The organism is Streptomyces sp. NPDC056480 (assembly GCF_042795405.1).
GTDB lineage: Bacteria > Actinomycetota > Actinomycetes > Streptomycetales > Streptomycetaceae > Streptomyces.
This window is the reverse complement of the sequence record NZ_JBHTSA010000071.1, coordinates 1-42420: the sequence shown is the minus strand read 5'-3', so window position 1 is coordinate 42420 and position 42420 is coordinate 1. Positions and strand designations below refer to the sequence as shown.

The following is a 42420-nucleotide window of genomic DNA, read 5'->3' as shown; positions in this document are numbered from 1 at the left end:
CACCCCCGATATCTACACTCACCGCGTCGTGGGCTGCGTCATTGGTTTATACCACACCCCCCCCCCCCCCGCGCCCCCCGGCGCGGGCCCCCCCCCCCCCCCCCGCGGGGGCGCGCACCCCTGTGTCCGTCGCCCGTCAGGCGCGGGAGACCTTCCACTCCTCCGCGTAGTCGTTGAAGATCGCCCGCAGATGGTGGCCGATCTTCAGGTAGTCCAGGTCGTCGAGGTTGGCGAGCGACACCCGGACCGACCACTCGGGGCCGTCGAAGCCGCCGCCGTTGAGGAGGACGACGCCGGTCTGCTCGGCGAGCCGGAACAGCGGGTCGACCGGCTCGTACTCCTTCTCCAGGAAGTCCGCGAAGTCCTTCCCGTGCACCCGCTCGGCCTCGGCGAGCAGATCCAGCTCGATGTAGTATCCGGCCCGCTTCACGTCCTCGGCGATCTTCATCTGGGCGCCTTCGAGGAGCAGGTCGAGCCGCTGGCGCACGATGCCGCGGATCTTCTCCTTGTAGGCCTGGCCCTCGGGGAGCAGGTCGAAGAGCGAGAACAGCGACATCATGACCTGCTGGGGGAGCGAGAGGCCCGCCGTGTGGTTGAGGGCGACCTGCCGGGAGTCGGCGACCAGCCGGTCGATGAACCGGATCTTCTCCGGCTCCAGGGACAGCGTCCCGTACCGCTTGTTCAGGAGCTCCTGCTCGTCCCGCGGCAGGTTCGCCAGCATCTCGTCGACGACGTTGTCGTCGTGGAGGCCGATGACGCCGAGCCGGTGGCCGGTGCAGCCGTAGTGCTTGGAGTACGAGTACACGAGGAGGGTGTTGCGGGGCAGGTCGGCGGCGAGCGAGCGGAAGCCCTCGACGAAGGTGCCGTACACGTCGTCCGTGACGACCAGCAGGTTCGGGTTGGTGGTGGCGACGATGTCCTGGATCTGGCTCGCGACCCGCTCGCTCAGCGCGAGCGACGGCGGGTTCGAGGGGTTCACGAGGCAGACCATCTTCACCGAGGGGTCGGCGAGCTTGGCGACCTCCTCGGCCGGGTAGCGCCACTCGCGGACGCCCGTCTCGGTGAAGAGGCTCGCGTTGACCGTCACGACGTCGAAGTCGTAGGTGTCGAGCTCGGGGATCTCGATGTACGGGGTGAAGACCGGCACCATCAGGGCGATCCGGTCGCCCTTCCGCAGGATCCCGTTCTTCATCAGGGAGTCGAAGATGTAGCACATGGCGGCCGTGCCGCCCTCGGTCGCGAAGAGGGACATGGTCCCGGCGGGCGGCCGCTTGCCGAACATCTCGTCGTCGAGATAGCCCCGGACGATCTGCTCGGCGTGCGGCAGCATCCGGTCCGGCACGGGGTAGTTGTCGCCGATCGTGCTGTCGGTCAGCTCGTGCACGAACGCGTCCTTGCCGAAGCCGAAGCGTTCGATCGCGTACTCCACACAGCTCTGCAGCAGCTCGATCCCGGGCAGGTCCGGGTGCTGGCGCACGAAGGCGTCGAAGCGTTCGCCCGAGCCGCGGAGTTCGGGCATGCCGCCGAGGTTGTCGGCGGTCCAGACGCGGCGGGACTCGGAGAGCGCGAAGTGGCCGAGGGCGAAGAAGGCCTCGCGGGGGCCCGTGGCGACCCAGTTCGGGTTGCCGCGACCCGCGTTGAGCATCTGGGTCTGCGACTTCTCCTTCTGGCCGGGCTTGTCGGCCTGCGCGGCCTGCGCGAGCTGGATGAACTTGTCCTTCAGCTCGAACGGCGAGAGCTGCGCGAAGGACTGGATCTCCTCGCGGGTGAAGGTGGTCCTGGGCACGGTGACTTCCTTACGTACGTACGAGGGGGGAGGGTCGGTCGGCTCAGTGGTTGAGGATGACGATCACGGCGCCCCAGATGGTCAGCAGGACGTTGCCCACCGCGTAGGGGATCGTGTAACCGAGCGTGGGGATCTGGGACTTGGACTGTTCGTTGATCGCGCCGATCGCCGCGGTCGTGGTCTGACCGCCGGCCAGGACGCCCATCAGGATCGGGAAGCGGATCTTCTGGACGTAGTGACCGACGCCGAAGCCCACCAGCAGCGGCACCACGGTCGCCACCGCGCCCCAGACGAGCAGCCCCCAGCCGGCCGTCGAGAGGCCGCTGGTGAAGCTGGGACCGGCGTTGATGCCGACGACGGCGACGAAGAGGCAGAGGCCGAGGGTGTCCATGAACCACTGGGCGCCGGGCGGCACATTGCCGTACGTCGGGTACCTGCCGCGGATCCAGCCGAAGACCAGACCCATGATCAGTGCCCCGCCCGAGGTCGACAGCGAGATCGGCACGCCCGACACGGTCAGCGCCGGGATGCCGATGCAGCCGCCCAGGAAGATGCCGAGGCCCACCCAGAGCATGTCGGTGGCGAAGGAGGTCGGCACGGGCTTGCCGATCGCCCTGCCCGCCGGGTCCACCAGGCGCTTCGGCCCGGTGAGGATCACCGTGTCGCCGCGTTCCAGCGTCGTGGAGAGCCGGTACGGGAACTCCGCGCCCGAGCGGTAGATCTTGTCGATGTACACGCCGACCATGAACGGCTCGCGGCGCAGGTCGGCGATCGACCTCCCGAGCTGCGCCTTCTCCGAGGCGACGACGTGCAGCGTCTCCGTCTGGTAGCCGAGCAGCTCCACGTCGTCGGTCTCCGGACCGATGTGGGCGCGGGCGTCGAAGTCGACGAGCGAGCCGCGCAGGGCGCTGACGGCGACCACGTCGCCGGAGCGCAGCACCGTCCGCTGGTCGTGGGCCAGGATCAGTCCCTCGCGCCGGACCCGGGTGATGTAGATGCGGTGCCCGAGTTCCTTCTGCTGGTTCTCGAAGTCGTCGATGGTCCGCCCGACCAGTGGCGAGTGGTCCATCTGGTACGCGCGGAGGACGACCTCGTAGTAGCCCTCGGCCAGGTCGGGGTTGTCGCCCGGGGCGTCGAGCTCCTTGGCCATCCGCGCGGACTCCTCGGCCAGGTCCCGCTTGTACAGCTTGGGCAGGACGTTGGCGAGGAGCATCGCGCAGAGGATGGTGCCGAGCGGGTAGGTGACGGCGTAGCCGATCGCGACCAGGTTCTCCTCGGTCTTCATCTGCTCGGCGGAGAGTCCCGGCAGGTTGCCGATGGCGTCCTGGGCGACGCCGATGACCGCGGACTGGGTGAGCGCGCCGCCGAGCAGGCCGGCGGAGAGCCCGGGGCCGTAGCCGAGCATCACGGCGAAGCCCCAGGAGACCAGGAGTCCCGTCACACAGACCACGACGGCGTTGACGACCTGCGGCATGCCGTCCTTCTTCAGGCCGCGGAAGAACTGGGGGCCGACCTTGTAGCCGAGGGCGAAGAGGAACATCGTGAAGAAGAGGTTCTTCACCGTGCCGTCGATCGTGACCTTGAACTGCGCGCCCAGCAGCAGGCCGGCCACCAGACAGCCGGTGACGGCGCCGAGCGCGATCGCCTTGTAGCGGAGCTTGCCGAAGAGGAAGCCGAGCGCGACGGTGATGAAGACGAGCAGCTCGGGGTGGGGCTGGAAGACGTTCCGGTTGAGGAAGTCGATCATGGGCGTCCCCTCACGCTCCGAGAATGCCGACGAGCAGCGGGCCGGTCAGCGGGAGCAGGAAGTTCGAGAGCGTGTACGTGATCGTGTAGCCGAGCATCGGGACCGAGCTCTGGGCGACCTGCGTCACCGAGGTGATCGCCGGGGTCGAGCACTGCTGGCCGGCGATCGCGCCGATGAGCAGCGGTTTCTCGATGTTCAGGAGCTTGCGGCCGACGAACAGCGAGATCGTCGCGGGGATCAGGACCATCGCGATCCCGGCGAACGGCAGCAGCGCCCCGTACTCCTTGAGCAGCGGCCAGGCCTGAGGGCCCGACACCAGACCCGTGCACGCGATGAAGATCGCCAGGCCCATGTCCTTGAGGGTGGAGGCGGCCTGCGGCGGGAAGGCGCCGAAGGTCTGCGTCCGGGAGCGGAACCAGCCGAAGAGCAGTCCGGAGATCAGACAGCCGCCGCCGGTGCCGAGCGACATGGGGACGTCGCCGAAGGTGACCACGACCTGTCCGAGGAGCGAGCCGCAGACGATGCCGAGGCCCAGGTAGATGAAGTCGGTGGCGTCGTTCCTGACGACCGCGCCGACCTTGGACGCCAGCTTGCCGAGGCCCGCGCGGGCGCCGACCAGGGTGAGGACGTCGCCCCGGGCCACGACGGTCTCCGGGGTCGCCGGCAGGTGCTGGTCGTTGCGGAGCACGTCCGTGACGTACACCCCGCCGGAGGAGAACTCCGGATGCTCCTTGGCGAGGGTGTCCAGGGACTTGCCGGCCGCGCTCTTGTCGGTCAGCGAGATCTGGGTGGTGGCGAGCGGGGTGTCCAGGCCCGGTACGGCCGGGGTCTCGGGGCCGATGACCCGGCCCGCCTCGATGATGTTGGCCCGCCGTCCGACGGTGAGCACAAGGTCGGAGAGCGTCAGCTCGAAGTCGGGCGGGGGAGGAGTGAGGACCTTGCTGCCCCGCTTCACCGCCTCGACGGTGACCCGGCCGCCGAGCGAGCGCTCCAGATCGCCGACCCTGGCGCCGTCCGCATGGGTGACCAGGAACGTCCGGCCGACCATGCCCGGCAGCGCCTCGCGCTCGTCGTCCTCCAGGCCGCCGCCCGAGCCGCGCATCTTCTCCCACAGCTCGCGGCAGGCGTCGCGGAGGTTGATCCGCATCATCATCGGCATGATCTGGCTGGTGTAGATGACGATGGTGATGAGCCCGAAGAGGTAGCAGACGGTGTACGCGGTGGCCACGTGGCCCTGGTACTGGCTGATCTGCTCCTGTGTCAGGCCGGACAGGTTGCCGATGGCCTCGGTGGCCGTACCGACGACCGCCGACTCGGTGGCGGCTCCGGCGAGGATGCCGGCGGCGGTGCCGACGTCCAGGTCGAAGGCCTCGGCGAGACCGAGGGCGATGCCGACGACACAGACGACCTCGATCAGACAGAGGGCGAAGAACCGCAGGCTCTTCCTGTTGAGGTTGGCGAAGAACTGGGGCCCGGCCATGTACCCGAGCGAGAAGATGAAGAGCGCGAAGAAGATCGTCTTCACGTCGTCGGAGATCGTGAGCTTCGTCCAGGCGCCGACGAGCAGCGAGACGATCAGGGTTCCGCAGATGCCGCCGAGGGTGATGGGACCGACCCGGAGCTTGCCGACGAGATAGCCGGCCGAGAGGCAGAGGAAGAGGGCGAGTTCGGGATTGTCACGCAGGACTCCCATCCGCCCTCACCCCGCCCAATGGGTGCGAATAGTGAGAAAATTGGGCATAAGGGGACGCTAACAGGGGGGCGGGGGGAGTGGATCAACGCCTCGCCCGAACGGGTGAGCTATCGATGACTGTTCGACCCCCACGCGGGGGACGCCCGCGGGACGGGCACGTCGGCCGGGAACGACGCGGGCCCCGGTTCGAGAGGAACCGGGGCCCACGGCCGAAGGAGTGAAGGGCGAACGGCGGGCTCAGCTCGCGAGCCGTGTGCTCCGGAACTCGTCACGCAGCCCCTGGCCGCACGCGGCGACGGCGACCAGCGCGAGCAGCACCATCACCCAGTTGAGCACGAGATCCGGCCCGCCCTCGCGTGCCAGGGCGTTGGACGCGGCGGCCCAGACGACGAACACCTGCAGGGCCGCCGCCGCACCGAGCGCCCCGACCCGGCCCCAGCGGGGGCCCCTGCCCCTGAAGGAGTCGAGCCCGAGCACCGCCGCGCCCCAGAGCATCGGCAGCGCGACCGCGGCTTCGGCCGCGAGGAGCAGGAGGACGTACCCGGGGCCCCTCGGGTCGGTGTGGTCGATCTCGCCGGTGTCCGGCGTGAACAGCACGACGGCCAGCTCCATGAGCAGGAGGTAGCCGATCTGCAGAGCGAGGACGGACGCACCCGCCTGCCTGAGGAAGCGGGATGTCACCGAGGGCTCCTGATGCGCGCGAGGGTCACGACAACGACTCAGGCCCCGGTTCGAAACGAACCGGGGCCTGAACCAACAGGGTGAGTAACGGGACTCGAACCCGCGACATCCTGGACCACAACCAGGTGCTCTACCATCTGAGCTATACCCACCATGACCGGCGGTTTCCCGAAGGTTTCCCCGACCGGCCGAGAAGAAGTCTACAGGGTCCTGGAGGGTGCTCGCGCCCGCATTGATGTGCGGGCACGAGCGGCCCTGCGCGGAGGGGATTATTCGGCCGGTACGACGTGCCGGGCCGCGATCTGCTTCGCGGTCTCCGAGTCGGGGCCGGGCTGCGGGACGAAGACCGCCTCGCGGTAGTAGCGCAGCTCCGCGATGGACTCGCGGATGTCGGCGAGCGCCCGGTGGTTGCCGTTCTTCTCCGGACTGTTGAAGTACGCCCTCGGGTACCAGCGGCGGGCCAGCTCCTTGACCGAGGAGACATCGACGATCCGGTAGTGCAGGTGGCTCTCCAGGGCGGGCATGTCCCGGGCGAGGAATCCGCGGTCCGTGGAGACCGAGTTCCCGCACAGGGGCGCCTTGCCGGGTTCCTTGACGTGCTCGCGGATGTACGCGAGGACCTGGGCCTCCGCGTCGGCGAGCGTGGTGCCGTCGGCGAGCGCGTCGAGCAGCCCCGAGGCCGTGTGCATCTGGCGCACGATCTCGGGCATGGTCTCCAGGGCCGTGTCCGGCGGGCGGATCACGATGTCCACCCCGTCGCCGAGCACGTTCAGTTCCGAGTCGGTGACCAGTGCGGCCACCTCGATGAGTGCGTCGTCCGTCAGCGAGAGCCCGGTCATCTCGCAGTCGATCCACACCATGCGATCGTTCATGCGTCCACCTTAGGGGCTCTTCCCCCTGCCCGAGCGGGCCGAGCCGCCCGTGAAGAGGCCGATGCGCGAGTTGATGCCGATTTCCTCCACGCGCCCCGGACGGTCCCCCCGCGCCGCCGGCCCCGACGGGCGGCGCCGGCGCGACGCCGACGGGCCCCCGGGGGAGATGTCCCCGAGGGCCCGCCGTTCCTGCGTCGCGCCGCTTGTGGCGGCGGCGGTCTTCTCTTCTCGTTACGGCGCGTCGCTACGGCGCGCTGCGCTGGCCCGGGAGCGCGGGGCGCCCCGGCGCGTAGGCGTCGGACTGCGGCTTCCCCTGGTCCAGCGGGGACGCCGGGCGCCGGATTCCGGCCACGACCTGCGCCGGCACGACCGCGTCGAGCACCGCCGTGGCGGTGTCGCCCTGCGGCCGCCGCGCCCGGTACGCCGCCCGGTAGGCGGCCGGCGAGGAGCCGAGCTGCCGCCGGAAGTGACCGCGCAGGGCCACCGGCGAGCGGAAGCCGCACCGGCCCGCGACCTCGTCGACCGAGTAGTCGGAGGTCTCGAGCAGTCGCTGGGCCTGCAGCACCCGCTGGGTGATCAGCCACTGGAGGGGGGCCGAACCGGTCAGCGAGCGGAACCGGCGGTCGAAGGTCCGCCGTGACATGTACGCGCGGGCAGCCAGGGTCTCCACGTCGAACTGCTCGTGGAGGTGCTCCAGCGCCCAGGCGACGACCTCGGCCAGCGGGTCGGCGCCGATCTCCTCAGGTAAAGACCTGTCGAGGTAGCGCTCCTGACCGCCGCTGCGCCGCGGCGGGACGACCAGCCGGCGCGCCAGGGCGCCCGCGGCCTCCGTGCCGTGGTCGGTCCGCACGATGTGCAGACACAGATCGATTCCGGCCGCCGTGCCCGCGGAGGTCAGCACGTCCCCGTCGTCGACGAAGAGCTCCCGGGGGTCCACATGGACCGACGGGTAGCGCTTGGCGAGCGTCGGCGCGTACATCCAGTGCGTCGTCGCCGGGCGGCCGTCGAGCAGGCCGGCCGCGGCGAGGACGAACGCCCCGGTGCACAGACCGACGATCCGCGCGCCCTCCTCGTGGGCGCGGCGCAGCGCTTCGAGCGCCTCCGGCGGCGGCGGCGAGGTGATCGACCGCCAGGCCGGGACGACGACGGTGCCCGCCCGGCTGATCGCCTCCAGGCCGTACGGCGCGGTCAGTTCGAGTCCACCGGTGGTCCGCAGCGGTCCGTCCTCGCCCGCACAGACGAGCAGCCGGTAGCGGGGCACTCCGGCGTCCTGCCGGTCGATGCCGAACACGGAGAGCGGGATGGAACTCTCGAAGATGGGGCCGCCGCTGAACAGCAGCACCGCGACGACTTCGCGACGGCGGCGCCCGGTCAGCTTCCGTGCGGCCTCCGGTGCGGTGGAGTCCTGGCTCATGACGCTAAGCCCCCCTCGGTGTTCGCGTCTCCCTGGTCGTGTCGCTCCTGCACGTTTCCCCTCGGTTTTGCACGAGACCCCAGTCTTCGGTACCCATGATCGAATCTACTGCGTCCCATGGCGCCGGCGTGACAAGTTCTCCATCCGGTGGATTGTCGACAAGGCCACTTGGCGTGAAGCGATCGATCGCGAAGTCTTCCGCCGGGAGGGCCGCGGGGGAAGGGGCGGGGTGGCGAACGCCCCCGTACGCGGGGGGTGCGAGCCCTTGGGGCGGGGCATTTCCGGGTGTCGGCACCGGGGTTGGGCAACCGTTCCGCCAAGGACTCGCCGACAGATGGAAGTTGGCTGAAAACATATGGGTTCGCGTGTACGAACCTGTCAACTCCACGAGGGGCGGGCCCGCTGGGTGCCCTGTTTCGGGCTGATTTGCACCCCCGGAAAGCTAGGGGGTGTCCTGACCGCGCCGCCTGCCCCGGACGCCCTCGTTCCGCATCTCCCGCTCCGAGCGCCGCAGCAGCACCCGGCAGGCCGCCGTCACCGAGACGAGGCCGAGCGCGGTCCCGGCGGCGCCCCCGAGGGAGCTGCCGTAGGCGAGCAGCACCACCGGGACCAGCACGCAGCAGAAGACCGCCCAGCGGACGACGTCACCGGCCTGCTCCGCGGCGACCCCGCCGCCCCCCGCGCCCGACCCCCCGCCCGGGCCGGCCGTCGCCCCCGCGCCCGAGCCCGCGCCGGCCCCCGCGCACGGCACCGCCCCCGCCGCTCCCTGCCCGTTGCCCGGATCCGGGTCGGCGGCGGCGGGCGGGCCGAGGACGGGCGCCCGGCGGCGGCCGCGGGGCCCTCCGAGCGCGGCGGTGCGGGCGGCGGCGGGGGAGCTGGAGGTCTGGCCGGCGGCGGTCGATGGTGCGGGCACGGGCGGTCTCCCTGCGACGGTGGGCTGGACCTGTGGCAACGAGAAACGGAACGTTCCGGTCACTCTCGGCGACGTCCGTTTGGCCCCCGTACGGACACCTGTAGGGCACAACCGGCATTGCCAGATCCCGAGGCGCTCGGGCATGCTCCCTGGAACGCCGCGCGCGAGCGGGGCGCACGCCGGGGAGTGGCACGGCGGGCTCTGGGCAGGAGAGGAGTGTCGCCGTACCCTTGGGGGTATGGGCTTGGGAAGATGATTCCCGGACACAGCTCCGCCGCCACCCGTTGTTCCGTCCCCTCCGTTCCCCGCCCCTTCCCACGAGGACTCTCTTCGCCGAGACACCGATGGCCGGTCACGAATTCCCCGAACCCGCGGACCGCAAGCGCGTCGCCGATTCCACGGTCGACCCCCTCGCGGTCGAACAGCCACGTCATGCCTGCGACCCGGCCTTCCGGCACGGTGTCGTCGTCGGCTTCGACGGCTCCACGTCCAGTGAGCGCGCCCTCGCGTACGCCATCGGCATGGCCAGGCGTTCCGGCTCGGGCCTGATCATCGTGCACGTGGCCAACAGGCTGCCCACCACGGTGTGGGCCGGCTGCGAGCCCCCCGTCTTCGTGGACGTGCCCGATCACCGGACCGAGGTCCTCGGCCTGGAGCTGGCCTGCGCCGAGCACCTCTCCGAGGTGCCCTGGATCCTCGTCGAGCGCGGCGGCGACATCTGCCACGAGCTGGAGGAGGTCGGCCGGGAGTACTCGGCCGACGCGATCGTGGTCGGCTCCACGCACGGGATCGTCGGCCGGATCTTCGGCTCGGTGGCCGGCCGCCTCGCGCGCCGCGCCCAGCGGCCCGTGATCGTCATTCCGTAGGGCGCCCGAGAGCCCCTCCCGTCGAGCGCGAGGGCCCCTCCCGTCGCGTACGAGGCCCCCTCCCGTTCCGTACGGACCGTCAGGTCTCTGCCTCAACTGACGTCATCCCGCCATAAATTCGGCCTTCCTCAGGTGAATTGTGTGCTTGTGAAGGGTACATAAGCGTCACCGGAACACAGCAGCTCACGCAGTACACCTGCGCACCTGAAGGGAGCCCGCCGTGAACAACGAAGTCGCCGCGGGAAACACCACTTCCACTCTCGGCCACCTCGCACTCGGACTGACCCTGCTGGCCTTCGGCCTGGGCGGCACGGGTGTCATCGACAACGTCGCGGCAGCGGATGCCGCGGGCCTCGCCACCTGGGTCGGCGGGGTCACGCTCTTCCTCGTCGGTCTGCTCGCCCTCCGCGCGGGCGACAAGGGTGAGGGCACGGCGTTCGCGGCGCTCGGCGCCTTCTGGTTCACCTGGGGAACCGCGGCGGGCGGCGGTGAGTCCGCCGACGCCGTGGGCGTCTTCCTGCTCCTGTGGGCGCTCCTCACGCTCACGCTGACGCTGGCCGCCTCGGGCAGCGGACTGTTCGGACAGGGCGTGTACGGGCTGTTGTTCGTCGCGCTCCTGCTGCTCGGCATCGGGGCGCTCGCCGACAACGGCGGGCTCGCGAAGGCGGGCGGCTGGGTGGCGGCCGTCGCGGGTCTCGTCGCCTGGTACGGCGCGACGGCGGCGGTGGCCGGCTGGCCGACCGCACTCGGCCGGGCGAACCGCAGCGCGGCCGCGGCGAGCTGACCGAACGGGCCGGAAGGGCGTACGGGCGGGAGTACGAGCCGACCGTACGAGCGGAAAGCGAAGCGGTCCCCCCGTGCACCTGGGATGCACGGGGGGACCGCTTCATGTCCGGTCGAACGCCGGGGGACAGGCCCGGCGGCGCGGCTCGGGGGGACAGGCCCCGAGGCCGCCGCTACTCGACCGTGACGGACTTGGCCAGGTTGCGCGGCTTGTCGATGTCGCGGCCCATGGCGAGCGCCGTGTGGTAGGCGAGGAGCTGGAGCGGGATGCCCATCAGGATCGGGTCCAGCTCGTCCTCGTTCTTCGGCACGACGATGGTGTGGTCGGCCTTCGCCTGCTCCTGGTGCGCGACCGCGAGGATGCGGCCGCTGCGGGCCTTGATCTCCTCCAGGGCGGCGCGGTTCTTCTCGAGCAGGTCGTCGTCGGGGACGATCGCGACCGTCGGCAGGGCCGGCTCGATGAGGGCGAGCGGGCCGTGCTTCAGCTCGGAGGCCGGGTAGGCCTCGGCGTGGATGTAGGAGATCTCCTTGAGCTTCAGGGAGGCCTCGAGGGCGACGGGGTAGCCCCGGACGCGGCCGATGAACATCATCGACTGGGCGCCGGCGTACTCCGCGGCGATCTTCTTGATCTCGTCCTCGGTCTCGAGGATCTCCTGGATCTGCGCGGGCAGCTTGCGCAGGCCCTCGATGATCCGCTTGCCGTCGGTGACGGACAGGTCGCGGATGCGGCCCAGGTGCAGGGCGAGCAGCGCGAAGGCCGTGACGGTGTTGGTGAAGCACTTGGTGGAGACGACGCAGACCTCGGGGCCGGCGTGGACGTACACGCCGCCGTCGGCCTCGCGGGCGATGGCGGAGCCGACCACGTTGACCACGCCGAGGACGCGGGCGCCCTTGCGCTTCAGCTCCTGGACGGCGGCGAGCACGTCGTAGGTCTCGCCGGACTGGGAGACGGCGATGTAGAGGGTGTCGGGGTCCACGACCGGGTTGCGGTAGCGGAACTCCGAGGCCGGCTCGGCGTCGGCGGGGATGCGGGCCATGGACTCGATGAGCCCGGCGCCGATGAGACCGGCGTGGTACGAGGTGCCGCAGCCGAGGATCTTGATCCGGCGGATGGTGCGGGCCTCGCGCGGGTCCAGGTTCAGGCCGCCCAGGTGCACGGTGGAGAAGCGGTCGTCGATCCGGCCGCGCAGCACGCGGTCGACCGCGTCGGGCTGCTCGGAGATCTCCTTGTGCATGAACGTGTCGTGACCGCCCATGTCGTAGGAGGCGGCCTCCCACTCCACGGTCTCCGGGGTGGCGGTGGTGGTCGCGCCCGAGGTCGTGTACGTACGGAAGTCGTCGGCCTTCAGGGTGGCCATCTCGCCGTCGTCGAGGGTGACGACCTGGCGGGTGTGGGCGATCAGGGCGGCGACGTCGGAAGCGACCAGCATCTCCTTCTCGCCGATGCCGAGGATGACCGGCGAGCCGTTGCGGGCCACGACGATGCGGTCGTTGAAGTCGGCGTGCATCACGGCGATGCCGTAGGTGCCCTCGATGACCTTGAGCGCCTCGCGGACCTTCTCCTCGAGGGTGGTGGCCTGGGAGCGGGCGATGAGGTGGGTGATGACCTCGGTGTCCGTCTCGGAGGCGAAGACGACGCCGTCGGCCTCCAGCTTGGCGCGGAGCTCCTGGGCGTTGTCGACGATGCCGTTGTGGACGACCGCGACCTTGTTCTCGGGGTCCATGTGCGGGTGCGAGTTGATGTCGCTCGGCGCGCCGTGGGTGGCCCAGCGGGTGTGGGCGATGCCGGTGGTACCGGTGAAGCGCTTGGGGACGCGGGCCTCCAGGTCACGGACGCGACCCTTGGCCTTCACCATCTTCAGGCCGGAGGCCTTCGGGCTGGTGACGACCATGCCGGCCGAGTCGTATCCCCGGTACTCCAGACGCGCCAGGCCCTCGAGGAGCAGCGGGGCGACGTCGCGCTTTCCGATGTAACCGACAATTCCGCACATAAAGGTGAAACCCCTCCAGGTTGGTGAGCGTGCCCGCCGTGGTCGTTCGTGCCTCAGCCGTAGACGATGCGGCGCAGTTGCCGGAGCGAGAGCTCCGGCGGCGCCACGGCCCGGTGGGGCAGTTCCGCCGAGATCCGTTCGAAGATCTCGGCGTTCACGGCCCCGCCGGACTGCAGTTCGCGGTGTCGGCGGCGGACGAACTCCTCGGTCGTCTCGTCGAAGTACGCCAGCACGTCGAGTACCACCCGGGCGGCCTCACCGCGCTGGAGCGCGGTGCTGCGGACCAGGTGGTCGATGAGGTCGTCGTGCGACGAGCGGCGTTCGAGCACCCATGAATATTGAGGGGTATCCCTCGCTGTTCGCAAGAATCCTGCCCGATATCGGGCAGGGGCGCCATGATCCACCCGCAATCCGAGGTGATTGGTCCAGACCTTGACGCTTTGCCATGTCGGCGGTACGCATGGTGACGGTTCGGTTATAGAACTCGACAGACGCGTCCAACGCCTGATCCAACGCCTGAAGGGGACCAGCCTGTGACACAGCGCCGAAGGATTCCGCGCCTGATCGGATCCCTGCTCCTCGTCGCCGCCGCCGGTGTCGGCTGCGGCGAGGCCGCCGCCGACAGCAGGGCGGACGGCAAGAACGCCGCGGCCGCCGAGCCCGAGGTCCGCCCGCTCGGCCGCATCGTGCCCGTACCCGCCTCCGTCACCCCCGAGGGCGAGCCCTACACCCTCACCCTGACCACCCGCATCGGCGTGGACGACACGAACCGCGAGATCCGGGACCTCGGCCGCTATCTCGCCGGACTGCTCCGCCCCGCCACCGGCTTCCCGCTGCCCGTCGTCGACGACCAGGCCGCAGGAAACGGCATCCGGCTCCGCCTCAGCCCCGAGGACACCGAGCTCGGCGCCGAGGGCTACCGGCTCCGCTCGGCCCCCGACGGCGTCACCCTCACCGCGCGCGAACCCGCCGGGCTCTTCCGCGGCGTCCAGACCCTGCGCCAGCAGCTGCCCTCCGCCGTCGAGCGCAAGAGCGTCCAGAACGGGCCCTGGAAGATCGCCGGCGGCACGATCACCGACACCCCGCGGTACGCCTACCGGGGCGCCATGCTCGACGTCTCCCGCCACTTCTTCACCGTCGACGAGGTGAAGCGGTACATCGACCAGCTCGCGCTCTACAAGGTCAACACCCTCCATCTGCACCTCTCCGACGACCAGGGCTGGCGCATCGCCGTCGACTCCTGGCCCCGGCTCACCACCTACGGCGGCTCCACCGAGGTCGGCGGCGGCCCCGGCGGCTTCTACACCAAGGCGCAGTACCAGGAGATCGTCCGGTACGCCGCCTCCCGCTACCAGGAGGTGATCCCCGAGATCGACCTCCCCGGCCACACCAACGCCGCCCTCGCCTCCTACGCCGAGCTCAACTGCGACGGCGTCGCCCCGCCGCTCTACACCGGCACCAAGGTCGGCTTCAGCTCCCTGTGCGTGCCGAAGCCCGTCACGTACGACTTCGTCGACGACGTGATCCGCGAGATCGCCGCCCTCACCCCCGGCCGGTACATCCACATCGGCGGCGACGAGGCGCACTCCACCAGCCACGCGGACTACGTGACCTTCATGGACAAGGTGCAGCCCGTCGTCGCGAAGTACGGCAAGAAGGTCGTCGGCTGGCACCAGCTGACCGGCACGACCCCGGCGGACGGCGCCCTCGTCCAGTACTGGGGTCTCGACCGCACCCCCGCGGAGGAGAAGGAGCGGGTCGCGGCCGCCGCCCGGAACGGCGCCGGTCTGATCCTCTCCCCGGCCGACCGCACGTACCTCGACATGAAGTACACGAAGGACACCAAGCTCGGCCTCGCCTGGGCGGGCTACGTGGAGGTCCGCAGGTCGTACGACTGGAACCCGGCCGCCTACCTCGCGGGCGCCCCGGCGGACAGCGTCCGCGGCATCGAGGCCCCGCTCTGGACGGAGACCCTGGCCACCACGGACGACCTGGACGTCATGGCCTTCCCGCGCCTGCCGGGCCTGGCGGAACTGGGCTGGTCGCCGGCGGCCACCCACGACTGGGACACCTACAAGGTCCGCCTCGCGGAGCAGGCCCCGAGGTTCGACGCCCTGGGCATCGACTACTACCGCTCCCCGGAGGTCCCCTGGCCGGCGGAGTAGCCCCGTACGCGCAGATGTGAGCCCCGGCGGAGGACCGTACTCCGCCGGGGCTCACATCGGTTCGGGGGGTTATGCGAAGCGGGCGATCGGGTTGGCCAGGTCGCCGACGAGCTGGAGGGCCGCCGACGGGTCGGAGAGGTCGACCATCTGCTTGTTGTTGCGGAGCTGGAGGCGGTTCAGGGCCGACAGGGCGAAGGTCTCCGCGAACATGTCGTACTGGGCGAACCGGTCCGCCAGTTCCGGCTTCGACTGCTCGTAGCCGCGCACGCACTCCGCGACCGTCCGCCAGAAGCCGTCCTCGTCGAGGACGCCCTCCGTGGCGAGCGACGCCGCCAGGAAGCGGAAGAAGCAGTCGAAGACGTCCGTGAAGACCGAGAGGAGCTTCATGTCCTCGGGGATCTCCGCGCGGACCCGCTCCACCGCCGGCGGCAGGACCGCCGCCGGGTCCATGACGACGATCTCCTCGGCGATGTCCTTGAAGATCGCCCGCGAGACCGCGCCGCGCTCGTCGAGGACCAGGATGACGTTCTCGCCGTGCGGCATGAACGCCAGGTCGTAGGCGTAGAAGCTGTGCAGGACCGGGAGCAGGTAGGCGTCCAGGTACCGGCGGAGCCATACCGAGGCCTCCAGGCCCGACTCCTTGATCAGAGCACCCGCGAACGACGCGCCCGTGTGGTCCACGTGGACGAGGGACGCCATCGTCGCGAGCCGCTCGCCCTCGGCGAGGGTCGGCACGGGGGACTCGCGCCAGAGCGCCGCCAGCATCTTGCGGTACGGCGAGTAGCGGTCGGTCGCGGCCTCGTACTCCAGGTGCCGGTAGCCGACGGCCGCCCGCTCGCGGATGATCGAGAAGCGGGCCGAGCGGAACGTCGCGTCCGACTCGATCAGGGTGTGCAGCCAGTCGTTGATGGCCGGGGTGGCCTCCATGTACGCGGCCGAAAGACCCCGCATGAAGCCCATGTTGAGGACCGAGAGGGCCGTCTTCACATAGTGCTTGGCCGGGTCCGATGTGTTGAAGAAGGTACGGATCGACTGCTGCGCCAGATACGTGTCGTCGCCCTCGCCCAGGTACACCAGGCGCTGCTGCGCGACCTCGGCCGCGAAGGTGACGGACAGCTTGTTCCACCACTGCCAGGGGTGCGCCGGCATGAGGAGGTAGTCGGCCAGGTCGAGGCCGCGGGCCGCCAGGGTCGCCGCGAAGCCGTCCACCGCCGCGTCGCCCAGCTCCGCACGGACGAAGGTCTCGTAGTCGATGCCCGCGCCGGCCGTGAAGGTGGTGCGGTCGCGCCGCGCCGCCAGCCAGATCAGCCGGATCTCGCTCGCCGCCTCGGGGGCGTACGCGCGGAACTCGTCGACGCCGAAGCCGAGCCGGCCATTGTTGGCGACGAAGCAGGGATGGCCCTCGGTCATCCCCGTCTCGATCGCCTGGAAGCCGGCGTGGGCGAGCTCGGCGGAGGTGACCGGTTCCTTGGTCGCCTTGAACGCCGTACCGGCGAGCGTGGAGGAGATCTCCTCCAGGTAGACCGGCAGGACCTCGTCGCTCAGGCCGAGGGCGCCGCGCAGCTCGGTGATGAACTGGAGCGCGTCCAGCGGAAGCTGCTCCTCGCCGCGGTGACGGCTGATCGACTCGGCGTAGACCTGCCAGTGGTCGAGGGCGTACCGGTCCGCGGTGAAGCGGTACTCGGTGGTGCCGTCGTCCGACAGGACCACGTAGCGGCTCTCGCCGAGCTCGCGCGGGTCGAGGAGCCGCTCGTGGGCGAACTCCGCGAGGCCCTTGCGGATCAGCGCGCGGTTGGCGTCGGCCCACAGCTCGGGGGTGAGGTGCGCGACGGGGTCCGTCACATCGGTGGTGCTCATGCGGCGACTCCCACGGCGGCCTCGAACTGCTCCCGGGTGCAGAAGCTCAGCAGCGCCTTCTTCTCCGGCTTCTGGATCTCCCGCTCCGGCACGAAGCCGACGGCCTCGTTGAGCGCGTGGACGGCCTTGTTGGACACGTCCGGCTCGACGACGACCCGGGCGGTCGCCGGGTCGGCGAACAGCTCCGTCATCACGGCGGTGATCACCTTGCGGGTGAAGCCGTGCACCGGGGTGTCGGTCGGGGCGACGAGGAAGTGCATGCCGACGTCACCCGGCCGCGGCTCGTAGAGACCGACCAGCTCCAGGTGGGCCGGGTCGTAGCGCTCCATGAGGATCGAGGGGACCTCGTCGACCAGGCCGATGAACGCCTCGTGGTGCGGGTGGGCGGCGAAGGCCGTGTACTCGCGCACGACGTCCTCGACGCTCGCGTCCTGCATCATCCAGAACGCGGCCTTGGGGTGGGTGACCCAGCCGTGGAGCAGCTCCGCGTCCTTGACGGGGTCGAGCGGGCGGAAGCGGACGGTCATGCGGCGAACTCCTGGAAGGCGATGGTCTTCTCGACGGGGTAGTACTCGTAGCCCAGCATCGCCCCGATGATGTACGCGTTGCGGTACGCCCCCATGCCGAGGTCGGGCGAGGTGATCGAGTGGGTGTGCACGGAGGCGTTCTGCAGGAAAACCCCGCGGCCCGTCGTGTCGATCGCGTAGTTGCGGGCCACGTCGAAGCGGCCCTGGCCGTCCCAGTTGAGGCGGTCGCGGACCGGCTCGAGGAAGGCGGGGACGGCGTACTTGTACCCGGTGGCGAGGATCAGGCCCTCGGTGTCCAGGGTGAAGTCCTTCTCCTGCTCCTCCTGGCGGAAGCCGAGGGTGTACGTGCCCGTCGACCCCTCGTACGCGGCGCTGTGCAGCGCGGAGTTGGTGAGGAGGCGGGTGGGCACGGGGCCGGCGAGGTTCTTCTGGTAGAGCAGGTCGAAGATGGCGTCGACGAGCTCGCCGTCGATGCCCTTGAAGAGGCCCTTCTGCTCGGTCTCCAGGCGGTAGCGGGTCCGCTCGGGGAGCGCGTGGAAGTAGTCCACGTACTCCGGGGAGGTCATCTCCAGGGTGAGCTTGGTGTACTCCAGCGGGAAGAAGCGCGGGGAGCGGGTGACCCAGTTGAGCCGGTACCCGTGGACGTCGATCTCGCTGAGGAGGTCGTAGTAGATCTCGGCGGCGCTCTGGCCGCTGCCGACCAGGGTGATCGACTTCTTCTTCTGGAGCTCCTCCTTGTTCGGGAGGTAGCGCGAGTTGTGGATCAGGTCGCCGCCGAGGTCCCGGCAGGTCTCGGGGACGTACGCCGGGGTGCCGGTGCCGAGGACCAGACGACGCGAGCGGAACGTTTCTCCGGCCTCGGTGGTCACCACGTACACCTCGGCGGCCTCGTCGAAGGTCACGGTGGCGACGGTCGTCGAGAAGCGGACCGAGGAGAGGCGCGCGGCGGCCCAGCGGCAGTAGTCGTTGTACTCGGTCCGCAGCGGGTAGAAGTTCTCGCGGATGTAGAAGGAGTACAGCCGGCCCTTGTCCTTCAGGTAGCTCAGGAAGGAGTACGGCGAGGTCGGGTCGGCCATCGTGACCAGGTCCGACATGAACGGGGTCTGGAGGTGGGCGCCCTCGAGGAACATCCCCGAGTGCCACTCGAAGTCGGGCTTCGACTCCAGGAAGAGGCCGTTCAGCTCGTCGATCGGCTCGGTCAGGCAGGCGAGTCCGAGGTTGAACGGACCGAGTCCGATGCCGATGAAGTCGTGGATCTCGGTCGTCTCAGGCGTGGACAAGGGTCTCTCCCAGGTACTGCTCGGCGTAGCCGGCGATCAGATCGAGGACGGCGGCGATGTCGGCCGCGGTGGTCTCGGGGTTGAGCAGGGTGAACTTGAGGTACTGGCGGCCGTCGACCTTGGTGCCGGCGACGACGGCCTCGCCGGAGGCGAACAGGGCCTTGCGGGCGTGCAGGTTGGCCCGGTCGATGTCCTCGGGGGACGCGGCGTTCTCCGGGATGTAGCGGTAGACGAGGGTGGAGATCTGCGGCTCGACCACGACGTCGTAGCGCGGGTCGGCGGCGAGCAGCGCGAAGCCCTCGGCGGCCAGGTCGCAGACCTCGTCGAAGAGCTGCCCGACGCCGTCGGCGCCCATCACGCGCAGGGTCATCCAGAGCTTGAGCGCGTCGAAGCGGCGGGTGGTCTGGAGGGACTTGTCGACCTGGTTGGGGATCTGCTCGGCGACGGTCCGGGCCGGGTTCAGGTAGTCCGCGTGGTAGGTCGCGTGGCGCAGGGTGGCTCCGTCGCGGACCAGGATCGCCGAGGAACTCACCGGCTGGAAGAAGGACTTGTGGAAGTCGACGGTGACCGAGTCGGCCCGCTCGATGCCGGACAGGAGCCCGCGGCGGGTCGGGGAGGCGAGCAGTCCGCAGCCGTAGGCGGCGTCCACGTGCATCCAGGCGCCGTACTCGTCGGCCAGCGCGGCGATCTCGGGCAGCGGGTCGATGGAGCCGAAGTCGGTGGTGCCGGCGGTGGCGACGACCGCCATCGGGACGAGGCCCTCGGCGCGGCAGGCCTCCAGCTCGGCGGCGAGGACGACGGACTGCATCCGCTTGTTCCGGTCGACCGGGATCGAGATGACGGCGTCCTGGCCGAGGCCGAGGAGGCCGGCCGACTTCTGGACGCTGAAGTGGCTGCACTCGGAGGAGAAGATCCGGAGCTTCGCCAGGTCGTCCGTCTTGGCCTCCTCGCGGGCGAGGAGCAGGGCCTGGAGGTTGGACTGCGAACCGCCGCTGGTGAAGACGCCGTCGGCGCCCGGGCCGAAGCCGATGCGGCCGTTGGTCCAGTCGATGAGCTTGCGCTCGATGAGGGTGCCGCCCGCGCTCTGGTCCCAGGTGTCGAGGGAGGAGTTGACCGCCGAGAGGACGGCCTCGCCGAGGACGGCGGGGATGACCACCGGGCAGTTGAGGTGGCCCAGGTAGCGGGGGTGGTGGAAGTAGACGGCGTCGCGGAGGTAGACGCTCTCCAGCTCGTCGAGCGCGGCGGAGGCGTCGCCGAGCGGACGGTCGAGGTCGACGGCGTCGATGACGGGGGCGAGCTCGGCGGGGGTCACTCCGGTGAACGGACGTCGCGTCGCGGCGAGTTTGTCCGCCACCCGCTCGACTCCTTCGGTGACGGAGCGCCGGTAGCTCTCCGCCGTGGCGTCGTTGAGCAGGTGAGAGCGCATGTGGGGGGCCTCCAGGTACGGGGCTCGGTCGCGCCCTCCGGACAGGGGAAAGGGGCGAGGGGCGACGCGGTGAAAACAAGGTTAGCCTAACCTAACTTTCCACCGCAACGGCCCCTCGCCCCTCACCTGTCACGGCAGTTGACGGTCGTCATCGACCGGACTGTCCGCTTTTGGCGGGATGTGCCCGCAGGGGGCGAGGCTGGGCTACGCGTCTTCCTGCGTCTCGTCCGGGACCTCGCGCAGCGCGTCCTCGGACAGGCCCTTGCGCCAGTAGCCGACGAACGTCACCCGGCGCCGGTCGAGTTCGCGGTCCCGTACGAAGTGCCGGCGCAGCGCCTTCACCGCGCCCGACTCGCCCGCGATCCAGACATACGGGGCCTCCCCGGGCAGTTCGGCGCCGCGCACCGCGTCCACGGCCGACGGCGCCCCCTCCTCGCGTACGAGCCAGGTGACGGTCGCGTCCGCCTGTGTCGTCAGTTCCGTACGGTCGCCGGAGTACGGCACCTCGAGGAAGACCTGGGCGCGGGTCTCGGCCGGCAGCCACTCCAGGATCGCCGAGGCGGCCGGAAGGGCCGTCTCGTCCGCCCAGATCAGGACGGAGTCGGCGTCCTCGGGCAGCCGGAAGCGGACGCCGGTGTTCTCGGCTACCGCCGGGCCGAGGACGACCACGCGGTCGCCGGGAGTGGCCCGCGAGGCCCAACGGCAGGCGGGGCCGCCGTCCTCGTGGATCGCGAAGTCGATGTCGACCTCGCTCACCGGCTCGGTGCGCTGCTCCCGGACGGTGTACGAACGCATCACGGCCCGCACGTCGTCGGGCATCGCGCGCCAGGCGCCGAGGATCGCGTACATGTCCGGGTCGTCGAGCGGCGGCAGAACGGGCGCGTCCTGGCCGGGGTGCGGCAGGAAGAGGGAGAGCGACTGGTCGCGGCCGCCGGCGGCGAAGTTCTTCAGCTCGTCACCGGTGAAGGTGACGCGGACCAGGGACGGGCCGAGCCGCCGGGTCCGGTCCACCCGCAGGTGGAAGAACTGGAAGGGGGCGGTCTCGGGGTTCGTCATGAGAACATAGGTTAGCCTAACCTCATAAGCGCCGGTACGGGGGAGGGCCCGCCACCCCCTCGGGGCGACGGACCCTCCGTGCGAGCCGGGACGGGTCAGGCCTGGAGGCCCAACTCCCGGGCGATCAGCATCCGCTGGACCTCGCTCGTGCCCTCGCCGATCTCCAGGATCTTCGAGTCGCGCCACATCCGGGCCACCGGGTACTCGTTCATGAAGCCGTAGCCGCCGTGGATCTGGGTCGCCTCACGGGCGTTGTCCACGGCCACCGTCGAGGAGTACAGCTTCGCGATCGCCGCCTCCTTCTTGAACGTCTCGCCGAGGACCAGCCGCGAGGCCGCGTCCCGCCAGCCGATCCGGGCCATGTGCGCCCGCATCTCCATGTCGGCGATCTTGAACTGGATGGCCTGGTTGTCGCCGATCGGCCGGCCGAAGGCGTGACGCTCCTTCGCGTACTTCACCGACTCGTCGACACAGCCCTGCGCCAGACCCGTCGCCAGCGCCGCGATCGCGACCCGGCCCTCGTCCAGGATCCGCAGGAACTGCGCGTACCCGCGGCCCTCCTCGCCGAGCAGGTTCTCCACCGGGACCTGCACGTCGTCGAAGGACAGCTCACGGGTGTCCGAGGCGTTCCAGCCGACCTTCGAGTAGGGGGCGGCGACGGTGAAACCGGGGGTGCCGGAGGGGACGATGATCGAGGAGATCAGCGGCCGGCCGTCGGGCTTGCGGCCGGTGACCGCCGTGACCGTCACCAGACCCGTGATGTCCGTACCGGAGTTGGTGATGAAGCACTTCGAACCGTTGATGACCCAGTGGTCGCCGTCGCGCACGGCCGTCGTGCGGGTGCCGCCCGCGTCCGAGCCGGCGCCCGGCTCGGTGAGACCGAAGGCGCCGAGCAGCTCGCCGGCACAGAGCCTCGGCAGCCACTCGCGCTTCTGCTCGTCCGTACCGAAGAGGTACACGGGCATCGCGCCGAGCGAGACCCCCGCCTCCAGGGTGATCGCGACGGAGGAGTCGACCCGGGCCAGCTCCTCCAGGGCGATGCCGAGCGCCAGGTAGTCACCGCCCATGCCGCCGTACTCCTCGGGGAACGGCAGCCCGAACAGGCCCATGCGGCCCATCTCGCGGACGATCTCGTACGGGAACTCGTGCCGCTCGTAGTAGTCGCCGATCTTCGGCGCCACGACGTCGTGCGCGAACGCCTCGACGGTACGGCGGAGTTCCTCGTGCTCTGCGGAGAGCCGGTGGTCGAGAGACATGGGGGACGTCACTCCTTGTGGGAGAGGGCGCGGACGGTACGGGAGGGGCTGGGCCGGCCCAGCTGGTCGGCCATCCACACGCTCGTGGCGGTGAGGGCGGCCAGATCGACCCCGGTCTCGATGCCGAGACCGTCGAGCATCCACACGAGATCCTCGGTGGCGAGATTGCCGGTCGCGCTCTTCGCGTACGGGCAGCCGCCGAGGCCGCCGGCGGAGGCGTCGACCGTGGTCACTCCGTGGCGGAGCGCGGCGAGCGTGTTGGAGAGGGCCTGGCCGTAGGTGTCGTGGAAGTGCACGGCCAGGCGGGAGGTCGGGACGCCGGCGCCGTTCAGCGCCCGGAGCAGATCCGACACATGCCCGGGGGTGGCGACCCCGATGGTGTCGCCGAGGCTCAGCTCGTCGCAGCCCATCTCGGCGAGGGCCTTGGTGACGCGGACGACCTGCTCGACCGGCACGGCGCCCTCCCAGGGGTCGCCGAAGCACATCGACAGGTAGCCGCGGACCTTGAGCCCCGCCTCTATGGCACGGGTGACCGTGGGGGCGAAGAGGGCGAGGGCCTCGTCGACGGTCCGGTTGAGGTTGGCCTTCGCGAAGGACTCCGTCGCGGACGCGAAGACGGCGATCTCCCGGACCCCGAGGGCGAGGGCGCGGTCGAGACCGCGCTCGTTCGGCACCAGCACCGGGAGCCGGACCGGCAGATCGCGGACCAGCGGGTACAGGTCCTCCGCGTCCGCCAGCTGGGGCACCCACCTGGGGTGCACGAAGCTGGTCGCCTCGACGGTGGAGAGCCCGGCGGCGGCGAGCCGCCGGATGAACTCCGCCTTCACGTCCGTCGGTACGGCGCCCTTCTCGTTCTGCAGCCCGTCGCGCGCACCGACCTCGTGGATCCGCACCCGCGCCGGCAGCGCGGGATCGGGCACGACCATGGGCAGTCCCGCGGCGGTCACGCGGCCTCCTCCTCGCGGGGCGTCACCACGGCCAGGATCTGGTCCATGGCGACGGTCGAACCGGGCGTGACGTCCAGCTCGGTGACGGTGCCGGCGTGCGGGGCGGAGATGACGTGCTCCATCTTCATCGCCTCGACGACCAGCAGGCTCTGCCCGGCCTCGACCTCGTCCCCGACGGCCACCTTGACCACGGTCACGGTCCCCGGCATGGGAGCGGCGAGCGTGTCGGCACCGCCGTGCCGTGCACCGGAGAGCGCGGCGGCGACGGGGTCGTGATCCATGACGTGCCAGGAGTCGCCGTCACGGCCGAGCCAGTCGCCGGCCCGGTGGAAGCGGTGGACGACGCCGTCCACCGTGACCGCCACGGAGGCGTCCGTGACCCGGGCGCCGGCCGGCGCCTCGGCCATGACGGCCTCGAGTCCCGCTGCCCGCACGGGGAAGGGAAGCGGGGCCGGGCTGCCGCCCAGGCGCCAGCCGCTCGGCACCGAGAACGGGTCGGTCCAGCCGCCCCCGGGAGCCGGAGCCAGCTCCGCGAGCCGGACGGCCGCCGCCGCCGCGTACACCTCCGCCGGGATCCCCTCCGGGACCAGGCTCTCCGCGTCCCGCTCCACGAGGCCCGTGTCCAGGGCGCCGGAGACGACGTCCGGGTGGGCCAGGAGCCGGCGCAGGAAGCCCGCGTTCGTCGGGACGCCCAGGGTCACCGTGTCCGCCAGGGCCGCGCGCAGGCGGCGCAGGGCCGTCGGGCGGTCCTCGGCGTGGACGATGACCTTCGACAGCATCGGGTCGTAGAGGGACGAGACCTCCGTGCCCTCCGAAAGGCCCGAGTCCGTGCGGACCCCTTCGCCCGCCGGCTCGTTCAGGGCCAGGACCGTGCCGCCCGAGGGCAGGAAGCCCCGGGAGGGGTCCTCCGCGCAGATCCGCGCCTCGACCGCCCAGCCCGTGAGGGTGATGTCCTCCTGCGCGAAGGGCAGCGGCTCGCCCGAAGCCACCCGCAGCTGCCACTCCACCAGGTCCACGCCCGTGATGAGCTCGGTGACCGGGTGCTCGACCTGGAGACGGGTGTTCATCTCCATGAAGCAGTACGAGGACGGGTCGCCGCCCGGCACGATGAACTCGACCGTGCCCGCGCCCACGTACCCGCAGGAGCGCGCCGCCTCGACCGCCGCCGCGCCCATCGACGCCCGGAGCTCCGGGGTCAGCAGAACGCTCGGCGCCTCCTCGATGATCTTCTGGTGGCGGCGCTGGAGCGAGCACTCGCGCTCGCCCAGGTGGACCACGTTCCCGTGGGCGTCCGCCAGGACCTGGATCTCGATGTGCCGGGGCCGGTCGATCCACCGCTCCACCAGCAGCGTGTCGTCACCGAAGGAGGCGCGGGCCTCGCGACGCGCGGACGCGATCTCCTCCGTCAGCGTCGACAGGTCGCGGACCAGCCGCATGCCCTTGCCGCCGCCCCCCACGCTCGGCTTGAGCAGCACCGGTGCGCCCAACTCGCGCGCCGCTGCCTCCAGTTCGGGGTCGGCCGCGCCGGGGACGACGGGGACACCCGCCGCCTTCACCGTCTCCTTCGCCCTGATCTTGTCGCCCATCAGGGAGATCGCCGAGGCGGGCGGGCCGATGAAGACGAGCCCCGCGTCCGCGCACGCCTGCGCGAAGCCCGCGTTCTCCGCGAGGAAGCCGTAGCCGGGGTGCACCGCCTGCGCGCCCGTGCGTCGGGCCGCGTCGAGGAGCGCCTCCACCGACAGGTACGACTCCGAGGCCGGCGGCGGGCCGATCCGCACCGCCGTGTCCGCCTCCCGTACGTGCCGGGCGTCGGCGTCCGCGTCGCTGTACACCGCGACCGAACGCACACCGAGCGCCCGCAGCGTGCGGATGACCCGGACCGCGATCTCGCCGCGATTCGCGACGAGCACTGTGTCGAACATGGACGTCCTCACACCCTCACATCCGGAAGACGCCGAACTGGGGGTCTCCCAGGGGCGCGTTGGCACAGGCGGTCAGGGCGAGTCCGAGGACCTGCCGGGTCTCCAGCGGGTCGATGACCCCGTCGTCCCAGAGCCGGGCGCTCGCGTAGTAGGCGCTGCCCTGGGTCTCGTACTGCTCGCGGATCGGGGCCTTGAAGGCCTCCTCGTCCGCCGCGCTCCACTCGTCGCCGAGCTGGTCGCGCTTGACGGTCGCGAGGACGGACGCGGCCTGCTCGCCGCCCATGACCGAGATCTTGGCGTTCGGCCACATCCACAGGAAGCGCGGCGAGTACGCCCGGCCGCACATCGAGTAGTTGCCCGCGCCGTACGAACCGCCGACGACGACCGTCAGCTTCGGGACCCGGGTGGTGGCCACGGCCGTCACCATCTTGGCGCCGTGCTTGGCGATGCCGCCGTGCTCGTACGCCTTGCCGACCATGAAGCCGGTGATGTTCTGCAGGAAGACCAGCGGGATGCCGCGCTGGTCGCACAGCTCGATGAAGTGCGCGCCCTTCTGGGCGGACTCGGCGAACAGGATGCCGTTGTTGGCGACGATGCCGACCGGATGCCCGTGGATCCGGGCGAAACCGGTGATCAGGGTCTGCCCGTACTCGGACTTGAACTCCTGGAAGCGGGAGCCGTCCACGACCCGGGCGATGACCTCGCGCACGTCGTAAGGCGTACGGGAGTCCACCGGCACCGCGCCGTACAGCCCGGCCGGATCCACCTTCGGCTCCTCGACCGGCTCGACCGACCACGGCAGCGGGCCGCGCTCGGGCAGCGTCGCCACGATGTTCCGCACGATCCGCAGCGCGTGGGCGTCGTCCTCGGCCAGATGGTCGGTGACGCCGGAGATCCGCGAGTGGACCTCGCCGCCGCCCAGCTCCTCCGCCGTCACGACCTCACCGGTCGCCGCCTTCACCAGCGGCGGACCGCCGAGGAAGATCGTGCCCTGGTTCCGTACGATCACGGCCTCGTCGCTCATCGCCGGCACGTACGCGCCACCGGCCGTGCACGAGCCGAGGACCGCCGCGATCTGCGGGATGCCCGCGCCGGACATCCGGGCCTGGTTGTAGAAGATCCGGCCGAAGTGCTCCCGGTCGGGGAAGACCTCGTCCTGCATCGGCAGGAACGCGCCGCCCGAGTCGACCAGGTAGAGGCAGGGGAGACGGTTCTCCAGCGCCACCTCCTGGGCCCGGAGGTGCTTCTTCACCGTCATCGGGTAGTACGTGCCGCCCTTGACCGTCGCGTCGTTGGCGACGATCACGCACTCGCGGCCCGAGACCCGGCCGATGCCCGCGATGACCCCGGCCGCCGGGGCCGCGTCGCCGTACATCCCGTTCGCCGCGAGCGGCGCCAGCTCCAGGAAGGGGGAGCCGGGGTCGAGCAGGGTGTCCACCCGGTCCCTCGGCAGCAGCTTCCCGCGCGCGGTGTGCCGGGCCCGGGACTTCTCACCGCCGCCCAGCGCCGCCGCCGCGAGCTTGGCGCGCAGGACGGCCGCCAGCTCGTGGTGCGCCGCCTCGTTCGCCTGCCAGGCCGGCGAGGCGGGATCCGCCGTACTCGCCAGCACAGGTGCCTGCTGCATCCCTCGAGCTCCCTTGCTCGGTTAATGAGCGTTAACGTATGCCGTTCAGGTTAACGACCGCTAACCGGGTTGTCTAGAATCGAATCCATGACCACGACCCCCGCCACGACCCGGACCGCCACCGGCAGGACCGACGCCCCGACGCGGCGCCAGCAGATCCTCAAGGAGGCCGCCCGCCTCTTCGCCGAGCGCGGCTTCCACGGCGTGGGCGTGGACGAGATAGGAGCCGCCGTCGGCATCAGCGGCCCCGGCCTCTACCGCCACTTCCCCGGCAAGGACGCGATGCTCGCCGAGCTCCTCGTCGGCATCAGCGAGCGGCTCCTCGACGGCGGCCGGCTGCGGGTCGGCGAGACCACCGGCGACCCCGAGGCCCTGCTCGGCGCCCTCATCGACGGCCACATCGACTTCGCCCTCGACGACCGGCCGCTGATCACCCTCCACGACCGCGAGCTGGACCGCCTCAAGGACGAGGACCGCAAGCGGGTCCGGCAGCTCCAGCGGCAGTACGTGGAGCTCTGGGTGACGGTGGTGCGGGAGCTCTACCCGGACGCGGGCGAGTCGGAGTCGCGGACGGCGGTCCACGCGGTGTTCGGCCTGCTCAACTCGACACCGCACCTCGACGCGGTGGGGCGCCGGTCCATGGAGGACCTGCTCCGGCGCCTCGCCCACGGGGCCTTCGGAGCGCTCGAGGGCTGAGCGGTGCGCGGCTCCCGGCGGGTCCACGGGACGGAACGATTGCCCACAACGGCAGGCCGTCCTCCAGAATGAACCCCATGCCGATACTCAGCCGCCCCGCCCTTGTCGAGCACCTCGTCCGCACCCGGATCGCGGGAGACGTCGCCACCCCGCGCGACAACAACCTCTCCCACTACCGCAAGCTCGCCAACGGCGACCGGCACTACTGGCTCGGCCTGGAGCTCGGCGACCGCTGGACCGACGAGCAGGACGTGCTCGCCGTGATGGCCGAGCGCTGCGGCGTCATCGACGACCCGGCCCACCGGGCCGGCCAGGACACCATCGACCCCGAGCTCACCGTGGACGGACTGGAGCGGATGGCCGCCCGGCTGCGCAAGGCCGCCGCCGGCAAGCAGCGGGTCCTCTTCGCGACCGGCCACCCCGGCGCGCTGATCGACGTGCACAGCCGGGTCGCGGCCGGGCTGCGCGCCCAGGGCTGCGACATCGTGAAGATCCCCGGAGGGCTCGTCGCCGACGAGGGGTACGTCGTGCAGTTCGCCGACGTCGCGGTCTTCGAACGGGGCGCGAGCCTCTGGCACACCCACTCCCCGGAGCCGATGAACGCGATCCTCGACGCGCTCGGCGAGGACGGACGGCCCGATCTGGTGATCGCGGACCACGGGTGGGCCGGGCGTGCGGGTCAGCGGGGGATCGACTCCGTCGGCTACGCCGACTGCAACGACCCCGCCCTCTTCATCGGTGAGGCCGAGGGCACGATGCAGGTCACGATCCCGCTGGACGACCATGTCCTGGACCCGCGCTACTACGAGCCGATGACGGCGTACACCCTGAACGCGGCGGGCCTCCTCTGACGGCCCGACCGCCCCGGACCGGATGACGGGACCGAGGGGATCAGCAGACGGGTGACGGGATCAGAAGACGAGGGAGCGGGTACCGGACGGGGAGCTGTACGGCGCGGGGACGTTGGGCGCGCGAACGTGCCGTCGCCCCTGCCGAGGTGCAGCCACGGGACGCCGGTCAGATCGGGCCCGGATCGGAGGGCCGCCGGTCCCGGTGCTGCCCCACGCCCGGCGTCGGGTCCAGATACACGCGGCGGATCGACGGGAAGCGTTCCCGGAGCTGGGATTCCGCGTCCTCGCACGCCCACTCGACCTGTGCCGCGGACGATACGTCACGGAAGTCGACCTTCGCCGCGATCAGCACCTCGCCGGGCCCCTGGATGAGCGTCGTCAGGTCGAGGACGTCCACGATGTGCGGGACGGAGAGCAGCTCCTCGCGGATCTCCGCCCGGACCCGCTTCGGGAGCGGCCGGCCGATGAGGAGCTCGGCGTTGGAGCGGCCCAGCACCCAGGCCACGTACACGAGCAGCGCGCCGATGAGGATCGAGGCGACGCCGTCCCAGACGCTGGAGCCGGTGATCTGGACGCCGAGGAGGCCGCCCGCCGCCAGCATCAGGCCGGCCAGGGCGGCGGAGTCCTCCATCACCACCGCCTTCACCGTGGTGTCGGGGGTGAGGCGGAGGTAGCGGGCGAAGGGGGTCCGGGCCCGTTCCGCCTCGGCCCGCATCTGCCGGACGCCGGTCCGGAGCGAGTAGCCCTCCAGGACGAAGGCGACGCCCAGCACGATGTAGGAGATCAGCGGGTCGCCCACCTCCTCGCCGTGGGTGAGGGTGTGGATGCCGTCGTAGACGGAGAAGACCGCGCCGCCCACGAAGGTGGCCACGGCCGCGAGCAGCGCCCAGACGTACCGTTCGCCCGCGTAGCCCACCGGGTGGTCCTCGTCCGCCGGCTTCTCGCTCCGCTTGAGCGCGGTGAGCAGCATGACCTCGGTGACGGTGTCGGCGACCGAGTGGGCGGCCTCCGACAGCATCGCGCTGGATCCGCTGATGACACCGGCGACGGCCTTGGCGGCGGCGATCCCCAGGTTCGCCACCGCCGCCACGATCACCGTGAACGTGCTCTCACCGCTGCCCGACTGCTCTGCCATGACATCGGACGGTATGTCCGGTCATCAGCGCGGCACGCGAACGACACCCTCCTGGATGACCGAGATCGCGAGCCTGCCGTCCTGCGTGTAGATCCTGGCCTGGCCCAGGCCGCGCCCGCCGGACGCGGTCGGCGACTCCTGGTCGTACAGGAGCCATTCGTCGGCCCGGAAGGGGCGGTGGAACCACATCGCGTGGTCCAGGGACGCCCCGACGACGTCCCCGACGGCCCAGCCGCCCCGCCCGTGCGCGAGCAGGACGGAGTCGAGCAGCGTCATGTCGGAGACGTAGGTGGCGAGGACGACGTGGAGGAGAGGGTCGTCGGCCAGCTTGCCGTTGGTGCGGAACCAGACCTGCGAGCGCGGCTCGCGCGGCTCCCCGACCGAGCCCCACGGCGGGACCTCGGCATAGCGGAGGTCGACGGCCGCCCTGGCCTCGATCAGCCGGTCCGCGACCTCGCGGGGGAGGTGACGGGGCAGCATCTCGGCCGGCGTGGGCAGCGACTCCGGGTCCGGCGCGGCCGGCATGTCCGCCTGGTGGTCGAGCCCCTCCTCGTACGTCTGGAAGGACGCCGAGAGGTGGAAGATCGGCTGCCCGTGCTGGACGGCGACGACCCGGCGGGTGGTGAAGGAGCGTCCGTCGCGGATCCGGTCGACGGTGTACACGATCGGCGCGCCCGGGTCCCCGGGGCGCAGGAAGTACGCGTGCAGGGAGTGGGCGAGCCGGTCCTCGGGGACCGTCCGCCCGGCCGCCACCAGGGCCTGGGCGGCCACCTGGCCGCCGAAGACGCGGGGGACGAGCGCGGAGCGGGACTCGCCCCGGAAGATGTCCCGCTCGATCCGCTCCAGGTCGAGCAGATCGAGCAGGGCATCCAGGGCGTTGTGTGTGTCGGGCACCAGGACCTACCACTGATCTTGGCCGGAGCCCGCCTTCGGGCGGGGATGCAGGCCATGTCGGAATTGCTCTGACCTCAGTGTGAGGCGAGAGCTTGCACGGTCGTTCTCGGCTCGGTCAAGCAGGTGTGATCACGTTGGTGGTGACTTCCTTCGATGTCGCCTCGAAGCCGGTGTGCAGGGTGCGTGTGATGTCTGTGCGGCGTTTCGGCGCCTGGGGCGGGTGGCGGGTCGGGGGCACAGGTGGTCATCCAGTGCAGTTATCGGCGACCGGGTCAGGGCCGGGGTGTCGCCTCAGTGGTGTCGGTCAATGGGTGAGATGCGGGAGGGGTGTTGAAGCGTCAGCGTGGCCACAGGGCCCGGCTCTGTCTCACACCCGCTCAGGCGTCGGCCGCAGAGGAGCAAGGCCATGCGGCCCACAGGGACGTGACCTCCAGATCGTGCGTCTGAACCGGCGGTGGGGGTGGATGTGGGTTCCGAAGATCGGACACGTCCTGTTCCGCTGGACCAGGGATCTCCCCGTCGGCAAGCACGCCGACAAGGAGAACCGAGTGACCGGGGCCCGGCTGGTGAAAGAAGCCGCCGGCTGGCATGTCGTCTTCCGCGTCCAGAGCCAAGCACCCGAACCGGCCCCTCACACCGGGCCGACGGTCGGCATCGACCGGGGCGTCACCCGCCCCCTCGCCCTCTCGGACGGCACCTTCCGCGATCACGGCCCCTGGCTCACCCATGGGGAAGGAGAACGGCTGCGGCGGCTGGAGAAGACGAAGGAGCGCAGGCGTCGCGCCCGCCGTCCCGGCGAGAAGAACTCGCGGCGGCTGACGCGAACGTACGACCAGATCGCCCGGCTCCGCGCGACAGCCAAGCGCCGAGCCGTCGACTGGCAACATAAGATCACCACCGAAATCGCCGAGACGTTCTCACGTATCGGGATGGAAGACCTGGCCATCACGAACATGGTCCGGTCCGCCCGGGGGACCAGGGAGACTCCGGGCAGGAACGTCCGTCAGAAAGCCGGACTGAACCGCGCCATTGCCGCCGAAGCGTGGGGCAGGACCGTGACGATGCTCGAGTGCAAGAGTGCCGACCGTGGCGGCAGCGTGGTCAAGGTTCCCGCGCCGAACACCTCCCGGTGCTGCTCCGCGTGCGGCTTGACCACGCCGGGCAACCGTGAGACCCAGGCCCGGTTCGTGTGCAAGAACCCTGGCTGCGGGTTCGAGGGGAACGCGGACACGAATGCGGGACGCAACATCGATCGCGCCGCCGGGCAGGCGGTGTCAGGACGTGGAGACTTCGGGGTTACCCGGTCTACGAAGCGTCGACCACCCACTCGGCCGCACGCGGTGTGAGAGGGACTCCGCCCCGTTCACGGGGCGGAGGATGTCAAAGGCCCATCGACTTGGCGATGATCGACTTCATGATCTCGCTGGTGCCGCCGTAGATGCGGTTGACGCGGTTGTCGGCGTAGAGACGCGCGATCGGGTACTCGTTCATGTAGCCGTAGCCGCCGTGCAGCTGGAGGCAGCGGTCGATGACGCGGTGCGCGACCTCGGTGCAGAAGAGCTTGGCGCTCGCGGCCTCGGCCGGGGACAGCTCGCCCGCGTCGAGGGCCTCCAGGGCGCGGTCGGCCACGGCCTCGGCGGCGTCGACCTCGGCCTGGCAGGCGGCCAGCTCGAACTTGGTGTTCTGGAAGTGCGCGACGGGCTTGCCGAAGACGGTGCGGTCCTGCACGTACTCCTTGGCGAAGCGCACGGCGGCCTTGGCCTGCGCGTACGCGCCGAAGGCGATGCCCCAGCGCTCGGAGGCCAGGTTGTGGCCGAGGTAGTAGAAGCCCTTGTTCTCCTCGCCGAGGAGGTCCTCGACGGGCACCTTGACGTCGACGAAGGCCAGCTCGGCGGTGTCGGAGGTGCGCAGGCCGAGCTTGTCCAGCTTGCGGCCGATGGAGTAGCCCTCGGACGTGGTGTCCACGGCGAAGAGGGAGATGCCGTGGCGGCGGTCCTCGGCCGTCGGGGCGGACGTGCGGGCGCAGACGATCACGCGGTCGGCGTGGACGCCACCGGTGATGAAGGTCTTGGAGCCGTTGAGGACGTAGTGGGTGCCGTCCTCGGAGAGCTTGGCGGTGGTCTTCATGCCCGCGACGTCGGAGCCGGTGCCCGGCTCGGTCATCGCGAGGGCCCACATCTCCTCGCCGGTGACGAACTTCGGCAGGTAGCGCTTCTTCTGGTCGCCGGTGGCGAGCATCTTGATGTACGGCAGGGCGAGCAGCACGTGGACGCCGGAGCCGCCGAACTGCACACCCGCGCGCGAGGTCTCCTCGTAGAGGACGGCCTCGAACTTGTGGGTGTCCAGGCCCGCGCCGCCGAACTCCTCGGGCACGTTGATGCCGAAGATGCCCAGCTCGCCGAGCTTGTCGTAGAAGTCGCGCGGCGCCTGGCCGGCCGCGAACCACTCGTCGTAGACCGGGACGACCTCGGCCTCGATGAAGGCGCGGATGGTCTCCCGGAACGCCTCGTGGTCCTCGTTGAATACGGTACGGCGCACGATGCGACTCCTCCGGTGCCCAGTTGTCTAAGCGCTTGCTCAGTCTGTCGTCAACGAAGTTACCCAGCGGTCACTCACCCTGTCCAGACTTCTCGCCTGTGATCCAGGCCCGCCCCACGGAGTCGTACGCGTACGCGGGCCGTCCCTTCGCCCCGCTCGTCCGAAAGGGCGCGCCGTCCTCGTCCCCGATCCGGACCGTGCCCCGGCGCCCCTCCGAGCTCCACTCCAGCTCCAGGTACCAGCGGCAGTCGCACCCCACCGCCCCCGCGAAGACCAGCAGCTCCTCCGGCTCGGCGGCGCTGACCGCGTACGGGAAGGAGACCGCCGGGAGCGTCCGGCCCTCCTGCCCGGAGGCGTCGTACCCGTCCAGCGCCCGCGCCACCGGCCGCGGCCGGTCCAGGTCCACCTCGAAACGGCGCGGAGTGACCGCCCCGCCGCACCCGTCGTCCATCCGGTACGCCGCCCACGGCAGCGGCGCGCCCCTGTCCACCACCCGCACGTGCAGCGCCTGGAGGACCACCGCCGTCGTGCTCTTCCCCTGCACCGACACCCGCACCAGCGTCTCCCCGCCGTCCACGGCCCCCTGCGCCGCCGCCCAGCTCCGCGCGTCGGCGGCCTCCGGCGGGGGAGGGGGCGTCCGCTCCACGAGGTAGGTGTGCCCGCATCCGTTCTTCCAGAGGTCCGAGGCGACCGTCCACGTCAGCGGCGCCGGTGGTTCGGCGGCCCGCTCCCCGGTCTTCCCGGGCAGGAGTACGGCTCCGAGCGTCACCGTCCCCACGACCGCCAGCGCCCCGCAGACCACGCCCACCCACCCCCACCGGCGCCTCCGCCGCTCGGGCGGGAGGCCCGGCACGCGCGCGAGCACGGGCTCCGGGCCGGGTTCGGGCGTCGCCTCCGGGGCCGGCGCGGGCTCCGGGCCGGGCGCGGGCTCGGGTCCGGGCGCGGGCTCGGGCGCCGGCTCCGGGCCGGGTTCCGGTACCGGAGGGCGGCGGGCGCCGTCCGCGCGGGTCCAGGCCAGCTCCAGGGCCCGCCGCTCCTCCTCGTCCGCCCCGCACAGCAGGGCGAGGCGGTCGACCACGGCGAACTCCTCCGGGACGGTCGCGCCGGAGCAGTAGCGGTGCAGGGTGGAAGCGCTGACGCTCAGGCGCCGGCCCAGCGCCTCGTAGCTCCGCCCGTCCCGCGCCTTCAGCGCGCGCACGAGCCGCGCGAATTCCTCGACGGCGGCGTCCTTCGGCATTCCATCCCCCTCGACCCTGCGTCCCACCCTTCACGTCCTTGCACGTCAGCGGGGGTGGAATGGTTCCGGGACGGGCGGCGGGCGCGTCACCGTTGCAGGCGGCGGGCGCCGGCCCGACGCTGGTTGAGCACTGACCGAACCACCCGACGGGGGATCCACCACCATGAACAAGCTCCGCACCGCGCTCGCCGCCACCGCAGCTGCCGCCCTGGGCCTCGCGGCCCTCGCCACGGGCCCGGCGCAGGCCGCCGCCCAGCCCGCCTTCCTCGCCGCGTCCCAGATGCCGCCGTCGTCGACGCCGTGGACCGCCACCCAGATCTTCACCGGCGTCCCGGAGAACGGCGGCGCCCTCTGCGCCCCGTACAAGATCCCGGCGCAGAACACCCGCTACCGCGAGTTCAACACCGAGCTCGACACCAACGGCGTCCAGATCACCACCGTCGCCCGCACCGAGGCCGACGCCGTGAAGCTGGTCGACACCCTCCGCAAGTCCCTCGCCGGCTGCGGACCCCTGCTCCAGAAGCAGAACCCGGGCCTGAAGGCCGTCAGCGCCGCCCACGGCAAGGTCGCCGTCGAGGAGGGCGCCTGGGTCTACAGCCTGGACACCGCCGACCCGCAGGTCGGCAACACGGACATCCACCTCTTCTCGGTGGGCCGTGACGGCAGGACCGTCACGTTCGTCCGGTGGGGTCAGATGGGCGACCTGAAGGACGCCCCGCTGACGGCCTTCAAGACGACGACCAAGACCGCCGTGAACAAGCTCTGGTCCTGACGCAGCGTCATCCTGTCGGACGGCGAACTACTCAGAGTGACAGTCAAGTCGCAGAGTACCGCCGATCGGGCGATACTGGGAGGTGAGCTGAGCTTCCGACGTCGGCACGCTCGTGGGTCGAGCCGAGCTGCCCGTCCGTCATCAGACCGGTACCGGCCGGGGGGACCGTTTCGTATGTGATGCGAGTGATGCGAAAGGACGCGTCATGGAACTCGAATCCCTCCCTCTCGAATCCCTGCCCGACGACGTCGTCGCCCAGATCGAGGTTCGGGACCGCTGGCGGCGCGCATCGGCCGCCGGCGGTCTGGAGTTCCTCATCACCGACATCGGGAGATGGCCTCTGGGCAAGACGGTGCGGGTCGCGTTCCTCGACGGGAACGACCAACTGCACGCGGACATCGTCGGAGCGACGAAGCAGATCACCGACGCCTGCAACCTGACACTCGACTTCGGGCAGAACGGCGGAGGTGGCCCGTTCCGGCGATGGACCGAGGCCGATACCGCCCTCGCCGCGGAGATCCGGGTCAGCTTCGACCTGCCGGGCTTCTTCTCCCTGGTGGGCACCGACAGCACGGACGGCGCCATCGGCGCGGGAGGCGGCCCGGTCGGCGGCAATCCTGGCCAGCGCAGCCTGAACCTCGGGCGGTTCGTGTCGAACAGGCCCGCCCGGTGGGAGGGAACCGTGCGGCACGAGTTCCTGCACGCACTGGGGTTCCACCACTCCCACCAGAACATGCGCGGCACCTGCGAGGGCGAGTTCCGCTGGGAGGACCCGCCCGGGTACACGCTCACGCAGGACCCGACCGGCGCCTTCGTGGCGGACGCCCAGGGGCGGCAGCCCGGCATCTACACGTTCCTCGCGGGGGCGCCGAACCGATGGCCGCGCGCGAAGGTGGATCACAACCTGCGCACCGTGGACTCCCCGGATCTCGTCGCCGGACCCTTCGACACGAAGTCCGTGATGCTGTACCGGTTCCCGGCGTTCTTCTACAAGTCCACCCCCAGCAGCTGCGCGCCGGCCGGTGACGGGCAGAACCTGTCGGACGGCGACAAGCGCGGGCTCGACCTGCTCTACCCGCACACCATGGACGGGCTGGCGGACCGTCAGGCCCGCGCCGACGCGGTCCTGGAGTCGCTCGGGGCCGGTCCTGAGGGCGTTCCCGGAGCGAACGGCGGCGGTCTGGCCGAGGTGTACCGCAGCCGGGTCGAGGAACTTGCGGCCGCCCAGGCCGCAGGCGTCCAGTGACCCGCACCCCTGCCCCGCCCCCGCCCCTCAACGGGACTTGAGCGCGAACCACAGCTCCATGCGGACGTCCGGGTCGTCCAGGTCCCGGTCCAGGAGGGCGGCGCAGCGGGTGATCCGCTGGCGGACGGTGTTGCGGTGGATGTCCATCGCGGCGGCCGTCCGGTCCCAGCCGCCGTGCAGCGAGAGCCAGACGCCCAGGGTCTCGGCGAGCGGTTCGCTCAGCGGGGCGAGGAGGGCGCGCGCGTGGGCGGTGGCCTCGTCCGGATCCACCAGGGCGGCGAACCCGCCCGGGCGGTGCCGCACCAGATCCGCCCCGGTCGCCTCCGCCCGTCGCAGGGCCCGCGCCGCCTGGGCGTCGGCCGCCGCGAGCCCGCCCGCCTCGACGGGGGCGCTCACGCCCAGCGTCCAGCCGGACTGAGCGGTGACGGGGGAGGGGGCGGACAGGAGCAGGCGTACGACTCCGGGCGCGGCCCCCGTAGCCGTACCGCCGGCGCTCGCGGCCCCCGGAGCCGTACGGCCGGAGTTCGCCGACCCCGGAGCCGTACCGCCGGAGCCCTCAGCCGCCGGAGCCGTACCGCCGGAGCCCTCCGCCGCCGGTGCCGTACCGCCCGCGTCCAGCAGCGGTGTCCCCAGTGCCGCCGCCAGGCCCGCCGCCGCGAACGGGGTGCCGTCGCCACCCGAGGCGTGGACCACCGTCCACGGGCCCGGGCCCAGCGAGTCCGCGATCTCCGCCGGTGCCGTGCCGAGCAGCAGCCGGACCAGGGCCCCGTCCCGCACGGTCGCGTCCGCGCCCCGGTGCGGGGCCGTCAGGAGGGACAGCAGGACGACCGCGACCCCCGCGATCGTGTGGTCGCTGGGGCCGCGCCGTTCCGTCGCCACCCCGAGTGCCAGCCCGTCCCCGCCGCCGAGCGCGTACGCGGCGAGCCGGAGCCCGCCGCCGTCCCCGCTCGCCGAGGCCGGGCCGCCCGGGCGCGGGCCGAGGACGCCCGCGAGGTCCCGCAGCGCCCGGGCCGTCTCCGCCGGCACCTCCCGGCCGGCCGCCACCGACTCCGTACCGTCCGCTCCGAAGAGCACCGCCCGGCCCCCGAGCCGTGAGGCGAGCGCGCCGAGCACCGCCGGGACCGGGGCCGGCCGGGCGGCGGCCGCCGCGAGGGACTGCTGGGCCTCCGTCACCCGGCGGAGCTCGTGGAGCCGGGCCTCCGCCATCAGTCGCCACAGCGCGCGCGCCACCGCCGTGAACGGGGTCCTCGGGGGCACCTCGACCAGCGGCAGACCGTGCCGGGCGCAGGCCTCGACGAGCTCCGCGGGCACCGTGTCGTACACCGGCGTCACGCCGAAGGCGAGCGCCGCGGCACCCGCCTCCACCACCCGCTCCACGTAGTGCGCCGGATCGGCGAGCTGCACGCCCGCCGTCATGAGCAGCTCACCGCCGAGGAGGTACGGATACGGGTCGGCCATCTCCGAGGTGTGCACCCAGTGGATCGAGACGTCCTCGGGACCGGCGAGGAGCCGCAGCCCGAGGTCCCGCCGGGCGAGCAGCGCGGCCAGCGAGACCGGCGGCGCGGGAGGGGTGGCGGCGGGCTCGGCGGAGGTCATGGTGATGGGCCCTTCGTACATCCCCCGCCCGGTCAGTGGAGGAAACGTACACTTCATCGTCGCTTTCCGGCCACCTACTGTCATGGCATCCAGAGGCCGCGGGTACGGGCGGATGTCCCCGCGATCAGCCTCTGGTCACTCCCCTGCACGACACGCCACCGAGGTGAACGAAGGAGGCCCCATGGCCGTCGACTACACAGTGATAGCCCTGTACCTGGCCGGCATGCTCGCGATGGGCTGGTGGGGCATGCGCCGCGCCAAGTCCAAGAGCGAGTTCCTGGTCGCCGGACGCCGCCTCGGTCCCTGGATGTACTCCGGCACGATGGCCGCCATCGTCCTCGGCGGTGCCTCCACCATCGGCGGCGTGGGCCTCGGCTACAAGTACGGCCTGTCGGGCGCCTGGATGGTCTTCGCCATCGGCCTCGGCCTGCTCGCGCTGAGCGTGTTCTTCTCCGCCCGGATCGCCCGGCTGAAGGTCTACACCGTCTCCGAGATGCTCGACCTGCGCTACGGCGGCCGGGCCGGCGTCATCTCGGGCGTCGTCATGTGGGCGTACACGCTGATGCTGGCGGTCACCTCGACGATCGCGTACGCCACGATCTTCGACGTCCTCTTCGACCTGCCCCGGACCCTCGCGATCGTCCTCGGCGGCACCATCGTCGTCGCGTACTCGACGCTCGGCGGCATGTGGTCCATCACCATCACCGACATGGTGCAGTTCGTCGTGAAGACCATCGGCGTGCTGCTCCTGCTGCTGCCGATCGCCGTCGTCAAGGCGGGCGGCTTCGCCGAGATGAAGGCCGCGCTGCCCACCTCGTACTTCGAGCCCCTCGGCATCGGCGGCGAGACGATCTTCACGTACGTGCTGATCTACACCTTCGGCATGCTCATCGGCCAGGACATCTGGCAGCGGGTCTTCACCGCCCGCACCGACAAGGTCGCCAAGTGGGGCGGCACCGTCGCCGGCACCTACTGCCTCGCGTACGCCCTCGCCGGAGCCGTCATCGGCACCGCGGCGAAGGTGCTCTACCCGAACCTGCCGAGCGCCGACGACGCCTTCGCCACCATCGTCAAGGACGAGCTGCCGATGGGTGTCCGGGGTCTCGTCCTCGCCGCCGCCCTCGCCGCCGTCATGTCGACGTCCTCCGGCGCGCTGATCGCCTGCGCCACCGTCGCCAACAACGACATCTGGTCGCGGCTGCGCGGAACCGCGTCGGCGGACAAGGACGACCACGACGAGGTGAAGGGCAACCGTGCCTTCATCCTGATCATGGGCGTCGCCGTCATCCTCATCGCCATCGCCCTCAACGACGTCGTCCAGGCCCTCACCGTCGCCTACAACCTGCTGGTCGGCGGGCTCCTCGTGCCGATCCTCGGCGGTCTGCTCTGGCGCCGCGGCACGGTCCAGGGTGCGCTCGCCGCGGTCACCGTCGGCGGCCTGGCCGTCATTGGCCTGATGTGGACTTACGGAATCCTTGCGAATGAGCCTGTTTACTACGGTTTGTTGGCCTCACTCGCCGCATATGTGATCGTTTCCCTGGCAACCCGCCCGACGGACGCCGCCGTGCTCGCGCACTGGCGCGCCCGCCTCGCGGGCCGGGAGAACCCCGAGGCCGACCCGACGCCGGAGACCGTTCCGGCCCCCGCGACCGGCTGACCGCACCGAGACCCCCGGCCGGGGCCCCGAGACCCGAGGCCCCGACCGGACCCCCACCGATACACCCCAGGAGGACCCGACCATGAGCAGCAGCGACCAGAACACCCCGCGCGGCCCGATCGACTCGTCCCGCATCCCGCGGTACGCCGGTCCCGCGACGTTCGCCCGGCTGCCGCGGCTCGACGAGGTCGGCACCGCCGACATCGCCGTGGTCGGCGTCCCCTTCGACAGCGGCGTCTCCTACCGCCCCGGCGCCCGCTTCGGCGGCAACGCCATCCGCGAGGCCTCCCGCCTGCTCCGCCCGTACAACCCGGCGCAGGACGCCTCCCCGTTCGCCCTCGCCCAGGTCGCGGACGCCGGTGACATCGCCGCCAACCCGTTCAACATCAACGAGGCCGTCGAGACCATCGAGGCCGCGGCGGACGACCTGCTGAACTCCGGCGCCCGCATGATGACCCTCGGCGGCGACCACACCATCGCCCTGCCGCTGCTCCGCTCCGTCGCCAAGAAGCACGGCCCCGTCGCCCTGCTCCACTTCGACGCGCACCTCGACACCTGGGACACGTACTTCGGCGCCGAGTACACCCACGGCACCCCGTTCCGCCGCGCCGTCGAGGAGGGCATCCTCGACACCGAGGCGCTCTCCCACGTCGGCACCCGCGGCCCGCTGTACGGCAAGCAGGACCTCACCGACGACGAGAAGATGGGCTTCGGCATCGTCACCTCGGCGGACATCTACCGCCGCGGCGCCGACGAGGTCGCCGACCAGCTGCGCCAGCGCATCGGCGACCGCCCGCTGTACATCTCCATCGACATCGACTGCCTCGACCCGGCCCACGCCCCGGGCACCGGCACCCCGGAGGCGGGCGGCATGACCTCCCGCGAGCTCCTGGAGATCCTCCGCGGCCTCTCCTCCTGCAACCTGGTGTCGGCGGACGTCGTCGAGGTCGCCCCGGCCTACGACCACGCCGAGATCACCGCGGTCGCCGCCTCCCACACCGCGTACGAACTGACGACGATCATGTCCCGCCAGATCGCGGAGAGCCGCACGAAGTAACCTCCCGGGTGGGTTGTGGGCCCGCGTTCCTCCCCCGGACGGAACGCAGGGGCACAACCCGCCCACCGGGGCCGCACCGTACCGATCTCGCCACGCCCAGAGGGACCCCATGACCCACGACCACGACCTGGTCCTGCGCCCCACCGCCGCCCAGACGGAGGCCGCGCTCAACCCGCCCGCCGGGCGGAACGGCGGTGACCTCGTCGTCGAGACCCTCACCGGCCTCGGCGCCACCACCGTCTTCGGCCTCCCCGGCCAGCACGCCCTGGGCATGTTCGACGCCCTGCGCCGCTCCTCCCTCCGGTACGTCGGCCTCCGCGTCGAGAACAACGCGGGCTTCGCCGCCGACGCGTACGGCCGGATCACCGGCGAGGCGGCCCCGCTGCTGCTCTCCACCGGCCCCGGCGCGCTCATGTCGCTTGCCGCGCTCCAGGAGGCGGCCGCCGCCTCCGCGCCCGTCCTCGCGATCGGCAGCCAGATCCCGGTGGCCGGCCTCGGCGGCGGCCGGCACGGCTACCTCCACGAGCTGCGCGACCAGCAGGCGTCCTTCCGGGACATCGTGAAGTCGGTCCACACGGTCCGTACGCAGTCCCAGATTCCGTCGGCCATCGCCGCGGCCTGGGAATCGGCGCTCACCGCCCCGCACGGGCCGGTCTGGGTGGAGATCCCGCAGGACGTGCTCCTCGCGGAGACCACCCTGCCGGTGGTGACGGCGATGGACGCCACGCCCGAGGACATCGCCCCGCGCCCCGAGCTGACGGCGGTCGCCGCGCACCTCCTGGCGAACGCCGAGCGCCCGGCGGTCATCGCGGGCGGCGGGGTCGTCCGCTCCGACGCCTCGGGCAAGCTGCTCGCGCTCGCGGAGCGGCTCGACCTCCCCGTGGTGACGACCTTCGGCGGCAAGGGCGCGTTCCCCTGGGAGCACCCGCTGTCGCTGCAGTCCTGGCTGGAGGACCGGCACACCACCGACTTCCTCGAGGACGCGGACGTCCTGCTGGTGGTCGGCTCGGGGCTCGGGGAGCTGTCCTCGAACTACCACACGTTCGCGCCGCGCGGCCGGGTGATCCACATCGAGGCGGACGCCGGGAAGCTGGAGTCCAACCACCCGGCGCTCGGCATCCACGCGGACGCCCGGCTCGCACTCCAGGCCCTCCTGGAGACGGTGCCGGAGCGCCGGGACGCCACCGCTCCCGAGCGGGTCTCGGCCGTCCTGACGAAGGTCCGGGACCGGATCGCGGCACAGGACCTGGGCCTGGAGCAGCGGATCGTCGCGGCGGTACGGGAGGCGCTCCCGGAGCGGTCCCCGAGCTTCTGGGACATGACGATCCTGGCGTACTGGGCGTGGTCGGCCTTCGACGCGAAGCACCCGAACACGATGCACTCCGCGCAGGGCGCGGGCGGCCTCGGCTACGGCTTCCCGGCGGCGCTCGGCGCGGCGGCGGCGGACCCGAGCCGGCCGGTGCTCGCGGTGTCCGGCGACGGCGGCGCGATGTACTCGATCGCGGAGCTGGCGACGGCGAAGCAGTACGGCCTCGACGTGACGTGGCTGATCGTGGACGACGGCGGCTACGGCATCCTGCGCGAGTACATGACGGGCGCGTTCGGCGAGGCCACGGGCACGGAGCTGTCCCGCCCCGACTTCGTCGCCCTGGCGGAGTCCTTCGGCGTCCCGGCGACCCTGACGACCCCGGAATCCCTGACGGCGGACCTCGCGAAGTCCCTCGCGACCCCGGGCCCGTCGGTAGTCGTCCTCCCGGCCCTGCTCCGCATGTTCGAGCCGACGCACCTCTGACGGCACCGCACCTCTGACGGCACCAGCGCCGGTGGCCCGGACCCGGAAGGGCCGGGCCACCCGGGCCTCGTCACCCGACGAGTCCCACCCAGGCCGTACGGTACTCGGCGAGCCGGGCCTCGGACCCCCAGTCTCATATAAAA

34 protein-coding genes and 1 tRNA gene are annotated in these 42420 nt (G+C 71.3%); 11 read left to right on the top strand and 24 right to left on the bottom strand.

Annotated features, from left to right (window positions below):
* Positions 1 to 136 precede the first annotated feature (136 nt).
* The 8 genes from ACFQ79_RS26925 to ACFQ79_RS26890 form a co-directional block, all read right to left on the bottom strand.
* Complete coding sequence (locus ACFQ79_RS26925; protein ID WP_383588043.1) at positions 137 to 1786, bottom strand: bifunctional aspartate transaminase/aspartate 4-decarboxylase; 1650 nt, start codon at positions 1784 to 1786, stop codon at positions 137 to 139.
* A gap of 43 nt (positions 1787 to 1829) precedes the next feature.
* Positions 1830 to 3533 carry an aspartate-alanine antiporter gene (aspT, locus tag ACFQ79_RS26920; RefSeq protein ID WP_383588040.1) on the bottom strand — a complete coding sequence of 568 codons (1704 nt, stop codon included), beginning with the start codon at positions 3531 to 3533 and terminating at the stop codon, positions 1830 to 1832.
* Positions 3534 to 3543: 10 nt separating this feature from the next.
* Entirely contained in the window at positions 3544 to 5226 is a 1683-nt protein-coding gene (aspT, locus tag ACFQ79_RS26915) for an aspartate-alanine antiporter (RefSeq protein WP_383588036.1), read from the bottom strand.
* Positions 5227 to 5463: 237 nt separating this feature from the next.
* A complete protein-coding gene (locus tag ACFQ79_RS26910) occupies positions 5464 to 5907 on the bottom strand; it encodes a hypothetical protein (protein ID WP_383588033.1) in 444 nt (147 codons plus the stop codon).
* A 79-nt stretch (positions 5908 to 5986) separates the two neighbouring features.
* Positions 5987 to 6059, bottom strand: a tRNA-His gene (locus ACFQ79_RS26905).
* 117 nt (positions 6060 to 6176) lie between these two features.
* The gene (gene orn / locus ACFQ79_RS26900; protein WP_055603480.1) at positions 6177 to 6779 is read right to left on the bottom strand and encodes an oligoribonuclease; all 603 of its coding nucleotides are present in this window, start codon (positions 6777 to 6779) and stop codon (positions 6177 to 6179) included.
* Positions 6780 to 7023: 244 nt separating this feature from the next.
* Positions 7024 to 8193 carry a helix-turn-helix domain-containing protein gene (locus ACFQ79_RS26895; RefSeq protein WP_383588028.1) on the bottom strand — a complete coding sequence of 390 codons (1170 nt, stop codon included), beginning with the start codon at positions 8191 to 8193 and terminating at the stop codon, positions 7024 to 7026.
* Positions 8194 to 8635: 442 nt separating this feature from the next.
* Positions 8636 to 9106: a hypothetical protein gene (locus ACFQ79_RS26890; protein ID WP_383588025.1), complete on the bottom strand. Its 471-nt coding sequence runs from the start codon at positions 9104 to 9106 to the stop codon at positions 8636 to 8638.
* 344 nt (positions 9107 to 9450) lie between these two features.
* Between ACFQ79_RS26890 and ACFQ79_RS26885 the strand changes: the two genes are divergently transcribed.
* Positions 9451 to 9972: a universal stress protein gene (locus ACFQ79_RS26885; protein ID WP_015033782.1), complete on the top strand. Its 522-nt coding sequence runs from the start codon at positions 9451 to 9453 to the stop codon at positions 9970 to 9972.
* 220 nt (positions 9973 to 10192) lie between these two features.
* Complete coding sequence (locus tag ACFQ79_RS26880) at positions 10193 to 10756, top strand: GPR1/FUN34/YaaH family transporter (RefSeq protein ID WP_229313885.1); 564 nt, start codon at positions 10193 to 10195, stop codon at positions 10754 to 10756.
* A 172-nt stretch (positions 10757 to 10928) separates the two neighbouring features.
* Here ACFQ79_RS26880 and glmS read toward each other — a convergent pair whose 3' ends face one another.
* Positions 10929 to 12746, bottom strand: coding sequence for a glutamine--fructose-6-phosphate transaminase (isomerizing) (gene glmS / locus ACFQ79_RS26875; protein WP_073913624.1), 1818 nt, complete (start codon positions 12744 to 12746; stop codon positions 10929 to 10931).
* 53 nt (positions 12747 to 12799) lie between these two features.
* Positions 12800 to 13075: a hypothetical protein gene (locus ACFQ79_RS26870; protein WP_383588022.1), complete on the bottom strand. Its 276-nt coding sequence runs from the start codon at positions 13073 to 13075 to the stop codon at positions 12800 to 12802.
* A 204-nt stretch (positions 13076 to 13279) separates the two neighbouring features.
* Here ACFQ79_RS26870 and ACFQ79_RS26865 point away from each other — a divergent pair, with 204 nt between their 5' ends.
* On the top strand, positions 13280 to 14911 hold the full coding sequence (locus ACFQ79_RS26865; protein WP_383588020.1) for a beta-N-acetylhexosaminidase: 1632 nt from the start codon (positions 13280 to 13282) through the stop codon (positions 14909 to 14911).
* Between the two features lie 69 nt (positions 14912 to 14980).
* On the opposite strand, the gene ACFQ79_RS26860 is transcribed toward ACFQ79_RS26865, so the two are convergent.
* The 9 genes from ACFQ79_RS26860 to ACFQ79_RS26820 all read right to left on the bottom strand — a co-directional run bounded on the left by ACFQ79_RS26860 (position 14981) and on the right by ACFQ79_RS26820 (position 26806).
* A complete protein-coding gene (locus ACFQ79_RS26860; protein WP_383588017.1) occupies positions 14981 to 16768 on the bottom strand; it encodes an IucA/IucC family protein in 1788 nt (595 codons plus the stop codon).
* Positions 16765 to 17295, bottom strand: coding sequence for a GNAT family N-acetyltransferase (locus tag ACFQ79_RS26855; RefSeq protein WP_383588014.1), 531 nt, complete (start codon positions 17293 to 17295; stop codon positions 16765 to 16767). The genes ACFQ79_RS26860 and ACFQ79_RS26855 overlap by 4 nt, the downstream gene beginning before the upstream one ends.
* Entirely contained in the window at positions 17292 to 18575 is a 1284-nt protein-coding gene (locus ACFQ79_RS26850) for a lysine N(6)-hydroxylase/L-ornithine N(5)-oxygenase family protein (protein WP_383588012.1), read from the bottom strand. The genes ACFQ79_RS26855 and ACFQ79_RS26850 overlap by 4 nt, the downstream gene beginning before the upstream one ends.
* Positions 18562 to 20001, bottom strand: coding sequence for a pyridoxal phosphate-dependent decarboxylase family protein (locus tag ACFQ79_RS26845; RefSeq protein ID WP_383588009.1), 1440 nt, complete (start codon positions 19999 to 20001; stop codon positions 18562 to 18564). Before ACFQ79_RS26845 ends, ACFQ79_RS26850 begins: the two co-directional genes overlap by 14 nt.
* A gap of 204 nt (positions 20002 to 20205) precedes the next feature.
* Complete coding sequence (locus ACFQ79_RS26840) at positions 20206 to 21057, bottom strand: siderophore-interacting protein (RefSeq protein WP_383588006.1); 852 nt, start codon at positions 21055 to 21057, stop codon at positions 20206 to 20208.
* A 95-nt stretch (positions 21058 to 21152) separates the two neighbouring features.
* Complete coding sequence (locus ACFQ79_RS26835) at positions 21153 to 22313, bottom strand: acyl-CoA dehydrogenase family protein (protein ID WP_383588002.1); 1161 nt, start codon at positions 22311 to 22313, stop codon at positions 21153 to 21155.
* Positions 22314 to 22321: 8 nt separating this feature from the next.
* The gene (locus tag ACFQ79_RS26830; protein WP_383588046.1) at positions 22322 to 23239 is read right to left on the bottom strand and encodes a hydroxymethylglutaryl-CoA lyase; all 918 of its coding nucleotides are present in this window, start codon (positions 23237 to 23239) and stop codon (positions 22322 to 22324) included.
* Between the two features lie 17 nt (positions 23240 to 23256).
* Positions 23257 to 25182, bottom strand: coding sequence for a biotin carboxylase N-terminal domain-containing protein (locus ACFQ79_RS26825; RefSeq protein ID WP_383587999.1), 1926 nt, complete (start codon positions 25180 to 25182; stop codon positions 23257 to 23259).
* A gap of 16 nt (positions 25183 to 25198) precedes the next feature.
* On the bottom strand, positions 25199 to 26806 hold the full coding sequence (locus ACFQ79_RS26820) for a carboxyl transferase domain-containing protein (RefSeq protein WP_383587996.1): 1608 nt from the start codon (positions 26804 to 26806) through the stop codon (positions 25199 to 25201).
* A gap of 87 nt (positions 26807 to 26893) precedes the next feature.
* Between ACFQ79_RS26820 and ACFQ79_RS26815 the strand changes: the two genes are divergently transcribed.
* Together ACFQ79_RS26815 and ACFQ79_RS26810 are read left to right on the top strand one after the other, a co-directional pair.
* Positions 26894 to 27502: a TetR/AcrR family transcriptional regulator gene (locus tag ACFQ79_RS26815; protein WP_383587994.1), complete on the top strand. Its 609-nt coding sequence runs from the start codon at positions 26894 to 26896 to the stop codon at positions 27500 to 27502.
* Between the two features lie 77 nt (positions 27503 to 27579).
* Positions 27580 to 28353: a phosphatase gene (locus tag ACFQ79_RS26810; RefSeq protein ID WP_383587991.1), complete on the top strand. Its 774-nt coding sequence runs from the start codon at positions 27580 to 27582 to the stop codon at positions 28351 to 28353.
* Between the two features lie 166 nt (positions 28354 to 28519).
* Here ACFQ79_RS26810 and ACFQ79_RS26805 read toward each other — a convergent pair whose 3' ends face one another.
* Together ACFQ79_RS26805 and ACFQ79_RS26800 are read right to left on the bottom strand one after the other, a co-directional pair.
* The gene (locus tag ACFQ79_RS26805; protein ID WP_383587988.1) at positions 28520 to 29488 is read right to left on the bottom strand and encodes a cation diffusion facilitator family transporter; all 969 of its coding nucleotides are present in this window, start codon (positions 29486 to 29488) and stop codon (positions 28520 to 28522) included.
* 24 nt (positions 29489 to 29512) lie between these two features.
* Positions 29513 to 30382, bottom strand: a complete 870-nt coding sequence (locus tag ACFQ79_RS26800; protein ID WP_383587985.1) for an acyl-CoA thioesterase — start codon at positions 30380 to 30382, stop codon at positions 29513 to 29515.
* A gap of 437 nt (positions 30383 to 30819) precedes the next feature.
* Between ACFQ79_RS26800 and ACFQ79_RS26795 the strand changes: the two genes are divergently transcribed.
* A complete protein-coding gene (locus ACFQ79_RS26795; RefSeq protein WP_383587982.1) occupies positions 30820 to 31728 on the top strand; it encodes an RNA-guided endonuclease InsQ/TnpB family protein in 909 nt (302 codons plus the stop codon).
* A 34-nt stretch (positions 31729 to 31762) separates the two neighbouring features.
* Here the strand turns inward: ACFQ79_RS26795 and ACFQ79_RS26790 are convergent, their stop codons facing one another.
* Positions 31763 to 32920, bottom strand: coding sequence for an acyl-CoA dehydrogenase family protein (locus ACFQ79_RS26790; protein WP_383587979.1), 1158 nt, complete (start codon positions 32918 to 32920; stop codon positions 31763 to 31765).
* 70 nt (positions 32921 to 32990) lie between these two features.
* Positions 32991 to 34157, bottom strand: a complete 1167-nt coding sequence (locus ACFQ79_RS26785; protein WP_383587976.1) for a helix-turn-helix domain-containing protein — start codon at positions 34155 to 34157, stop codon at positions 32991 to 32993.
* 163 nt (positions 34158 to 34320) lie between these two features.
* On the opposite strand from ACFQ79_RS26785, the gene ACFQ79_RS26780 reads away from it, so the two are divergent.
* Positions 34321 to 34929: a hypothetical protein gene (locus ACFQ79_RS26780; protein WP_383587973.1), complete on the top strand. Its 609-nt coding sequence runs from the start codon at positions 34321 to 34323 to the stop codon at positions 34927 to 34929.
* Between the two features lie 205 nt (positions 34930 to 35134).
* Complete coding sequence (locus ACFQ79_RS26775) at positions 35135 to 36175, top strand: hypothetical protein (RefSeq protein ID WP_383587971.1); 1041 nt, start codon at positions 35135 to 35137, stop codon at positions 36173 to 36175.
* 27 nt (positions 36176 to 36202) lie between these two features.
* Here ACFQ79_RS26775 and ACFQ79_RS26770 read toward each other — a convergent pair whose 3' ends face one another.
* Positions 36203 to 37771, bottom strand: a complete 1569-nt coding sequence (locus ACFQ79_RS26770) for a PucR family transcriptional regulator (RefSeq protein WP_383587968.1) — start codon at positions 37769 to 37771, stop codon at positions 36203 to 36205.
* A 181-nt stretch (positions 37772 to 37952) separates the two neighbouring features.
* On the opposite strand from ACFQ79_RS26770, the gene ACFQ79_RS26765 reads away from it, so the two are divergent.
* The 3 genes from ACFQ79_RS26765 to ACFQ79_RS26755 all read left to right on the top strand — a co-directional run bounded on the left by ACFQ79_RS26765 (position 37953) and on the right by ACFQ79_RS26755 (position 42277).
* Positions 37953 to 39428 carry a sodium:solute symporter gene (locus ACFQ79_RS26765; RefSeq protein WP_383587965.1) on the top strand — a complete coding sequence of 492 codons (1476 nt, stop codon included), beginning with the start codon at positions 37953 to 37955 and terminating at the stop codon, positions 39426 to 39428.
* 82 nt (positions 39429 to 39510) lie between these two features.
* Positions 39511 to 40485: an agmatinase gene (gene speB, locus ACFQ79_RS26760; RefSeq protein WP_383587962.1), complete on the top strand. Its 975-nt coding sequence runs from the start codon at positions 39511 to 39513 to the stop codon at positions 40483 to 40485.
* 109 nt (positions 40486 to 40594) lie between these two features.
* The gene (locus ACFQ79_RS26755) at positions 40595 to 42277 is read left to right on the top strand and encodes a thiamine pyrophosphate-binding protein (RefSeq protein ID WP_383587959.1); all 1683 of its coding nucleotides are present in this window, start codon (positions 40595 to 40597) and stop codon (positions 42275 to 42277) included.
* Positions 42278 to 42420: the final 143 nt, after the last annotated feature.

Coding starts and splice junctions, on each gene's coding strand:
- ACFQ79_RS26815 (WP_383587994.1), top strand. CDS start 26,894: ATGACCACGACCCCCGCCACGACCCGGACCGCCACCGGCAGGACCGAC.
- ACFQ79_RS26805 (WP_383587988.1), bottom strand. CDS start 29,488: ATGGCAGAGCAGTCGGGCAGCGGTGAGAGCACGTTCACGGTGATCGTG.
- ACFQ79_RS26810 (WP_383587991.1), top strand. CDS start 27,580: ATGCCGATACTCAGCCGCCCCGCCCTTGTCGAGCACCTCGTCCGCACC.
- ACFQ79_RS26835 (WP_383588002.1), bottom strand. CDS start 22,313: ATGTCTCTCGACCACCGGCTCTCCGCAGAGCACGAGGAACTCCGCCGT.
- ACFQ79_RS26820 (WP_383587996.1), bottom strand. CDS start 26,806: ATGCAGCAGGCACCTGTGCTGGCGAGTACGGCGGATCCCGCCTCGCCG.
- aspT (WP_383588040.1), bottom strand. CDS start 3,533: ATGATCGACTTCCTCAACCGGAACGTCTTCCAGCCCCACCCCGAGCTG.
- ACFQ79_RS26885 (WP_015033782.1), top strand. CDS start 9,451: ATGGCCGGTCACGAATTCCCCGAACCCGCGGACCGCAAGCGCGTCGCC.
- ACFQ79_RS26840 (WP_383588006.1), bottom strand. CDS start 21,057: ATGACGAACCCCGAGACCGCCCCCTTCCAGTTCTTCCACCTGCGGGTG.
- glmS (WP_073913624.1), bottom strand. CDS start 12,746: ATGTGCGGAATTGTCGGTTACATCGGAAAGCGCGACGTCGCCCCGCTG.
- ACFQ79_RS26895 (WP_383588028.1), bottom strand. CDS start 8,193: ATGAGCCAGGACTCCACCGCACCGGAGGCCGCACGGAAGCTGACCGGG.
- ACFQ79_RS26845 (WP_383588009.1), bottom strand. CDS start 20,001: ATGCGCTCTCACCTGCTCAACGACGCCACGGCGGAGAGCTACCGGCGC.
- speB (WP_383587962.1), top strand. CDS start 39,511: ATGAGCAGCAGCGACCAGAACACCCCGCGCGGCCCGATCGACTCGTCC.
- ACFQ79_RS26765 (WP_383587965.1), top strand. CDS start 37,953: ATGGCCGTCGACTACACAGTGATAGCCCTGTACCTGGCCGGCATGCTC.
- ACFQ79_RS26830 (WP_383588046.1), bottom strand. CDS start 23,239: ATGGTCGTGCCCGATCCCGCGCTGCCGGCGCGGGTGCGGATCCACGAG.
- ACFQ79_RS26825 (WP_383587999.1), bottom strand. CDS start 25,182: ATGTTCGACACAGTGCTCGTCGCGAATCGCGGCGAGATCGCGGTCCGG.
- ACFQ79_RS26770 (WP_383587968.1), bottom strand. CDS start 37,771: ATGACCTCCGCCGAGCCCGCCGCCACCCCTCCCGCGCCGCCGGTCTCG.
- ACFQ79_RS26785 (WP_383587976.1), bottom strand. CDS start 34,157: ATGCCGAAGGACGCCGCCGTCGAGGAATTCGCGCGGCTCGTGCGCGCG.
- ACFQ79_RS26860 (WP_383588017.1), bottom strand. CDS start 16,768: ATGAGCACCACCGATGTGACGGACCCCGTCGCGCACCTCACCCCCGAG.
- orn (WP_055603480.1), bottom strand. CDS start 6,779: ATGAACGATCGCATGGTGTGGATCGACTGCGAGATGACCGGGCTCTCG.
- ACFQ79_RS26855 (WP_383588014.1), bottom strand. CDS start 17,295: ATGACCGTCCGCTTCCGCCCGCTCGACCCCGTCAAGGACGCGGAGCTG.
- ACFQ79_RS26775 (WP_383587971.1), top strand. CDS start 35,135: ATGGAACTCGAATCCCTCCCTCTCGAATCCCTGCCCGACGACGTCGTC.
- aspT (WP_383588036.1), bottom strand. CDS start 5,226: ATGGGAGTCCTGCGTGACAATCCCGAACTCGCCCTCTTCCTCTGCCTC.
- ACFQ79_RS26780 (WP_383587973.1), top strand. CDS start 34,321: ATGAACAAGCTCCGCACCGCGCTCGCCGCCACCGCAGCTGCCGCCCTG.
- ACFQ79_RS26755 (WP_383587959.1), top strand. CDS start 40,595: ATGACCCACGACCACGACCTGGTCCTGCGCCCCACCGCCGCCCAGACG.